This is a genomic window from Bacteroides sp. AF20-13LB (genome assembly GCF_003603065.1).
GTDB classification, from domain to species: Bacteria; Bacteroidota; Bacteroidia; order Bacteroidales; family Bacteroidaceae; genus Bacteroides; species Bacteroides uniformis.
Genome location: NZ_QTMH01000003.1, coordinates 57,672 through 115,342 on the forward strand (window position 1 = coordinate 57,672; position 57,671 = coordinate 115,342).

At 47.1% G+C, this 57,671-nt stretch carries 45 protein-coding genes and 1 pseudogene (2 of these 46 cut by a window edge); 26 read left to right on the forward strand and 20 right to left on the reverse strand.

Annotated features, from left to right (window positions below; all coding sequences use genetic code 11):
• The 7 genes from DWX62_RS03875 to DWX62_RS03905 all read left to right on the forward strand — a co-directional run.
• Nucleotides 1-753, forward strand: the 3' portion of a protein-coding gene (locus DWX62_RS03875) for a family 43 glycosylhydrolase (RefSeq protein ID WP_005826142.1). It extends 255 nt beyond the left edge of the window; 753 of the gene's 1,008 nt are visible here — the last part of the coding sequence; its start codon lies off the left edge, out of view; the stop codon is at nucleotides 751-753.
• Between the two features lie 5 nt (nucleotides 754-758).
• Nucleotides 759-3,485: an alpha-L-rhamnosidase gene (locus DWX62_RS03880; protein ID WP_120172598.1), complete on the forward strand. Its 2,727-nt coding sequence runs from the start codon at nucleotides 759-761 to the stop codon at nucleotides 3,483-3,485.
• A gap of 33 nt (nucleotides 3,486-3,518) precedes the next feature.
• A complete protein-coding gene (locus tag DWX62_RS03885) occupies nucleotides 3,519-5,549 on the forward strand; it encodes a hypothetical protein (protein WP_120172599.1) in 2,031 nt (676 codons plus the stop codon).
• A gap of 29 nt (nucleotides 5,550-5,578) precedes the next feature.
• Nucleotides 5,579-6,715 (forward strand): aldose epimerase family protein, encoded by a 1,137-nt coding sequence (locus DWX62_RS03890; protein WP_120129603.1) that lies wholly within the window; start codon nucleotides 5,579-5,581, stop codon nucleotides 6,713-6,715.
• Nucleotides 6,716-6,784: 69 nt separating this feature from the next.
• Entirely contained in the window at nucleotides 6,785-8,215 is a 1,431-nt protein-coding gene (locus tag DWX62_RS03895; RefSeq protein ID WP_016272137.1) for a C10 family peptidase, read from the forward strand.
• A 6-nt stretch (nucleotides 8,216-8,221) separates the two neighbouring features.
• Nucleotides 8,222-8,749: a hypothetical protein gene (locus DWX62_RS03900; protein ID WP_008662148.1), complete on the forward strand. Its 528-nt coding sequence runs from the start codon at nucleotides 8,222-8,224 to the stop codon at nucleotides 8,747-8,749.
• Nucleotides 8,750-8,877: 128 nt separating this feature from the next.
• On the forward strand, nucleotides 8,878-9,414 hold the full coding sequence (locus DWX62_RS03905; RefSeq protein ID WP_117589459.1) for a hypothetical protein: 537 nt from the start codon (nucleotides 8,878-8,880) through the stop codon (nucleotides 9,412-9,414).
• 71 nt (nucleotides 9,415-9,485) lie between these two features.
• Here DWX62_RS03905 and ybeY read toward each other — a convergent pair whose 3' ends face one another.
• The 3 genes from ybeY to DWX62_RS03920 all read right to left on the reverse strand — a co-directional run bounded on the left by ybeY (nucleotide 9,486) and on the right by DWX62_RS03920 (nucleotide 12,229).
• Nucleotides 9,486-9,899, reverse strand: a complete 414-nt coding sequence (ybeY, locus tag DWX62_RS03910; RefSeq protein ID WP_005826129.1) for an rRNA maturation RNase YbeY — start codon at nucleotides 9,897-9,899, stop codon at nucleotides 9,486-9,488.
• Nucleotides 9,900-9,966: 67 nt separating this feature from the next.
• The gene (locus DWX62_RS03915; protein WP_005833907.1) at nucleotides 9,967-11,199 is read right to left on the reverse strand and encodes a nucleoside recognition domain-containing protein; all 1,233 of its coding nucleotides are present in this window, start codon (nucleotides 11,197-11,199) and stop codon (nucleotides 9,967-9,969) included.
• Nucleotides 11,200-11,224: 25 nt separating this feature from the next.
• The gene (locus DWX62_RS03920) at nucleotides 11,225-12,229 is read right to left on the reverse strand and encodes a M20/M25/M40 family metallo-hydrolase (protein ID WP_005826125.1); all 1,005 of its coding nucleotides are present in this window, start codon (nucleotides 12,227-12,229) and stop codon (nucleotides 11,225-11,227) included.
• Between the two features lie 131 nt (nucleotides 12,230-12,360).
• Here DWX62_RS03920 and DWX62_RS03925 point away from each other — a divergent pair, with 131 nt between their 5' ends.
• The 13 genes and pseudogenes from DWX62_RS03925 to DWX62_RS03985 all read left to right on the forward strand — a co-directional run bounded on the left by DWX62_RS03925 (nucleotide 12,361) and on the right by DWX62_RS03985 (nucleotide 31,337).
• On the forward strand, nucleotides 12,361-13,128 hold the full coding sequence (locus tag DWX62_RS03925; RefSeq protein ID WP_005826124.1) for a DNA alkylation repair protein: 768 nt from the start codon (nucleotides 12,361-12,363) through the stop codon (nucleotides 13,126-13,128).
• Nucleotides 13,129-13,278: 150 nt separating this feature from the next.
• Nucleotides 13,279-14,829, forward strand: a complete 1,551-nt coding sequence (locus tag DWX62_RS03930) for a hypothetical protein (RefSeq protein ID WP_008662136.1) — start codon at nucleotides 13,279-13,281, stop codon at nucleotides 14,827-14,829.
• A 216-nt stretch (nucleotides 14,830-15,045) separates the two neighbouring features.
• A complete protein-coding gene (rbsK, locus tag DWX62_RS03935) occupies nucleotides 15,046-15,972 on the forward strand; it encodes a ribokinase (RefSeq protein WP_005826122.1) in 927 nt (308 codons plus the stop codon).
• 39 nt (nucleotides 15,973-16,011) lie between these two features.
• Nucleotides 16,012-16,947: a ribokinase gene (rbsK, locus tag DWX62_RS03940; RefSeq protein ID WP_005826121.1), complete on the forward strand. Its 936-nt coding sequence runs from the start codon at nucleotides 16,012-16,014 to the stop codon at nucleotides 16,945-16,947.
• A gap of 11 nt (nucleotides 16,948-16,958) precedes the next feature.
• Entirely contained in the window at nucleotides 16,959-17,963 is a 1,005-nt protein-coding gene (locus DWX62_RS03945; protein WP_005826120.1) for a GRP family sugar transporter, read from the forward strand.
• A gap of 52 nt (nucleotides 17,964-18,015) precedes the next feature.
• Complete coding sequence (locus DWX62_RS03950; protein WP_005826119.1) at nucleotides 18,016-20,970, forward strand: TonB-dependent receptor; 2,955 nt, start codon at nucleotides 18,016-18,018, stop codon at nucleotides 20,968-20,970.
• Between the two features lie 8 nt (nucleotides 20,971-20,978).
• Entirely contained in the window at nucleotides 20,979-22,550 is a 1,572-nt protein-coding gene (locus tag DWX62_RS03955; protein ID WP_120172600.1) for a RagB/SusD family nutrient uptake outer membrane protein, read from the forward strand.
• An 89-nt stretch (nucleotides 22,551-22,639) separates the two neighbouring features.
• Nucleotides 22,640-24,112: an ADP-ribosylglycohydrolase family protein gene (locus DWX62_RS03960; RefSeq protein WP_227239069.1), complete on the forward strand. Its 1,473-nt coding sequence runs from the start codon at nucleotides 22,640-22,642 to the stop codon at nucleotides 24,110-24,112.
• Between the two features lie 241 nt (nucleotides 24,113-24,353).
• Nucleotides 24,354-25,391 carry a Holliday junction branch migration DNA helicase RuvB gene (gene ruvB, locus DWX62_RS03965; protein ID WP_034525480.1) on the forward strand — a complete coding sequence of 346 codons (1,038 nt, stop codon included), beginning with the start codon at nucleotides 24,354-24,356 and terminating at the stop codon, nucleotides 25,389-25,391.
• Nucleotides 25,392-25,503: 112 nt separating this feature from the next.
• On the forward strand, nucleotides 25,504-26,946 hold the full coding sequence (locus DWX62_RS03970) for a lipopolysaccharide biosynthesis protein (RefSeq protein WP_117887608.1): 1,443 nt from the start codon (nucleotides 25,504-25,506) through the stop codon (nucleotides 26,944-26,946).
• A 180-nt stretch (nucleotides 26,947-27,126) separates the two neighbouring features.
• Nucleotides 27,127-27,759 (forward strand): annotated as a pseudogene (gene dinD, locus DWX62_RS03975) (DNA damage-inducible protein D); the annotation flags it as partial.
• Between the two features lie 52 nt (nucleotides 27,760-27,811).
• A complete protein-coding gene (locus DWX62_RS03980; protein WP_005826112.1) occupies nucleotides 27,812-29,182 on the forward strand; it encodes a TIGR00341 family protein in 1,371 nt (456 codons plus the stop codon).
• Between the two features lie 16 nt (nucleotides 29,183-29,198).
• The gene (locus DWX62_RS03985; RefSeq protein WP_120172602.1) at nucleotides 29,199-31,337 is read left to right on the forward strand and encodes a S46 family peptidase; all 2,139 of its coding nucleotides are present in this window, start codon (nucleotides 29,199-29,201) and stop codon (nucleotides 31,335-31,337) included.
• Nucleotides 31,338-31,375: 38 nt separating this feature from the next.
• On the opposite strand, the gene ahpF is transcribed toward DWX62_RS03985, so the two are convergent.
• The 3 genes from ahpF to DWX62_RS04000 all read right to left on the reverse strand — a co-directional run bounded on the left by ahpF (nucleotide 31,376) and on the right by DWX62_RS04000 (nucleotide 34,837).
• Entirely contained in the window at nucleotides 31,376-32,935 is a 1,560-nt protein-coding gene (gene ahpF / locus DWX62_RS03990; protein ID WP_117588616.1) for an alkyl hydroperoxide reductase subunit F, read from the reverse strand.
• A 213-nt stretch (nucleotides 32,936-33,148) separates the two neighbouring features.
• Nucleotides 33,149-33,715 (reverse strand): alkyl hydroperoxide reductase subunit C, encoded by a 567-nt coding sequence (gene ahpC / locus DWX62_RS03995; protein ID WP_005826106.1) that lies wholly within the window; start codon nucleotides 33,713-33,715, stop codon nucleotides 33,149-33,151.
• Between the two features lie 195 nt (nucleotides 33,716-33,910).
• Nucleotides 33,911-34,837, reverse strand: a complete 927-nt coding sequence (locus tag DWX62_RS04000) for a hydrogen peroxide-inducible genes activator (RefSeq protein ID WP_005826104.1) — start codon at nucleotides 34,835-34,837, stop codon at nucleotides 33,911-33,913.
• A 140-nt stretch (nucleotides 34,838-34,977) separates the two neighbouring features.
• Here DWX62_RS04000 and DWX62_RS04005 point away from each other — a divergent pair, with 140 nt between their 5' ends.
• Nucleotides 34,978-35,466: a Dps family protein gene (locus DWX62_RS04005; RefSeq protein ID WP_005826103.1), complete on the forward strand. Its 489-nt coding sequence runs from the start codon at nucleotides 34,978-34,980 to the stop codon at nucleotides 35,464-35,466.
• A gap of 89 nt (nucleotides 35,467-35,555) precedes the next feature.
• Here the strand turns inward: DWX62_RS04005 and DWX62_RS04010 are convergent, their stop codons facing one another.
• The 7 genes from DWX62_RS04010 to DWX62_RS04040 all read right to left on the reverse strand — a co-directional run bounded on the left by DWX62_RS04010 (nucleotide 35,556) and on the right by DWX62_RS04040 (nucleotide 43,200).
• Nucleotides 35,556-37,508 (reverse strand): DEAD/DEAH box helicase, encoded by a 1,953-nt coding sequence (locus tag DWX62_RS04010; RefSeq protein ID WP_009037442.1) that lies wholly within the window; start codon nucleotides 37,506-37,508, stop codon nucleotides 35,556-35,558.
• A 144-nt stretch (nucleotides 37,509-37,652) separates the two neighbouring features.
• A complete protein-coding gene (locus tag DWX62_RS04015) occupies nucleotides 37,653-38,717 on the reverse strand; it encodes a tyrosine-protein phosphatase (RefSeq protein ID WP_117878326.1) in 1,065 nt (354 codons plus the stop codon).
• A gap of 149 nt (nucleotides 38,718-38,866) precedes the next feature.
• Nucleotides 38,867-39,481: a DUF5043 domain-containing protein gene (locus DWX62_RS04020; protein WP_117878324.1), complete on the reverse strand. Its 615-nt coding sequence runs from the start codon at nucleotides 39,479-39,481 to the stop codon at nucleotides 38,867-38,869.
• A 36-nt stretch (nucleotides 39,482-39,517) separates the two neighbouring features.
• A complete protein-coding gene (locus DWX62_RS04025; protein WP_117878322.1) occupies nucleotides 39,518-40,135 on the reverse strand; it encodes a DUF5043 domain-containing protein in 618 nt (205 codons plus the stop codon).
• The gene (locus DWX62_RS04030) at nucleotides 40,132-41,514 is read right to left on the reverse strand and encodes a hypothetical protein (protein ID WP_117878319.1); all 1,383 of its coding nucleotides are present in this window, start codon (nucleotides 41,512-41,514) and stop codon (nucleotides 40,132-40,134) included. The genes DWX62_RS04025 and DWX62_RS04030 overlap by 4 nt, the downstream gene beginning before the upstream one ends.
• 163 nt (nucleotides 41,515-41,677) lie before the next feature.
• Nucleotides 41,678-42,607 (reverse strand): carbohydrate kinase, encoded by a 930-nt coding sequence (locus DWX62_RS04035; RefSeq protein WP_005833892.1) that lies wholly within the window; start codon nucleotides 42,605-42,607, stop codon nucleotides 41,678-41,680.
• Nucleotides 42,595-43,200 (reverse strand): SIS domain-containing protein, encoded by a 606-nt coding sequence (locus DWX62_RS04040; protein ID WP_005826081.1) that lies wholly within the window; start codon nucleotides 43,198-43,200, stop codon nucleotides 42,595-42,597. The genes DWX62_RS04035 and DWX62_RS04040 overlap by 13 nt, the downstream gene beginning before the upstream one ends.
• A 123-nt stretch (nucleotides 43,201-43,323) precedes the next feature.
• Here DWX62_RS04040 and DWX62_RS04045 point away from each other — a divergent pair, with 123 nt between their 5' ends.
• On the forward strand, nucleotides 43,324-44,571 hold the full coding sequence (locus DWX62_RS04045) for a pitrilysin family protein (RefSeq protein ID WP_117878315.1): 1,248 nt from the start codon (nucleotides 43,324-43,326) through the stop codon (nucleotides 44,569-44,571).
• Between the two features lie 9 nt (nucleotides 44,572-44,580).
• Here the strand turns inward: DWX62_RS04045 and DWX62_RS04050 are convergent, their stop codons facing one another.
• The 3 genes from DWX62_RS04050 to DWX62_RS04060 form a co-directional block, all read right to left on the reverse strand.
• Nucleotides 44,581-45,486 carry an alkaline phosphatase gene (locus DWX62_RS04050; protein ID WP_008662118.1) on the reverse strand — a complete coding sequence of 302 codons (906 nt, stop codon included), beginning with the start codon at nucleotides 45,484-45,486 and terminating at the stop codon, nucleotides 44,581-44,583.
• 89 nt (nucleotides 45,487-45,575) lie between these two features.
• Nucleotides 45,576-46,163 (reverse strand): epoxyqueuosine reductase QueH, encoded by a 588-nt coding sequence (locus tag DWX62_RS04055; RefSeq protein ID WP_008662117.1) that lies wholly within the window; start codon nucleotides 46,161-46,163, stop codon nucleotides 45,576-45,578.
• Nucleotides 46,163-47,347: a DUF5009 domain-containing protein gene (locus DWX62_RS04060; protein ID WP_118274220.1), complete on the reverse strand. Its 1,185-nt coding sequence runs from the start codon at nucleotides 47,345-47,347 to the stop codon at nucleotides 46,163-46,165. The genes DWX62_RS04055 and DWX62_RS04060 overlap by 1 nt, the downstream gene beginning before the upstream one ends.
• A gap of 55 nt (nucleotides 47,348-47,402) precedes the next feature.
• On the opposite strand from DWX62_RS04060, the gene DWX62_RS04065 reads away from it, so the two are divergent.
• The 4 genes from DWX62_RS04065 (at nucleotide 47,403) to DWX62_RS04080 (ending at nucleotide 54,012) form a co-directional block, all read left to right on the forward strand.
• Nucleotides 47,403-49,046 (forward strand): DUF6377 domain-containing protein, encoded by a 1,644-nt coding sequence (locus DWX62_RS04065; protein WP_120172603.1) that lies wholly within the window; start codon nucleotides 47,403-47,405, stop codon nucleotides 49,044-49,046.
• 205 nt (nucleotides 49,047-49,251) lie between these two features.
• A complete protein-coding gene (locus tag DWX62_RS04070; protein WP_034525477.1) occupies nucleotides 49,252-50,502 on the forward strand; it encodes a glycoside hydrolase family 5 protein in 1,251 nt (416 codons plus the stop codon).
• A 360-nt stretch (nucleotides 50,503-50,862) separates the two neighbouring features.
• Nucleotides 50,863-53,088, forward strand: a complete 2,226-nt coding sequence (locus DWX62_RS04075; RefSeq protein WP_009037433.1) for a glycoside hydrolase family 3 C-terminal domain-containing protein — start codon at nucleotides 50,863-50,865, stop codon at nucleotides 53,086-53,088.
• A gap of 258 nt (nucleotides 53,089-53,346) precedes the next feature.
• Nucleotides 53,347-54,012, forward strand: a complete 666-nt coding sequence (locus DWX62_RS04080) for an MIP family channel protein (protein ID WP_085931073.1) — start codon at nucleotides 53,347-53,349, stop codon at nucleotides 54,010-54,012.
• Between the two features lie 134 nt (nucleotides 54,013-54,146).
• Here DWX62_RS04080 and uxuA read toward each other — a convergent pair whose 3' ends face one another.
• From uxuA to DWX62_RS04100, 4 genes are all read right to left on the reverse strand, one after another.
• Nucleotides 54,147-55,319, reverse strand: coding sequence for a mannonate dehydratase (uxuA, locus tag DWX62_RS04085; protein WP_005826068.1), 1,173 nt, complete (start codon nucleotides 55,317-55,319; stop codon nucleotides 54,147-54,149).
• A gap of 34 nt (nucleotides 55,320-55,353) precedes the next feature.
• Nucleotides 55,354-56,166, reverse strand: a complete 813-nt coding sequence (locus tag DWX62_RS04090; RefSeq protein ID WP_057254023.1) for an SDR family oxidoreductase — start codon at nucleotides 56,164-56,166, stop codon at nucleotides 55,354-55,356.
• 122 nt (nucleotides 56,167-56,288) lie between these two features.
• The gene (locus DWX62_RS04095) at nucleotides 56,289-57,521 is read right to left on the reverse strand and encodes an alginate lyase family protein (RefSeq protein ID WP_057281866.1); all 1,233 of its coding nucleotides are present in this window, start codon (nucleotides 57,519-57,521) and stop codon (nucleotides 56,289-56,291) included.
• Between the two features lie 3 nt (nucleotides 57,522-57,524).
• Nucleotides 57,525-57,671, reverse strand: the 3' portion of a protein-coding gene (locus tag DWX62_RS04100; RefSeq protein WP_005826060.1) for a WbqC family protein. It continues 495 nt past the right edge of the window; only the last 147 of its 642 coding nucleotides appear in the window; the start codon falls outside the window, past its right edge — the gene reads right to left on this strand; the stop codon is at nucleotides 57,525-57,527.

Genomic DNA, 57,671 nt, shown 5'->3' on the forward strand with positions numbered 1-57,671 from the left:
GCCTTTACGGACCGTACGCGGCCTGATTTTGAGCCGAACGGCGGTTTGTGGGCGCCGGACATCAACAAGATAGGTGATAAATACGTGCTCTATTATTCTATGTCTGTTTGGGGAGGCGAGTTAACTTGCGGCATCGGTTGTGCTACTGCCGATAAGCCTGAGGGACCTTTTACGGACCACGGAAAGATGTTCCGCAGCAATGAAATCAATGTACAGAACTCCATCGACCCTTTCTATATAGAGGATGGAGGGAAGAAATATCTTTTCTGGGGCAGTTTTCGAGGAATCTATGCGATTGAACTGTCTGATGACGGACTCTCTCTGAAGGACGGCGCCACACCGCAGCAAGTGGCAGGAACCGCTTACGAAGGTACCTATATTCACAAGAAGGACGGGCATTACTACTTCTTCGCTTCCATAGGAAGTTGTTGTGAGGGATTGAAGAGTACTTACACTACTGTTGTAGGCCGTTCAGATAATCTTTTCGGCCCCTATGTCGACAAGAATGGCGGTAGCATGATGGATAACAAGCACGAAGTGCTGATTCAGAAAAGCAATTCCTTTGTGGGTACCGGTCATAATTCGGAGATTGTGACGGACAATGCCGGCAATGACTGGTTCTTCTATCATGCGGTGAGCACAAAGAAGCCTGAAGGCCGTGTATTGATGTTGGATAAGATTAGCTGGGAAGACGGATGGCCGACGGTAGAAGGCTCCGTTGCATCCACGGAAGCGGAGAAACCGAAATTCTGACAAGTATGAAGAAATCTATTTTAGTCTCCTTGTTGGCCCTATTGATGATGGGCTGTCAAGTATCGGGTGGCGGTTCCTTGAAAGTGGAGGAAACCACTGTTGAAATGCGGAAGAATCCCGAAGGAGTAGCTGTATCGGCTCCCCGTTTCTCATGGCAACTGGTAACCGACAAGCAGGATGTGATGCAGACTGCTTATCAGATTGAAGTGGCGGACTCGGAAAAGGGCTTGCAGGCCGGCTCCGGGCTGGTATGGAACAGCGGTCGTGTGGAGTCTGGCCAATCGGTGCTAGTGAAGTACGCAGGGGCGTCTTTGGAGTCGGGACAGAAATATTGGTGGCGTGTCACTGTATGGACAAATACCGGTGACAAGGCGCAAAGTAGTATCCAATATTGGTCGATGGCTTTGCTGGACAGTTCGGACTGGAAAGCCGGCTGGATTGGACTGAACGACAGTACAAACTTGAAATTGGACGGTGAGCGGACCATCCTTCCGGCACGTTATCTGCGGAAGGAGTTTGATTTGCCGTCACAGCCGAAGCGTGCGGTCCTTTATGTATCGGGAGTAGGTTCTTCCGTATGCTATATGAATGGCGAGAGGATTGGAAACGATGTATTCGGTCCTTTGCCTACCTGGTACGATGCTTCTGTATCTTATCTGACCTATGATGTCACCCCCTTGTTGAAGTCCGGTACCAATACGATAGGCGTGGCTCTGGGCAACGGCCGGTATCTTTCCATGCGTGCCAATGGGATGGTAGGCTTTGGCTTACCCCGTCTCATGGCGCAGTTGAATATAGAGTACGACAATGGTAAGACGGTGTCGGTAGCCAGCGATGACTCCTGGAAAGTGACGAACTGCGGTCCTATAACCGCAAACAACGGGTTTGACGGTGAGTGGTATGATGCCCGCTTGGAATTGGGTAAATGGACGGAAAGCGGCTATAATGATTCCGGATGGCAGTTGGCCGAACGGATGGAGGCTCCCAAAGGAAAACTTGTGGCACAGCTCTCTCCGAGTCTGAAGGTGATGGAGGAGATAAAGCCAATATCCGTTAAATCGGTAGGTGATGGAAGATATATCGTGGATATGGGGCAGAATATGGTAGGAATACAGCAGGTGAAACTGCGTGGCAAGAAGGACAAGCCCATTACTATGCGTTTTGCCGAAGTGCTGAAGGACAATGGTACGGAACTGTATCTTGACAACCTGCGCAGTGCCCTTGTCACGGATATTTATACTCCTGCCGCTGACGGTGAGTTTGTTTGGGAACCGTTGTTTGTTTACCATGGTTTCCGTTTTATGGAAATATCCGGTTTGGACTATGAACCGGCAGCGGATGATTTCACCGGTAAGGTGGTGTATGATGAAATGGCAACGAACGGTACGTTCGAGACTTCCGAGGAGTTGATTAACAGACTTCACAAGAATGCCTATTGGGGAATCCGTGGAAACTATCGCGGTATGCCTACCGACTGCCCCCAGCGTGATGAACGTCTTGGATGGCTGGGCGACCGCACTACCGGTGCCTATGGTGAAAGTTTCATTTTCGGCAATGCCTTGATGTATAAGAAGTGGCTGGTGGATATAGAAGAGTCCATGAATGAAAATGGAAGTATCTCTGTGGTATCTCCCCGTTACTGGACCATCTTCCATGATGACGTGACTTGGCCGGCTGCCTATTTTTACGTAGCCGACATGCTTTACCGCCAGTTTGGCGATGATAGCTCCATCAAAGAGCGCTATCCGTCCATGAAGCGCTGGGTAAACCACATGACGGAGACCAAAATGAAGGACTATATTCTGGTGAAGGATGAATACGGGGATTGGTGTATGCCTCCCGAGTCGCCTGAACTGATTCATTCGGAAGACCCAGCCCGGAAGACGAACGGCGAAGTGCTGAGTACAACGGTGTTTTACAGCATTCTGCAACTCATGGAGAAGTTCGCGCAAATGAACGGACTTCCGGCAGATGCCGAAGAGTATGCAACACTTGCCATTAAGGTCAAGGACGCTTATAACAAGAAGTTCTTCAACCCCGAGACTGCACAGTATGACAACAATACGGTGACGGCAAACCTGCTTTCCCTTAGACTGGGCCTGGTTCCCGACGGATATGAAGATAAAGTATTTGCCAATGTCGTGGAGAAGACGGAAAAAGACTGTAAGGGACATGTCAGTGCCGGTGTGCTTGGCATCCAGCATCTGATGCGCGGGCTTACCGAGTATGGCGGACTGGAACTTGCCTATAAGATAGTGACCAATGACACTTATCCCTCATGGGGTTACATGATTAAGAAGGGTGCAACCACCATTTGGGAATTATGGAACGGTGACACGGCAAATCCGGCGATGAATTCAAGAAACCATGTGATGCTTTTGGGAGACCTGCTGATATGGTTCTATGAGGACCTTGCCGGTATAAAGAATGCTCCTGCTTCCGTCGGGTTCAAGCAGATTCTGATGGAACCGGTATTCCCGGAAAAACTGAATTATGTGAATGCTTCGCATGTATCGCCTTATGGCAGAATAGGAAGTTCCTGGAAACGTGATGGCAATAAGCTGAAGTGGAACGTTGAGATTCCTGCCAATACAACCGCTACGGTCAAGATGCCGCTTGACTTCCATGTACAGGTAGCTGCCGGTCAGGCGGGGATTCATTCCGTGGAGGAGGCTGACGGTAAGCTAGTAGTCGAATTGGGCTCCGGCAGGTATGTATTCATGTCTGAATGATATTTTTCTAACAACAATAAAACAGATGTAACTATGAGACTAAAAAGATTGTTTTTGGGGGTAATGCTTTTGGCAGGCATTACGGGTGCAGGAGCGGCAAATGTTGCTCCGGAAGACATCTCTGCCTCTATTTCCTTGAAAGTACCGGGGAATGATGCCAAGCAATATCCGCTGGCCTTGCAGAAGATGCAGGATGGTATGTACAGCTGCCGGGCTTCGGAAACGTTGCCGTTGGACATCATCCGCCAGGTGGTGGACAAGGATGGCAAACAGCGCATTACCGTCACACTCAAGGCGCTGGAAAATGTGTATTTCAACTACGGGGAACAGATAAAGACCGGTTACAAGCATTCAGACTGCCAGTTCTACATGCCGGGCTTCTGGTATCGCCGCAACCTGCGTTCGCCGAAGGAAGCTCCTTCTTTCCACACATCGGACAGTTGGCTGGTGCGTGAGGACCGTTTGAGCACTCCGCTGACGGCAGCTTTCAATCCGGCAAGTGGTACGTCCATGTCGGTTATCCGTATTGACAAGTTCGACAAGGAAGCTTTGACCACTCATAAGGAGGGAGAGGTAATCTTGTCCGGTGAGACTTCCATCGGATATACCGGTTTCTGCAATGTGGATGGTATGACTGTCTTGGCATACGGTTTCCCCTATAAGGAAGCACCGAAGACATATATCCGCAAATTGACGCTGGCTCCTGCCGTTGAGGCTTTCCAGTTGCTTCGTAAGGGTGACAGCATCTCCATGACTTGGGAGGTGTCCGAAAGGAATGCTGCCGATTTTTCGGAATGCGTACAGCGCACCTGGGAGTATTGTTATGACACTAACCGTCCGAAACCGGTTGACACACCTTACACGGTAGACCGCATGAAGGAGGTGATGAGCAACTTCTTCGTGGAAAGCTATGTTGGCAATACCCCCACTCATTATTACTCCGGTGTAGAGTTGGAGACTGCTACTTGTGCCAATACCGATGTTGCCGAAGTGGGCTTTGTGGGACGTACGTTGCTGAACGCTTTCAATGCTTTGGAGTATGGCAAACAGCAGAACCGCCAAGACCTGGTGGACAATGCCAACCATATCTTTGACACTTATCTCCAGAACGGTTTTTCGCCTGCCGGTTTCTTCAACGAAGTGGTACACTACAACCGCGGCTTTAAGGAAACCAGACATAGCATCCGCCGTCAGTCCGAGGGAGTGTATGCCATCTTGAACTATCTGAACTACGAGAAACAGCAGAAGCGTAAACACCCCGAATGGGAGAAACGCATCAAGGGCATGCTGGACAGCTTCCTCAAGTTGCAGAACGAGGACGGCAGCTTCCCGCGCAAGTTCAAGGATGATTTCTCTATCGTGGATGCCAGCGGTGGTAGCACGCCTTCGGCAACATTGCCTTTGGTGATGGCGTCCAAGTATTTCAAGGACAAACGTTATCTGGCAAGCGCCAAGCGTACGGTAGACTATCTGGAGAAGGAACTGATATCCAAAGCCGATTATTTCTCTTCTACGCTGGATGCTAACTGCGAGGACAAGGAAGCCTCCTTGTATGCTGCTACGGCTGCTTATTACCTGGCTTTGGTTACCAAAGGAGAAGAGCGTGCACACTATGCCGGTCTGGCAAAGAAAGCCGCTTATTTTGCCTTGTCATGGTATTATACTTGGGATGTTCCTTTTGCCGAAGGTCAGATGCTGGGAGATATCGGCTTGAAAACCCGTGGTTGGGGAAATGTGTCGGTAGAGAATAACCATATCGATGTATTTATCTTCGAATTTGCCGATGTGCTGCATTGGCTCTCCAAAGAGTACAACGAGCCGCGCTTCTCTGACTTTGCCGAGGTGATATCCACTTCCATGCGCCAGTTACTGCCGTATGAAGGACACATGTGTGGCATTGCCAAAGTAGGCTATTACCCGGAAGTGGTGCAGCATACCAATTGGGATTACGGACGTAACGGAAAGGGATATTACAACAATATCTTCGCTCCGGGCTGGACGGTTGCTTCTTTGTGGGAGTTGTTCACTCCGGGACGTGCGGAGCAGTTCTTGTTGAAAAAATGATAGTCTAAACAGTAACCAATATTGTATTTATGAATAAGATGATGACTTTGTTGGCAAGCGTGATGCTATTGGCATCGGCTTGCACGGGCAAACAGGCGAGTGAAAAGACTGCTTCTGGACTGGAACCTGCGAACTTCCGTACGGAAGTGGATGGCAAGCAGACAGACTTGTTTGTTTTGGAGAATAAGAATGGTATGGAAGTTTGTATTACGAATTTCGGTGGACGTATTGTATCAGTGATGGTGCCGGACAAGGATGGCGTTATGCGTGATGTGGTGCTGGGCTTCGATTCCATTCAGGACTACATCAAGTTCCCTTCGGATTTCGGCGCTACCATCGGACGTTATGCCAACCGTATCAACCAGGGTAAGATTACAGTGGATGGGGTAGAGTATCAGCTGCCGCGCAACAATTACGGTCATTGCCTGCATGGAGGTCCCAAGGGATACCAATATCAAGTGTTCGATGCCCGTCAGTTGAGTGACCGGGTTCTGGAACTGACTTATCTGTCGAAAGACGGAGAGGAGGGCTTCCCGGGTAACCTAACCTGCAAGGTCACTTTCTCGCTGACAGATGACGATGCCATCGACATTCGTTACAGTGCCGAAACAGACCGTACCACTGTTGTCAATATGACGAACCATTCTTACTTCAATCTGGATGGCGATCCCTCCAAGTCCAATTCGGATTATCTGCTTACCATCGATGCAGATGCCTATACTCCCGTGGACAGTACCTTCATGACTACCGGTGAGATAGCTTCCGTAGAAGGTACGGATATGGATTTCCGCACTCCTACAGCCATTGGCGCCCGCATTGACAATGACTTTGAGCAATTGAAGAACGGCAAGGGCTATGACCATAACTGGGTACTCAATACGAAGGGTGACATCACCCGCCCGTGTGCCACCCTCGAATCTCCCTCAACGGGTATTGTGCTTGATGTCTATACCAACGAACCGGGCATTCAGATTTATGCCGGTAACTTCCTGGATGGCACACTGACCGGAAAGAAAGGTATCGTGTACGGTCATCGTGCGTCCGTCTGTTTGGAGACGCAGAAATATCCCGATACGCCCAACAAGCCGGAATGGCCTTCGGCGTTGCTGAAGCCGGGAGAAAAGTATGACAGTCATTGCATCTATCGCTTTTCGGTGAAGAAATAAATATAAGGCAGGCGTAGCCTGCCTTATATTTATAATAATCTCTTTTGTTAACTTTAAAAATTAATGCGTATGAAAAAGTATTTATTGTATGCTTGGATTGTATCAGCATTTTGTTCATGCAGTGAGAATAGCATGGAACCCCTTCCTATAGAAGTGGATGCTGATTGTGTAGACATTGTAAATGATGAAAGCTTTGTGCCGGTTAGTCAAGCCACAGAGGTGGCCGGCTTGTTTTTAGCTGCTAATGGTAAAGATGCGGTGACAACAAGAAATGGCTCTATTGAGCCAGATGCCTTTTCTGGTAAAACAGTAAAAGATATTAAGACGGTTTACGGTGAAGACAATACGCCTTCTATGTATATAATAAATTATGAAGGCGGTGGTTTTGTTATAGTAGGTGCTACCAAGAATTACTATCCGATTCTGGCATATTCAGATACTAACTCTATCAATATAGAAAAAGCTAAGCAGAGTGGCTTTTCTATTTGGATGGATGAAACAAATTGGGCTATTAAGGAAAGCGATATGCAAAATGCCGAGACTTTGGCAAATATGCGCTCTATGTGGGAGGCTTACGAAATACTGCCTGCCACAACACGTGATGCTACTTCTGATCATTATAGTGATGGGACAATGTTTCGTGAAAGGTTAGGCGAATTGTATACTTTGTGTCCGGGATATTCGTTTGGTCCTTTAAGTTCTGCAAGATCTTTTCTCTCACAATCAGATTATGAAAGTCTTGTAGAAAAGGCTAATTTTTATGGTTCTCCTCTTGAGTTTACAATAGTAGGATATAATAGTAATAACAGAAAAGTTGGGCCTTTGATGAATACAAAATGGGGGCAGGAGGGAGGATATAGTGCATTATGTCCGAATGAATATCCTGCTGGCTGTGTTGCCATTGCTATGGCTCAGATTGAGAAGTATCATGAATGGCCTCAATCCTTTGACTGGAGCGGTATGGCTAATGATAGACCGACTTCTGCATCTCAATCTCTAATAGCGATGATTGGTAAAGCCGTGAATATGGAATATGGTAAAGACGAATCTGGAGCTTCCTTAGGTGATGCCAAAAGAGGTTTTGAGGCAATGGGGTATGCAGTATCTAAAAAGGATCATGACATGTGGGATGTAGAAAGTGAAATCTATTTTAGAGGACGTCCTGTATATATGACAGGTGACAGGAAAAATTTTATCGGAATAACTTGGAAAGGGCATGCATGGGTTTGTGATGGTGCGGAAGAATATGGAAGTTCCTATAGCTATTTTGTGGAGTATCTTGTAAACCGTTCTACAAATCCAAGTTATTCAAGTTGTGGATTCCCTAATTATATGAATCCCACTACTACTTCTTTTGGTTCTGGTCGCATATATTTTCATATGAACTGGGGGTGGTATGGCACTGGTAATGGCTGGTTTAGTGGAAATAATGTGAATCCTACAGATGATAGGAACTATCAATACGACAGAGAAAATCTGTATGTTTCACCCTTAAAATGACGCATTATGAGAAGAGTATATATCTATTCATTGTTATTGTTTGCGATATGCTTTGCCGGTTGTGAACATAAATTGGACTCTTACCCGCCTCATCTCTATAGATACTATTTAGCATTCATAGATAAATCGGGTAATGATTTGCTTGCAGATGTACCATTTGAAATAAACAGCGAGAGGGATTCTGTTTTATTACGCGGAACTTATACTTTTGAGTTTATCAAATCAACGGAAGATGATTATTTTGATACCAAATCATTAATATTAGGAAAGGTAAGTGGCTATCAATCGCTACGCATTGATGTCTGCATGGAAGACTGGTATGGGCATAAGAAGCCGGAAGTCCTTACTCATAAACTTGCCTGTAAGCATATATTCGGTGATGAGAAAGTACATACGATTGTTTCTTATTGGAAGTTTGATACTGATTATCGGGAGGCAGAACTTATCCGTCTTACAATAGATGATGTGGAGAGTCCGATTCTTGAAGGTTTTGACAAATTTTATCCTCAAGCTCTTGTTAGCTTAGATAAATAGAGAGTATCTTATGTTTTTTATATGGACGATATAATGGTTGGTATACAGCTTATGATGTTAGTCCTATAGAAGATAGATTTATCAATATGATAGAGTAAGTTTGTATGTTTCACTTCAGAAAATATATTATGAGAAATTTTAGATTTTTGTTATTGACTGCTTTATTCCCTTTGATTTTCATGGGTTGCAAAAGTGAGGAAGACTCTTATCCTCCTATTCATTATGGATACAATTTAGCATTTGTCGATGAAAATGGCAATGATTTGATTGAGGGAATGCAAACCGGTCTTGGAAGAAATGGTAAGCCTGCTTTGAGAGAGAAAGATTACTCCTATAAATTGGTAGAACCCGATTCTAAAGATGACTTTACCGGACCGGACTGTATCTATGTGGAAAGCAGGGACGGACTTTTTACTTTGGCAATCTTTGATGCACTATGGGATGGATATAAATATGACAAGAAGCCTGAAGTATTGAGGCGTACGTTTGTTTGTCCCTATATCTTTGGTGACGGAGAGGAACATTCCATTATTTCCCATTGGAAGTACAATGATGGTTATGGCAGTGTTGAACTTATTAGAGTAACTATAGATGGTGTGGATGCCCGCATCGAATCAGGAGCAGACAAATATCACCCGTTAGTTGTCGTTGTGTTGGCAAAGTAACTTGTTTTTCTTAAATACTCTGTCTTGGTAAAATCAGCACTTTATCAAGACAGAGTTTTTATTCTTTGGATTTACCGCATCGCCAGCGCCTTATTTTCCGCCTCCTCCATAATCTCCCGTTCTCCCGGCCCTTTGTCATTGATGCCGCAAAGGTGGAGGATGCCGTGGATGATGACCCGGTACAGTTCGCGTTCGTAGTTGTTATCGGCGAACTGTTCCGCATTGGTGCGTACGGTATCAAGGCTGATGAAGAGGTCACCGCTGAGACGGTTTCCTTCGCAATAGTCGAAGGTAATGATATCTGTATAATAATCATGTTGCAGATATTGGCGGTTCACTTCGAGTATTTTCTCGTCCGAGCAGAAGATATAGGCTATTTCACCAACTCTTTTTCCGTAAGTGGCGGCTACGGATTTTATCCATTCCGTGGTTTCACGCTTCTTGATGGATGGCATTTCCACGCCGTCTGTCTGATAACTAATCATTTTATTTACGATTTAATGATTTACGATGTACGATTGAAATTACGTTCTTGCGATTAAGCTAGTTCTTTTAAAAGAAGAATAAGTAACTGATGATGATGGCTGCAATGATGCCGGAAAAATCGGCAATCAGCCCACACGTCACGGCATTCCTCGTTTTGGTGATACCTACGCTGCCGAAATACACAGCAAGGATATAGAACGTAGTATCCGAAGCACCGCGTACCACGCAGCTCATACGGCTGACGAATGAATCGGGACCATATTGCTTCATGGTGTCAATCATCAGTCCGTTGGCACCGCTGCCGCTCAGTGACTTCATCAAGGCAGTGGGCAGGGCACCTACAAAACTGGTATCTACACCGAATAGTCCTACTACATAACCGATACCGTTCACCAGTATATCCATGGCGCCGGAAGTGCGGAAAACGGCGATTCCAACGAGAAAAGCAACCAGATAAGGGATAATGCGTATGGCAGTGGTAAAGCCTTCTTTGGCTCCTTCTATAAAGGCATCGTATACATTGATTTTCTTCCATAGCCCCCAGAGGATGAACAGCAGGATGATGGAGAACAGCAGTATGTTGGCAATCAAAGTGGAATATACACCCATTTCATCACGGCTAATCTGTGTGAACAGATAAATGAGCGCGGCAAAGAAAAGACTGATGCAGCCAATCAGGATAAGTATGGGCTTGTTCAGCAGGTTGATGCGTTGTGCAATGCTGACGGCAATGACACCGACAATGGTCGAGATGGCAGTCGTTATCAGTGTGGGGATAAAGATGTCCGTGGGTTGGGCGGCACCCATCTGCGAGCGATACATCATGATGCTGACGGGGATAAGTATCAGTCCCGAGGTGTTGAGGACAAGGAACATGACCATCGGATTGGTGGCGGTGTCCTTTTTCGGGTTTAGTTCCTGAAGTTCCTTCATGGCTTTCAGCCCCATTGGAGTAGCGGCATTGTCCAGCCCCAGCATGTTGGCAGAGAGATTCATGAAAATGGAGCCCATGGCAGGATGTCCTTTCGGTATTTCGGGAAAGAGACGGCAGAATACCGGACTCAGCCAACGGGAGAGGGCATTGATCATGCCGCTGTTTTCGCCTATTTTCATCACGCCGAGCCAGAGGGCGAGTATTCCTGTCAGTCCCAGGGATATTTCAAAAGCTGTTTTGGAAGAGGAGAAGGTGGAGTTGACGAGTTCTGTGAATATCTCCACATCACCCATAAAAATGAGTTTGCAGAGGGCTACGATGAATGCGATGACGAAGAAAGCTACCCAGATGTAATTTAAAACCATGTATCGTTACTTTGTTTCTAGTGGATTAATATTTGTTTTCGTTGGCAAGATTCCAGGCGTTGAGGAAAGCTGCTTTGGTTATTTCTATCATTTTTTCCCAGTTCAGCCGGTCGGTGTGGTCCGAAGGCTGGTGATAATCGGGATGTCCGTCTGTGTGGTACCAGATGATGGGGATGTTGCACAGGGCAAAAGAAGCATTGTCACTTCCTCCCGTGGGGCGGTCCCAGGCGCGGTAGTCCGGTTGCAGGCGCAAGCTGTAGCGTGCAATGTCCTGCTTCAGCCAGTCGCCGAATACGGGGTGGGCGGCGGTGTAGAAGTAAACAACGTGTTGAGGCTGCTCGGGCTTATTGTTACGGCCTATCATGTCGAAATTGAGATAACCTTTCACCTGGCTGATGAAAGGACAGCTTTGTACAAAGTATTTTGAACCGAGCAATCCCTTTTCTTCCCCATCCCAAAAGGCAAAGATGACCGTGCGCAGAGGCTTCTGTCCGGTGGCAAGAAATGCACGGGCTATCTGCAGGACGGCAGAGACACCGGAGGCATTGTCGTCCGCACCGTTGTATATCCGGTCGTTTGCCAGCGTCTCGTCCACACCCAGATGGTCGAAGTGGGCACCTACGATGACATATTCATCCGGTCGTTCTCCCGGGATGGTTCCCAATACATTACTCATCTGCAGGATGCGGTGGACGCCTTGTTTAAGGATGGCGATGGAGTCGGGATGCACTTGCCACCGTCCCCGTTGTTGGCGTTCCTTGTTGTAAGCCTCGAAGGGCTGGTAATAATTGTCCTTTTCCAGCGGGGCAATGCCGGCTTCTTTCAGGCAGGATGCCAGATAGCGGGCAGCCAGTCGTGAACCGTGCATGCCTGCTTCGCGTCCTTGCAGCTCATCATCGGCCAGAAAGCCGACAATAGCCTTGGCCGAAGTGCGGCTGATGCTTTGCAACCCCTTTTCTTGTGGAGATTGTGCATGTAAGGATAGTGCGAAAGAAAGGCAGCAGATTGCTCCCAAAACAGCTTTATACATGTCGTACGGTTTTAAGGATTGGACATACCGGTTGCAAAATTAAAGATAACTTTCCATAGTTTCTATATAAATGTTGTATTTTTGTCCATTGGCGGATGAATTCAAATCCGTGTAAATCAAATGAGAGAAGGATGAAAAAGAAGAATGAAGCAGTGGAAACCGTCTTGTGCGAACGTGTGCTTTCGGCAGAAGAAGTGGCGTGCATCTCAGTACAGATTCAGCAGGAATTGGAGGCGTATATCGACCCGGTGAAAAGGGAGTATCTTCCCCGTTTCTTCAAGACCGGAAAGGGGCAGTATGGCGAGGGGGATAAGTTTCTGGGAGTGGTGGTACCCAACACCCGGCAGGTGGCAAAGCAGTACAAGCACGAACCTTTTGGGGTAATGGCAACCTTGCTTCAGAGTGAATGGCACGAGTGTCGCCTTTGTGCCTTGCTGATGTTGGTGGAGCGATTCAAAAAGAGCGATGAAAAGGGGAAAAAGGAGATTTATGACTTTTACCTTTCGCAAACGGGCCGTATCAATAATTGGGATTTGGTCGATTTGTCTGCCCCCGGCATTGTGGGCGAATATCTGAAAGACAAACCTCGCAAGGACCTCTACCGGCTGGCGGATAGTCCGCTGCTTTGGGACCAGCGCATTGCTGTGGTATCTACCTATACACTTATCAAAAATGGTGATTTCATCGATATATTAGCCCTTTCGGAACGGCTGCTCCATCATAAGCATGACTTGATGCAAAAGGCGGTAGGATGGATGCTCCGGGAGATGGGTAAGCGGGACAAGGACTTGCTGGTGCAATTCTTGGAGAAGCATTGCAGGACGATGCCGCGAACGATGTTGCGTTATGCGATAGAGAAGTTCCCGGAGGAGGAACGCAAGGAGTTTATGAAGCGCTGATGGGGAATGAAAATCGTGAAACTGTATTTTTATGGGTTTGCATTTTTATGTAAAGGTAGGCTTGCTTTGGGGGAACAGTAAATACTTTTCCATTTCTATACTTTTTAGGAAATAAATTAGTTCTTTTGCAGCAAGAACTATAAAACTGCTATGAAACGGGTCGATTCAGTCATATCACTGATATATTCTATGTCCAAAGCGGAAAAGAAAGCTTTCTCCGTCCAAATGTTGAAGGATAAGGAGGAAAAAGACTATTTGGTGATATATGATATCATTACCAAAAGTAAGCAACTGGATAGTAAAAATGTAAAGGGGGAATTTCATAAGCGCAGGCCTGGTGGTTCGTTTGAAGTCTCTATTCAATATTTGTATGAAAGACTGACGGATAGTTTGCTCACTTTGCGAAAGAAGAAAGATATCTATTATGACCTACTGAACAATTTGTGTAAAGCCCGTATGCTTTACGAACGTTCTTTATTTGAAGAATGTTTTGAGATACTTTCAGACACGATAGAACAAGCAACATATTATGAAAACAATGAAGTGCTGACCATTGCCTTAAAGCTGGAGTTGGAATATTTGCTGAGACTTAATTTCCCGAATTTGGCTGAATCTGAACTCTATCATAAACACTTTATGCAAAATGAAGCTTTAAAGAAAACCCGCAAAATTGTAGAACAGTCTTCTTTGCATAACTTGTTGAAGTACCGCCTTAGCCATATCGGTTCTATCCGAACTTCAAAACAGAAGCAAGATATGAATGACCTTATGGTTAATGAACTTTCCATAGCTGCTTCTTCCGGAATAGAAGGAAATTTTGAGTTAATGCGGAATCACAGACTTTTTCAAGCCAACTATTTGATGGGAGCTGGAGAATATAAAGCTGCCTTGAATTCTTATAAAGAGCTTAGCCGGCTGTTCGAGCAGAACCGGCAGTTCTGGTCGAATCCTCCTATCTACTATTTATCAGTACTTGAGGGGGTACTTGGCAGTTTGAGGGTCTGTGGACAATATGACGAAATACCTTACTTCCTGGACAAGTTGAAAAAGCTTATCTCGGATGCTTCTTCATTTGAATTTCAGGTGAACGCCATTTGCCTTCTCTTTCAGTATGAACTGTTTCCTTATTTAGATAATGGAGATTTTCTGGATTGTACAAAACTGATGGCATATTATCAGAAGTCACTTTATGATAAGGAAGCGTGGTTGAGCCCGGTGCGTAAAAGTGAATTGCTACTCTATACTGCACTTGTACATATAGGTAATCAGAATTACAAAGCAGCAAAGAAATACATAAGCAATGCCATTATTGATCATAATATAAAGTATCAACCTCTGATGAGGACTATCCGGCTAGTGCGCCTTATAGTTTATTATGAAATGCATGAATATGAGTTTGTATATCATGAATCACGTTCTATCAATCGTAGCCTTTCTTCTCCCAAAGAGCATACTTTCAAAACGGAGCATATCATTCTGTGGTTTCTGAACCAGCAGCATCTTCCAGTTTTGAGAAAAGATCGCGAAGCTTTTTGGGAGAAACTTCTTCCTGAAGTGCAGGCTTTGTATGATGATAAATATGAGAATCAGTTATTGCATCTTTGTGACCTTACTGCGTGGATAGAAGCCAAGATATTGAAGGAAAACTTGTCTGATGTACTGAAACGGCATATGCATATGAAAGAACTGCTTCAAAAATAGAATAAGTGGCAGAGTGCTGCCATAAAATACCTTCACTTATAGTTCTCTTTTTCTCTCTTGTAATTATATAAATATGGGATAAGAATACCCATAAAATCTGTTTTATATCTATTTATAGAAAGATATATATAGTTTGTAATTATATAAATGAATTAATAGTGTAAAGTTTTCCCTCTTATTATTTATTTCATTTGCATAATCTTAATTTTTAATATTATGGAGAGAGAATCTTTTATTTATAAACCAAAGATTGTAGTCATCGGAAGTTGTAATACGGATATGGTGGTAAAGGCTGGACGTTTACCAGTTCCAGGAGAGACTGTATTGGGAGGAACCTTTTATATGAATCCTGGTGGAAAAGGAGCCAATCAAGCCATTGCAGCCGCCCGATTAGGTGCTGAGGTTACATTAATTTCAAAGATTGGCTATGATTTGTTCGGGTTGCAAGCTTTGGAGATATACCGTTCTGAAAAAATAAATACAGAGTTCATCTTTACGGACCAAAAGAGTCCTTCGGGAGTTGCTCTAATTTCTGTAGATTCTTACGGAGAAAATAGCATCATTGTTGCACCAGGAGCGAGTCGTTCCTTATCGACCGAAGATATAGATAAAGCAAAAAGTAAATTGGAGGAGGCTGATATTATACTGATGCAATTGGAAGTACCCATTGAAACTGTAGAATATGCTGCTACTATTGCCAAAAGTTATGGAAAGAAGGTGATTTTGAATCCTGCCCCGGCTTCTGTTCTGAGTAATTCATTTTTGAGTTGTGTGCATACCATACTTCCAAATCGGATTGAGGCTGAAATGCTGTCGGGCATCAAGGTGATAGATGAGGAAAGTGCTTGGCGTGCAGCGAAAGCTATAGGTGAGAAAGGAATAGAGAATGTCGTCATTACATTAGGAAAAGATGGCGCTTATGTAAAGGAAAAGGAAGAATATACTATGATTCCTGCAAAGGAAGTAGAAACAATTGATACTACTGGTGCTGGAGATGTGTTTTGCGGAGCGTTTAGTGTCTATTTGTCCGAGAACCATACGCTGACAGAATCGGTGGAATTTGCCAATGCTGCGGCAGCTCTTGCAGTGACACGTATGGGTGCACAGAGTGCCATTCCTTATAAACGGGAGATAGCTTTATGAGATAAACCAACCTGAGTTATATTTATAAATCTGATAAAAATGAAAATTGTAGTTATTGGAAGTTCAAACATAGATATGGTTGCACAAGTCAGCCATCTTCCTGCACCGGGCGAAACAGTCGGAGACGCTTGTTTCATGCAGTTACTGGGAGGAAAGGGGGCAAATCAAGCTGTTGCGGCAGCACGGCTCGGAGCTTCTGTCACGTTTATCACTTCTTTGGGAAATGATATGTATGCGGATATTCTGAAAAAACAGTTCGAGAAAGAAGGTATCATTACGGATTACATCGTGGATGATGAATGCCATCCTACGGGTACTGCCCTCATCTTTGTGGCTGATAGTGGCGAAAATTGTATTGCAGTAGCTCCTGGAGCTAATTATTCTTTACTGCCAGATGCGGTGATACGTTTCGAAAAAGTCATTGATGAGGCGGATATGATTGTGATGCAGGCTGAGATTCCTTATGAAACGGTGAAGAAAGTGGCTTTATTGGCTAATGAGAGAGGGAAGAAAGTTTTACTTAATCCTGCTCCTGCTTGCCCAATTGATAGGGAATTGATGAATTCCGTTGATTTGTTGGTAGTGAATGAAGTGGAAGCTTCCTTTATTTCCGATATGAGTTATACGGGAGATAATCTTGATGAGATAGCTACTGCATTAATGGAATCAGGAGCACGTAATGTTATTATTACGTTGGGTAGCTGTGGGGTATATATGAAGAATAAAAAAGAAACTGTCCGTATTTCTGGTTATAAAGTAAATGCTGTTGACACAACTGCTGCAGGTGATACCTTTTGTGGTGCCTTAGCCGTGGCTTGTTCGCAGAGAGGTTTGGATAGGGAAGCATTGGAATTTGCTAATGTTGCAGCTGCAATCGCAGTTACCCGGATGGGTGCTCAGCCATCTATTCCTACACTTGAAGAAGTCGGACGTTTCAGACTTGAGAGGGAAATATCTTTATCGTTTAATCTTTAATATTTTGTACTATGTTTATTGTCAGCAGTTATACGTTAGCCGTTCTTTTCTGCTTTGTCACAATGATTTGCTGGGGCTCTTGGGGAAATACCCAGAAATTGGCGGGAAAGAGTTGGCGTTATGAGCTCTATTATTGGGATTATACCATAGGCATTCTGCTGTTTGCACTTCTTTTGGTATTCAGCTTAGGGAGTTTCGGAAGTCAAGGAAGAAGTTTTCTTGAGGACATTCGTCAAGTCAGTACGGAAAATATGGTCAGTGCATTTGTAGGAGGTGTGATTTTCAATGCTTCTAATATTCTTTTATCCGCTTCAGTTTCCATGGCGGGAATGGCGGTAGCTTTTCCGTTGGGTGTTGGGCTGGCATTGGTCCTGGGAGTTTTTATCAATTACTTTAGTGCTCCGAAAGGTAATCCGCTATGGTTATTTGTGGGGGTTCTTCTTGTGGTGGTTGCCATTGTCTGTAATGGAATGGCTGCAGGTAAGAAGCAGAATAGTGGTACTATTGGGAGCAGGAAAGGGATTGTTTTAGCAACGATTGCCGGTGTATTGATGTCCTTCTTTTACCGTTTTGTTGCTTCTGCCATGGATTTGAATAATTTTATTTCTCCCACACCTGGGATGGCTACTCCTTATACAGCATTTTTCATCTTTGCTGTCGGAATCTTTTTCAGTAATTTTATATTCAATACTTTGGTGATGAAACACCCTTTTGTGGGAGTATCTGTTACTTATAAGGAATATTTTGCGGGAAAAATAGAAACACATTTGGTTGGTATCTTAGGTGGATGCATCTGGGGGCTGGGAACGGCTTTGAGCTATATTGCTGCTGAAAAGGCAGGTACTGCTATTTCATATGCACTAGGGCAGGGAGCTCCTATGATTGCTGCTTTATGGGGAGTGTTTATTTGGAAAGAGTTTGCAGGAAGTCCGCGCGGAACGAATAGACTTCTGGCAATAATGTTTGTCTTCTTTATTTTAGGGCTTTCACTTATTATATTTTCGGGAGGTAACTGATCTCTCCGATGATTTGAATATAAATTGGCTTTATTAACTTTATTAAAATAATATGAAACAGAAAAGTGTAAAATGGTGGCGGTATTTCTTTCTACTGTGTTTGATGGGAATATCAGTATGTATGTATGCTTCCGGAGGAAAAAGAACCTTAAACGGATTGGTGACAGATGTTGAGGGTGTACCTGTTATTGGTGCTAATATTCTTGTTAAAGGCCAGACTACTGGTGTGATTTCTGATGTTGAAGGTAAGTTCTCCATAACGGTTTCTTCTCCAAAAGATGTGTTGGTCATCTCATACATCGGTTATAATACCGTAGAAATGATTGTGGGCGAGAAAACAAGCATTAACGTCCAGTTGACCGAAAGTTCTAATCTTCTAAATGATGTGGTAGTTATTGGGTATGGCTCTATGAAGAAGGGGGAAATTACAAGTGCCATTACGAATGTGAAGTCTGAAGACTTTATTCAAGGAGTTGTAAAAGATGCTACCCAGTTGTTGCAAGGCAAGGTTGCTGGTTTGCAAATGGCAAGCCCATCGGGAGACCCGACAGCAGGAGTGGAAATCAATATTCGTGGTGTATCCACGATTTCTGCGTCATCAGCCCCTTTGATTGTTATTGACGGCATTCCCGGAGGAAGTCTGAATTCCATTGCTCCCGAGGATGTGGAAACCATTGATGTACTGAAGGATGGATCGGCTGCGGCTATTTATGGAACTAGAGGAACAAATGGTGTGATAATCATTACTACAAAAAAAGCAAAGCAAGGCAAAGCGTCTTTGGAATACCATGGATATGTAGCATTCGAGTCTATACAAAAGCAGACGGATGTACTGACAGCATCTGATTACAGAAGACTAGCACAGGACCCTTTGTTTAAGGATAATATCAGTGATGAAGGTGCTGATGTCAATTGGATTGATGCAATTACCCGTAATCCCGTAAATCATACTCATAATTTGTCTTTGCGTGGAGGAACTGAAAAGACAAACTATATTGCTTCGATAACCTATAGAAAGCAGGATGGTATCTTGTTGAATACAGGCAAGGAAGCTTTGACATTCAAGATTGGATTGAATCATTCGATGATGGATGACAAATTGAAAATACAGTTGAATGTCAACAATTCGACCATAAAGCAGGACGTTACTTGGTATAATGCTTATTTGCAGGCTTGCTTGATGAATCCGACGCGTCCGGTTTATAATGAAGACGGCTCCTATAAAGAATATGGAACTTCTTATAAGCCCTATAATCCGGTAGCTCTTCTGAATGAGGAAACAGACCAGGAAAAATGGAATCAACTTCTAGCGAGTGGGAAAATTACTTTTTCACCCATTGAAGGGTTGAATCTGAGTGCGATGGCGGCCATGCAGCGATATGACTCCATGAGGGACAAATGGAATACTTTCAACTATTTTACTACCACTATTGAAAATAAAAACGCTGAAGTAACCAAATGGGCAGCCGGCAGTATGGATCGGACTCTGGAACTGACAGCAGATTATTTTAAGACGATAGGAAAGCATGAGTTCTCGGGATTGGTGGGATATAGCTATCAAGATTTTGAAAGACAAGGCAGCCAGATGTATGCTATGGATTTCCCTACTGATATATTTGGCCCTTGGAATATTGGTACAGCCCAGTCTACAAAAGATGGTAAATCGACAATCAGTAGCTATAAAAATGGCAATAAGCTGATCTCTTTCTTTGGTAGACTTACCTATAACTATGATAACAAGTACATGCTGATGGGAAGTTTGAGACGTGAAGGGTCTTCAAAATTTGGCGTGAATCATAAATGGGGCTGGTTTCCTGCTATTTCAGCCGGTTGGAGAATTAGCGAAGAGAGCTTCATGAAAAATATCGGTTTCGTAGATGACTTGAAGTTGAGAGTTGGATTTGGTGTGACGGGAACAGAATTGTCAGATTCTTATCAGTCGCTGGTTTTATTGAACTATTCTGGTGTAGGCCAGATGAACGGGCAATGGACACAAGGAGTAGTACCGGCCTCTAATCCTAATCCAGATTTGAAATGGGAAACAAAATCGGAATGGAACTTAGGTATTGATTTTTCTCTTTTGAGTAGAAGATTGAATGGTACAATTGATCTTTATCAGCGGACAACTTCAGATTTATTGTCTGAATATCAAGTTCCTGTGCCACCTAACTTCATTAGTACGATGTGGGCTAATGTAGGCAAGATAAGAAATAGGGGAATTGAAGTAGCATTGGATGGAGAGGTTATCCGGACAAAGGATTTTACTTGGAGACTGGGAGGTAATTTCTCTTATAATGTCAACAAACTTTTATCTCTTTCCAATGACAAGTATCAAAGAGATTATTGGTATACGGGGTGGACTAGTTCAGGTATTCAGCAGACGACGCATATTGTAAAGGAGGGTGAACCGATAGGAAATTTTTACGGTTGGAAAGCAGTAGGACTTACCGATGATGGATTATGGTTGGTGGAAGGTGCTGATGGTAATCCTAAATTGGCCAGTGAAGCCGGACAGGAAGACAAACAAGTGATCGGTAATGGTTTGCCAAGTATGTATGCAGGTTTGAACACAACACTTTTATATAAAAAGTTTGATTTGGGAATATCTTTGAGAGGAGCTTTCGGCTTTGAAGTATTGAATGAGTATAGAATGCATTGGGAAACGATGAAGCGTATTAGTGAAGGTAATTTGCCGAAATCTGTATTGAAAAAACCTTTCGGGAGCCAGTCTTATGTTTTTGATTCTCATATGTACCATAGCTATTATGTTGAGAAGGGAGACTATGTGAAGTTAGACAATGTTACATTGGGTTATACTCTTAATCTGAATAATAAATATTTGAGAAGTGTGCGGTTATATGTGACGGGACATAATCTGCTTACTATCACTGGTTATGATGGACTGGATCCTGAAGTCAGTATTAAGGGTTTAGATCCTGGAGTTGAGCGTAAGGAGCTGTATCCTACAGTCCGTTCGTATACGGTCGGTGCTATTGTTAAATTTTAAAATGAAGAATGATGAAAAAATATAGTTTATATATATTGTTCCTGATGGGGTTGGGGGCAATGGCTGGTTCTTGCACAAATCTTGATGAGAAAATCTATGATAGGTTGGTAGACAACAACTTCTATAAAAATGAAAAAGATATCATTGCTGCCATTACACCGGTATATACGGATTATAGAGGACTTCTGGAATGGCGTAAGTGGTGGGACTTTGAAGAAACGACTGATGTGGCCGTAACACCGCGAGCAGCTTGGTTTGACGGAGGAATCTATATACGTCTGCATAAGCATACATGGAAACCGGAAGATCCCCATTTCTCAGATCTTTGGGGACAGGCCTACGGAGGAATCAGTAATTGTAATCGGGTAATTTATCAGCTTGACAATTTGGATTTCGAAGTTACTGGTAAGGAAAGTGTAATAGCTGAGTTGGAGGTAGCCCGTGCTTATTGGTATTACATACTATGTGAGGCTTTCGGTAATGTACCTATTGTAGACCGGTTTGATGTTCCGGAAGGTTTCTTGCCGGAAACCAGTAGCCGCGAAGAGGTGTTTGCATTTATAGAGAATAGTATAAAAAATAATGTTGATAAGCTGAGTGACGATACAAAGACTTACTATGGCAGATTCAATAAATGGAATGCCAAGATGTTACTGGCACGTCTTTATTTGAATGCAGAGTCATGGATAGGGAAGAATATGTATACGGAATGCATGGCACTTTGTACAGAAATAATGAACTCCAATAAATATGCCTTGGAGAATGATTATAGTGCACCTTTCTATGCCCAGAATGAAGGCTCCCAAGAGATTATATTTGCTTATCCGGCAGATGAGGTGAAGACTGGAAGTACCATTTACATGGCTTTGCAGAAAACTCTTCATCCTTCAAATGTAAAAACCTTTAATTTGCAGACATGGTTGGATAATGGGGTGTGTGCTGTTCCTACTTTTATAGATACTTATGAGGAAGGCGATAAGCGTTTACCGAAAACCTGGAGAATGGGGCAGCAGTATGGCAGTGACGGGTCTATCTTATATTGCACTGGACTTGTTCCTGGTTGGGAAGGAAAACCCTTGATTTATACAAAGGAAGTCAGCAATCTTGAAAATGGAGGAGAGGCTGAAGGTTACCGTTGCGGTAAGTATGAAATTAAAATGGGAACCTCGCGTGCGTTGGATAATGATTGGGTGGCTATGCGTTATGCAGAGGTTTACTTGATGAAAGCTGAGTGTATTTTACGTACAAATGGCAATGCGGAAGAAGCGGCACAGTTAGTCAATGAAGTACGGAAACGTGCTTTTGACGGTGACAACAATCTCTCTGGAGCTGATTTGTTGAAAACAACTAATGTAAATGGTGTTCCTGTACGTTTTGGAATTTTATTGGATGAATGGGGCCGGGAATTTGCTTTGGAAGGTTTGAGGCGTAGCCAATTGATACGTTTTGATAATAATTATACAAAAGGAGAATGGACTTTTCACGAACCTTCTAAAGAAACTTATTTAAACTTATTTCCTATTCCTTTGTCAGAGATACAAGCTAATAATAAATTGGAACAAAATGAGGGGTATAAATAGGGTGGTATATTGAAATATAAATTAAAAAATTAATTATGAAAGAACTTAGAATCTTTGGAATATGTATATGCGTGCTGCTGGGGACTGTAATGGGTAATGCAGCTTCAAAATTGCCTTCATCAGTGACGATGAGTAAGGTTCAATTAGAGAATAAGATAAAGGGAGGTTGGGCCGGCCAGACTATCGGGGTTAGCTTCGGTAGTTATACGGAATTTAGGTATCAAGGAACTTTTATTCAGGATTATCAGACGATTCCTTGGGGGGAAGGTTATGTGCAAAGATTGATGGATTCCTGGCCTGATTTATATGATGACATTTACATGGACCTCACTTTTGTAGATGTATTGGAGAAAAAAGGGCTGGATGCTTCGGTGAAAGATTTTGCTGTAGCTTTTGCTACGGCAGACTATAATTTATGGCATGCCAATCAGGCTGCGAGGTATAATATAGCTCATGGAGTGGACAATCCTGGACATTGGCTGAATAACCCACATGCCGATGACATTGATTATCAGATTGAAGCAGATTTTGCCGGACTGATGAATCCGGGTATGCCTAATTCAGCTTCTCAAATCAGTGATAAGGTGGGGCATCTTATGTGTTATGGCGATGGCTGGTATGGTGGTGTTTATGTCGGTGCCATGTATAGTCTTGCTTTTGTGTCTGATGATATCCAGTTTATTGTTACTGAGGCTTTAAAGACGATTCCGGAGGAAAGTGGTTTCTATAAATGTATTGCAGATGTGATAGAGTGGTATAAAATGTATCCTGATGATTGGAAACGTACTTGGTTCGAAATTCAGAAACATCATGCGGAAGAGATCGGTTGTCCGGATGGAGTATTTCATCCATTAGATATTGATGCTAAAATTAATGCCGCTTACATCGTTTTAGGATTATTGTATGGCAATGGTGATTTCACTAAGACAATGGAAATATCAACGCGGGCAGGTCAGGATTCAGATTGTAATCCGTCTTCTGCAGGAGGGATATTAGGCACAATGATAGGCTATGATGCTATCCCTGAATATTGGATGAAAGGTTTGAGAGGGGCGGAAGGCAAGAATTTCAAGTATACGTTACTCTGTTTGGATCAGATTTACACTATCAGCAATAAACATGCTTTGGAGATGATTCGCAGGAATGGAGGAAAAGTGGAAAAGGAGAATGTGACAATTGCCGTACAGAGGCCCGAGACTGTACGTTTGGAGCAGAGTTTTACAGATATGTATCCCACGGCTAAGGTTGAATTGTCTAAACACGATATAGATATACTGACTTTTGAATTTGAGGGTACGGGATTTGTACTCCGTGGGGAGGCTATTCGTAGGGACATGAATCGGCCGGATGCAGTACTGAAAGTTAATCTGTATCTTGATGGGGAGTTGGTCGAGAAGGCTGCTGCATTTCCGACTTACTTCCATGATCGGCGGTTAGATATATTTTGGAAATATCAGCTGCCTGAGGGTAAACATCAAGTAAAGGTAGAAGTCATAAAAGATGGTGCTAATGCTTTGTTGAAGTCTTGGGATTATATCGTTTATTCGAAAGGCAAGAAATGATTGTGAAATACTATGCTGATTAGGAACCATATCAAAAACAATAAATAGGTATTAATATGTAACATAGTATTGCATAGGGTAAGGTAAGCAAGATTAGCTTATGGATGATTTTAAGAACTGTATGAATGAGTTTTCTTTCATGCAGTTTTTTTTGGGTAGGAGAGATAGCCATGAAAAAACTAACTTCTATCGCTTATCTCAAAATAAATTAGTTATTTTGCAGAAAACAAAGGAATCTGGAATGGAACAAGAAGATTTTGATATACGCAACCAGCAGCCCGTCACCAGCCGAGAACGTGATTTCGAGAACGCTCTCCGTCCGTTGAATTTTGAGGATTTCAGCGGGCAGGACAAGGTGGTGGACAATCTGCGCATATTTGTGAAAGCTGCCCGCCTGCGTGGCGAGGCGCTGGACCATGTGTTGCTTCACGGCCCTCCCGGATTGGGAAAAACAACACTCAGCAATATCATAGCCAACGAACTGGGCGTAGGTTTCAAGATAACTTCCGGTCCGGTACTTGACAAGCCGGGGGATTTGGCGGGAGTGCTTACCAGCCTGGAGCCCAATGATGTACTTTTCATCGACGAAATACACCGGTTGAGCCCCGTAGTGGAGGAATATCTGTACTCAGCCATGGAGGACTACCGCATAGACATCATGATAGACAAAGGCCCTTCTGCCCGAAGCATACAGATTGATTTGAATCCTTTCACGCTGGTGGGAGCTACCACGCGTAGCGGTCTGTTGACAGCTCCGTTGCGTGCCCGTTTCGGTATCAACCTGCATCTGGAATATTACGATGATGATGTGTTGAGCGGCATTATCCGTCGTTCGTCCGGCATCCTCGATGTGCCTTGCTCCGTAAGGGCTGCCGCCGAGATTGCGAGCCGCAGCCGTGGCACACCGCGTATTGCCAATGCATTGCTGCGGCGTGTACGCGATTTTGCCCAAGTGAAAGGTTCGGGGAGCATTGACACGGAAATCGCACAGTTTGCCCTTGAGGCTCTGAATATCGACAAGTATGGTCTGGACGAGATAGACAATAAGATACTCTGTACCATCATCGACAAGTTCAAAGGCGGTCCGGTGGGATTGACTACCATCGCCACTGCTTTGGGCGAAGATGCAGGTACGATAGAGGAAGTCTATGAACCGTTCCTGATAAAAGAAGGTTTCCTGAAACGCACTCCCCGTGGGCGTGAAGTGACGGAGCTTGCCTACAAGCATCTGGGGCGAAGCCTCTATAGTAGCCAGCGTACCTTGTTTGGCGACGAGTGATTCATTTTAAGAAAACGAATACAGAGATGCGGAGACATAAAGTCTCTCTTTCCTCTTATCCTAGAAAACTTTGTGCCTCCGTGCCTTTGTGTTCATAACAACCATTAAAGAAGTGGCCGGATTAAAATCATTGGCAAAAGAAACTGCCATTTATGGGTTGAGCAGCATTGTGGGGCGTTTCCTCAATTACCTGCTGGTGCCCGTATATACCATGGCGATGTCCGCACAAAGCGGAGGCTATGGCGTAGTGACGAATGTATATGCGTGGGTGGCGCTCATGCTGGTGTTGTTGACGTGCGGCATGGAGACCGGTTTCTTCCGCTTTGCCAATAAAGGAGAGGACGACCCGATGCGGGTGTACTCCACGACATTGCTCAGTGTGAGTGTGGGGGCGCTTACCTTTCTTGCATTGGGATTGCTGTTCCTCAACCCCATTGCCGGATGGCTGGAGTATGGTGACCATCCCTGGTACGTGGGCATGATGATGATTGTGGTGGCGATGGATGCTATTCAAAGCATTCCTTTCGCTTATTTGCGCTACAAGAAGCGTCCCATTAAGTTTGCGGCACTCAAACTGCTGTTCATCTTCCTGAACATTGCACTGAATCTGCTCTATTATGTGGGAATGAAAGGGGATGACGTGGGTTATGCCTTCCTTTTCAATCTGATATGCACCTCTACCATCATGCTTTGCATGATTCCGGAGTTGCGTGGGTTTGCCTACGTGCTGGACAGAAAACTGCTGAAGCGGATGCTTGCTTATTGTCTGCCGTTGCTGGTACTCGGCTTGGCAGGTATCCTGAATCAGGTGGCGGATAAGATTATTTTTCCTTTTGTCTATCCGGATGAGGCGGAAGCTTCCGTACAGTTGGGCATTTATGGGGCTGCCAGCAAGATTGCCATGGTGATGGCGATGCTTACACAAGCCTTCCGCTATGCATACGAGCCTTTTGTCTTCGGGAAGAGCCGGGACAAGGACAACAAGCAGATGTATGCGCAAGCCATGAAGTTCTTCATCATCTTCACACTGCTGGCATTCCTCGCTGTCATGTTCTATCTGGACATCCTGCGCCATATTATCGGTCGCGACTACTGGCCGGGATTGCGGGTAGTGCCTATCGTGATGGCTGCCGAAATCTTTATGGGTATCTATTTCAATCTTTCCTTCTGGTACAAGCTGATTGACGAAACGCGTTGGGGAGCTTATTTCTCCTTGATAGGTTGCACGGTGCTGGTAGTGATGAACATACTTCTGATTCCCCGATACAGTTATATGGCTTGTGCCTGGGCAGGATTCTGTGGCTATGGCATCGCCATGCTTCTGTCCTATTTCGTAGGGCAGAAGAAGTATCCCATTCAGTATGACCTGAGGGCTATCGGTAGTTATGTGCTGCTTGCGGCAGTACTCTATCTGGCTGCCGAATATGTCCCGATAGAAAATATTTACCTGCGTATGGCGTACCGTACCGTTTTGTTGCTGCTCTTTGTGGCCTATATCGTGAAGTGCGACTTGCCGTTGAGGCAGATTCCGTTCATTGGTAGGCTGGTGAAGTGAGGTTAGAGAAGTTAGATTGATAAACATTGCGTATTTAACAGTTTTGTCAAGAAAAGCATTACTTTTGTACTGTTATTAAAACTGAAGTGACACAATGGACAGAAAAATCAATCGCATAAAGATTGTTTTGAAATCAAGGATTGTGCAGAAGAGCAAACAATAAATTCAGAATCAAGTATGATTAAATCAGAAGCAATTCAGAATCTCCTCGCAAGATTCGAATCCATTGCGTGTGAATACGAAGGCGTGGAGTGCTGGAGTGCTCGCGAATTATATCCCATTCTGGGCTATGCCAAATGGCAAACGTTTGAGAATGTTTTAGGAAAAGCTAAGGAGGCTTGCCAAAACGCTAGTGTAGAGACGAGTAATCATTTTACCGGCATCAGTAAAACGATACTTATGCCTAAAGGTGCATCAAAGGACATTGAAGACTTTATGCTCACTCGCTATGCCTGCTACCTCGTGGCACAAAATGGTGACCCTCGTAAGTCGGAGATTGCTTTTGCCCAAAATTACGTTGCTGTACAAACACGTGTGGCAGAGGTAATAGAGCAACGACTTCTTGACTACGACCGTGTCCAGGCTCGCCATAAGTTGGCAGAGACAGAGAAACGCCTCTTTGGTGTTCTTTACGAGCGTGGTGTGGATGACAAGGGGTTCGGAATCATACGTAGTAAGGGCGACCAAGCTCTTTTTCGCATGAACACTGCTATGCTTAAACGTAAACTTGGAGCACCGGAAAAACGTGCTTTGGCAGATTTCTTGCCAACTCTTGGCATTAAGGCAAAGGACTTTGCTGCCGAGATGACCAGCAGTGTTTTACGAGGCGTTTCATTGAGAGAAAATTGAAAACTGATAATTGATAATGGAAGAAAAGACGACCGACAACAGAAATACCTTCGCTATCAAGACTTTTCTGAAAGACTATCTTGATTTGCGCAAAGACAAGGACAATGAACTGGAAACTGTAGATTCCATCCGTAAGGGAGTGGAATTCAAAGGAGCCAATCTTTGGATTCTGATATTCGCCATATTCATGGCCTCGTTGGGATTGAATGTAAACTCCACAGCCGTGATTATCGGTGCCATGCTCATCTCGCCGCTGATGGGGCCTATCATGGGCGTGGGGCTTTCTGTGGGGTTGAATGATTTTGAATTGATGAAGCGGTCTTTGAAGAGCTTCTTGATAACTACCTTGTTCAGTGTGACCACTGCTACCATTTTCTTTCTGGTGAGTCCCGTTGCCGAAGGGCAGTCGGAATTGCTGGCACGTACGTCACCCACCATTTATGACGTATTCATCGCCTTGATGGGCGGCTTGGCAGGTGTGACGGCGCTCTCTACCAAAGAGAAAGGAAATGTGATTCCGGGTGTTGCCATTGCCACGGCTTTGATGCCGCCTCTCTGTACGGCAGGCTACGGGCTGGCAACGGGTAACTTGATTTATTTCCTCGGTGCATTCTATCTTTATTTCATCAATTCTGTGTTTATCAGTCTTGCCACTTTCCTGGGCGTGCGCGTGATGCACTTCCAGCGCAAGGAGTTTGTGGATAAGAACCGGGAGAAGAAAGTACGTAAATATATCGTCCTGATTGCTATCCTGACCATGTGTCCCGCTGTCTATCTGACGGTAGGTATCGTCCAGGATACCTTCTTTGAGAGTGCTGCCAACCGTTTTGTCAACGAGCAGCTCTCCTTTGAGAATACGCAGGTGCTGGACAAGAAAATCCATCACGAGGGCAAGGGCCACGAAATACGTGTCGTGCTGATTGGGCAGGAGGTGCCCGAAGCTTCCATCGCCATTGCCCGCAGCAAGATGAAAGACTATAAGCTGGACAATACCAAGCTGATAGTCCTCCAAGGCATGAACAATGAAGCGGTGGATATTTCTTCCATCCGTGCCATGGTGATGGAAGACTTCTACAAGAACAGTGAGCAGCGTCTGGTGGAACAGAAACAGAAGATTGCCACGCTGGAGCAGAATTTGGAAAGATACAAAACCTTCGATGAATTGGGCAAGAAGATTATCCCGGAACTGAAAGTGCTCTACCCGTCGGTAAAGACCGTATCAATATCTCATGCGATTGAACTGGCGGTAGATTCTGTACGGGTGGATACTGTGACCCTTGCCGTCTTGAAATTCGGCAAGCATCCGGGTGCGCACGAGAAGGAAAAGATTGCGGAGTGGCTCAAGGCGCGTACGGGTGCCAAGCAATTGAGGCTGATTACTGAATAATACAAGAATTGACGGAATGAAAATAAGATTTATACTGATAGCTGTCTGCTTCCTTTTTTCTCTGCCGGGACAAGCGGATGAAGGGATGTGGATGCTGGGAAATCTGAACAAGCAGACACGCCAGACCATGAAAGAGTTGGGCTTGCAGATGTCTGTCAACAAGCTATACAATACGAAACGCCCGTCGCTGAAGGATGCGGTAGTCAGCTTCGGCGGCTTCTGCTCCGGCGTGGTGGTGTCCGAGGACGGGCTGGTGTTTACCAATCATCACTGCGGCTTCAGCAGCATACAGCAACACTCGTCTGTGGAGCACGACTATCTGAAAGACGGCTTTGTGGCACGTAATCTTAGTGAAGAACTGCCTAATCCGGAACTTTACGTCCGCTTCCTCTTGCACCAGCAAGACGTGACCCGTCGGGTACTTGGAGCAGTAAAACCGGATATGAACGAATCTGAGCGTACAAGTGTAGTAGATTCGGTGATGCTGGTCATTGGCGAAGAGGTTTCTCGTAAAGACTCCACGTTGATAGGCATTGTGGATGCTTACTATGGAGGCAATGAATTCTGGCTTTCCGTTTATCGCGACTACAATGATGTGCGGCTGGTATTTGCACCGCCTTCCTCAGTGGGCAAGTTCGGCTGGGACACTGACAACTGGGTATGGCCGCGCCATACGGGCGACTTCGCCGTATTCCGTATCTATGCCGGCAAAGACAACCGTCCTGCCGACTATTCTCCCGACAATGTTCCCTACCATCCCGAATACGTGGCTCCGATATCTCTGGACGGTTATCGTGAGGGTTCCTTCTGTATGACGATGGGCTATCCGGGCAGTACGGAACGCTATCTTTCCTCTTTTGGCATCGAAGAGATGATGACCACCACCAACCAGGCTCAGATAGATGTCCGTGGTGTGAAGCAGGCCATCTGGAAGCGTGAAATGGATAGCCGTGACAGCATCCGCATCAAGTACGCTTCCAAATACGACGAAAGTTCCAATTATTGGAAGAACAGCATAGGAGTGAACCGCACCATCAAGAAACTGCATGTGCTGGACAAGAAGCGTGCCATGGAGACCGAACTCCGTCGCTGGATACAGCAGACACCGGAGGAGCGGGAACATCTGCTGCATCTTTTTTCCGACCTGGAGCTGAACTACAAGAGCCGCCGTGATGCTTATCGTGCCAGAGCTTACTTTGCCGAATCTTTCCTGAACGGTCCGGAACTGGTGCAGCTTGCTTTGTCCATCCTCAACTTCGACTTTGAGGGGGAAGAGAAAACGGTGGTTGCCAATCTGAAAGCTATCGTTGAGAAATATGCCAATCTGGACTTGGGCATTGACAAGGAAGTGTTTACAGCACTGTTGAAAGAATACCGCTCCCAAGTGGATTCCACCTATCTGCCCGAGCTCTACCAGACGATTGCGACAGAATACGGAGGTAACGAGCGTACCTATGTGGATAGTCTTTATGCCCGCTCGGAGCTGACCACCCCCCGTGGATTGAAGCGTTTTCTGGAGCAGGACACCACCTATCAGATATATAATGACCCTGCCATCAACTTGGGCATCGACCTCATCACGAAGCTATTCGAGATGAATATGCAGGTACAGCAGGCTTCCGGTGAAATCGAGCGGAATGAACGTTTGTTCAACTCTGCCGTGCGACGTATGTACGCATCCCGTAACTTCTATCCCGACGCCAACTCCACCATGCGTTTGAGTTTTGGCACTGTCTGCGGTTATGCCCCCTTCGACGGAGCGGAATATGATTATTATACCACCGCGAAAGGTATTCTGGAGAAAGTCAGAGCCCATGCAGGCGATGTGGATTTTGAAGTGCAGCCTGAGTTGCTATCCCTTCTTTCCTCCGGTGATTTCGGTAGATATGCCGATGAGAAGGGAGAAATGAATGTCTGCTTTATCTCCAATAATGACATTACGGGAGGCAATTCCGGCAGTGCCATGTTCAATGCCAAAGGAGAACTTCTGGGGCTTGCCTTCGATGGGAACTGGGAAGCCATGAGCAGCGACATCCTTTATGAGCCGAAGATGCAGCGCACCATCGGGGTAGATGTACGCTACATACTGTTTATGATTGAGAAGTATGGGAAGGCAGGAAATCTGATTCAGGAACTGAAGCTTGCCAATCCTTAACGTGTGCCCCCTGCCTATACTTTTATGGGTGATATTTTCTAAATCACTCCACGGATACGGTCATCGAATGCCGAGAGTGCTGCCTTTGCCCCTTCGCCCATGGCAATGACTATCTGCTTGTAGGGAACATTCGATACATCCCCTGCCGCATATACCCCCGGAAGTGTGGTACGGCAGAAAGCGTCAATCTTAATCTCCCCGGTCGGAGTCGTTTCCAGCTTGTTGCGGAAAGGAGCGCTGTTGGCTGCCAAACCGATTTGCACGAAGATGCCGTCTAACGGGAAGTCGCGTTCCTCGCCGGTAAGGCGGTCCTTGATGCGGATAGAAGTTACTTTTTCCTCGTTTCCATCGACTTTTACGGTCTGTGACGAGGTGAAGATTTCCACATTCGGCAGGCTCTGGGCTTTCTCTTGCAGCACTTGGTCGGCTTTCAGTGTATCGGCAAATTCGAATACCGTTACCTTCCGGCAGATGCCTGCCAGGTCGATGGCAGCTTCAATCCCCGAGTTACCTCCACCGATAACCGCCACATGCTTGCCTTGATAGAACGGACCGTCGCAATGCGGACAGAATGCCACGCCGCGTCCTATGTATTCCGCTTCGCCCTCCACATTCAGTTTGCGCCAGCTTGCCCCTGTGGCAATGATTACCGCCGGTGCATGGAACATCTCGCCGCCTACGGTGGAGACACTTTTCTCCGTTCCCTGCAACTCTACTTTCTCTATCTTACGCTCCTCGAAAATCTCTATCGGATAGTGCTCTATATGTGTGCGGAGTGCGTTGGCAAGTTCTGCACCAGTAGTCTGCGGCACGGAGATAAGGTTTTCTATGCCTACCGTCTCCTTTACCTGTCCGCCTATGCGCTCGGCAACAATCGCCACCCGTAGGCCCTTGCGTGCAGAGTAGATGGCTGCGGAAGCTCCGGCTGGTCCGCCGCCCAATACCAGCACGTCGAAATCTCTCTCTATCGGCGCTTCGTCCTCTTGCGGAGCACTGCCGAAGGCTTCTTCCAGCTTCTGCAAAAGCTCTCCTAAAGAACCGCGACCTACGTGAAGCAGCTTGCCATTAGCGTAGACTGACGGCACGGCTTGTATCTTCAGCGCATCTACTTCCTCTTGATTAAGCGCCCCGTCCACCATCTCGTGGGTGACGTGCGGATTCAGCAATGCGATGATGTTCAGTGCCTGCACCACATCCGGACAGTTGGTGCAAGTAAGCGATACATACGTTTGCAGGCTGATGTCGCCTTGCAACGCCCGGATGCGGCGACGAATTGCTTCGTCCGGCAGATTTTTCCCCTTTCCATCGGCATTCAGCACGGCAAGCAGGAGGGAAGTGAACTCGTGTCCGCCGGGGATGCCGCGGAACTTGATGCCGGTTTCCACATCGTCTTTCAGCAATGTGAACTCCAACACGGGGTTCTCTATCTCACTCATCCGGCAGGAGAGCTTGTCGGAACAGCTTGCCACATCCTTCAAGAATCCGATAAGCTCTTGTGCCTGCTCGTGACCCGGATGATAGGTGATGTGAAAGACGTAGCGGGCTTCCAAATGCTGGAATACGCTCCGCACCTGGTCTAATATAGTTGTTTCTAACATGATTAATAGGGTGTTTGGGGTGAGAAAATAGTCTTTTAATATGTTTGATATAGAGTAGTTGCAGAACTTGTGAGGAAGTACTCCAATACTCCTTCGAAAGTACTGCGGTACTCCTTTGAAAGTACTACAGTACTTCTGTACAAGTACTGCGGACGTCTTAAAGGAAAGCGGACGTCTTTCTATGGTGAAAGCGCCCGCTCCTCCTATTACTTATCAAATCTTTCCTACAAGGTCGATGCTCGGCTTCAAAGTTTCCGCTCCTTTCTTCCACTTGGCAGGGCAGACTTCTCCATCGTGTGTGGCAACAAACTGTGCAGCTTCTACCTTGCGCAGCAGCTCGTCGGCATTGCGTCCGATGTTGTTGTCCTGTATCTCGGCAATCTTGATTTTACCCTCGGGATTTACGAGGAATGTGCCGCGATATGCCATGCCTTCCTCTTCAATCATCACGCCGAATGCGCGGCTCAGCACGCCTGTGGGGTCGGCAAGCATGGGGTACTTAATCTTGCGGATGCTTTCGGAAGCATCGTGCCATGCCTTGTGCACAAAGTGCGAGTCTGTGCTTACAGAATATACTTCTACGCCCATTGCTTGGAATTGGTCATATTTCTCTGCGATGTCTACCAGCTCGGTAGGGCATACGAAGGTAAAGTCTGCCGGATAGAAGAAGAAAATGGCCCATTTACCTTTTACGTCTTCGTGGGATACTGTTTTGAAACTTCCGTTTTGGAAAGCCTGAACCTTGAATTCAGGGAGTTGTGAGTTGATGATCGGTTCCATAATTTTTCTCTTTTAATAGGTTTAGTTTTTTGTTTTACCAATGCGAAGATTGTGCAGACAGAATGTAGAAGCCAGTTTGCTTGATGATGCTGAGGTGCAACCGACCTTCGCTTTTTCTGTTTGCAAAAATATAGCATTTTTCCCCGATAGAACAAAAAATCCGATTGAAAGATTTTATGGAGCGATAGATGAAATCTATACGACTGCTTGGGTTGCTTTCAGTGAGAGCATTTCCTTGGGTACGGAAAGTTTTATCTCCTTAACCAGCACTTCGAGCAGCGTGTGGCGGATAAAGTTCTTATTGGTCAGCAGCACGACCTGGCGGGTGGGGCAGGGGATGGCGAAGGAACGTACCAGCTCTTTCTGGGCATCGCCCAGTTGCAGAACGGCCAGTTCGGGGATGAAGGTCACGCCTTTGCCGCTTTCTACCATGCGCATAAAGGTCTCCATGCTGCCCAAGTGATAGGCAAGCTGGCTGGCACGTGCCGACTTCATCTGGCAGAAGCGCACCAGCTGGTCACGGAAGCAATGGCCCTCGTCGAGCAGCCAAAGCTGTTCGCCGTTCAGGTCGGAAGTACGGATTACCTCGTTGTTGAAGAGGGCGTCTTCGCGCGACACGTAGGCAAAGAACTGTTCATAGAACAACGGCGTCTGCTGCAACTCTTCCATACCTGCCAGACTCGCTACGATACCTGCATCTATTTCTCCCGTCTGCAGGGCTTTCTTGATGTCGTTTGTTTTCATTTCGACTACCCGGATGTCGAGGTCGGGGTATTTCTTCATCAGCTGCGGAAAGAAACGGGGCAGGAGGTAAGGAGCTACGGTGGGAAGTATACCCAGCTTGAAGGTGCCGGTCAGTGAGTGTTTTTCTTCTTCTATAATATTCTTTATACGGTTGGCTTGAACCAATATATTCTGTGCTTGTTCTATGATGTGGATACCGACGGGAGTGGGGCATACCGGCTGCTGGCTGCGGTCAAAAATCCGGGTGTCCAGTTCCTCTTCCAGTTTCTGAATCATGGCACTGAGGGTGGGCTGTGTCACGCGGCAATATTCGGCTGCTTTGGCAAAGTGGCGGAACTGGTTGACGGCAAGGATGTATTCCAATTGTTGTAAAGTCATGATGAACAAGGCATTTGAAGGTTATGTATAGAGTTCGTCTATGCAAAGATAGAAATTATCTGTTTGACAAGCCTTGATTTACCCCTTATCTTTGCAATACCCAAAAGAAAAATAGTATAAATATTTAAAACAATAGAATTATGAAAACTTTAGATTACTTGCATTTGAATGAAAAGAAAGTGGCTGGCGTAGCATCAGCATTGCACCAATTATTGGCCGACTTCCAGGTACATTACACCAATTTGCGCGGTATGCACTGGAACATCAAGGGACACGGCTTCTTTGTGCTGCACGAGAAGTTCGAGAGTATGTATGACGATACCGCCGAGAAGATTGACGAGATTGCAGAGCGCATCTTGATGCTGGGTGGCGTGCCCGAGAATAAGTTCAGTGAATACCTGAAGGTTGCCAACGTGAAGGAAGTGTCCGACATCTCTTGCGGCAGTGAGGCTGTGGACCATATCCTCGAGACTTACGGCTACCTGATTGGTGAAGAGAGAAAGGTAATTGAACTGGCAAATGAAGCTGGCGATGACGTGACGGCAGATTTGATGACCGGCTACCTGAAAGAGCAGGAGAAAATGGTTTGGATGCTCGTTGCATTCAGTACGAAAAGCTGCACGAAATAAAGGATAAAGAGTCGTGAAAAAGGATAGGGTGATAAAACGGTAGCGGATGCTGCCGGTTTTATCACCCTATTATCTTTCTATAGTTTATATCACTTCTTCTTCGGTGTCCGTCTTGCCCACCCTTCTTCACTGAAGTCGGGCTCTGCATCCTTAAAGTCATTGTTGCCCTGGAAGAACTGTTTCCAGTCATCCTTTTTGCCACGGGCTTTGGTGTAACCCCGCTCTTCGCGGCTGGGCTTGCCTTTCTTCTTGTCGTTTGCAGGACTTTCGGCCTTTTCGCTGCGTTTGCCGGTGGCATCGTTCCGTTTGCCGTCTTCCTTGTAACTGCGCTTCTTGCTGTCAAACTCTTTTTTCCCATGGCTTCCGGCTGTACCCGGACGTTTGCCCCTCGGAGCCTCCTTACCCTCGTCTCCAGCAACCTCTACGGATACTTTACGGCCGTTCCAGCTGGCGCGGTTCAGGGCCTTCACTACATTGGTGGCTTCCTTTTCCTCCACTTCGAAGAAGGAGAACTTCTGCATCAGGTCAATTCGTCCCAGCTCTACACGTCCACGTGTATTGTTGTTCAGCAGGCTGATTAATTCGTTGGGGAAGAAGTTGTCCATTTTACCCAGGTTGATGAACAAGCGGGTAAAGCCGGGTTCTGCTTTGCGGCTGCTTCTACGGTCGTTGCGGTCGCCCCTCTCGCCACTTCTTGCACCACGCTCACTACCGGTTGCTGTCTCTATCTCGTCACGGCCGCGATAGTAATCCAGGAAACGGTTGAATTCATGCGAAACCATGCGTTTAATCAGGTCCTCTTTGCTCAGCCAATCCAGCTTGCGGTAGATGTCGGTCATAAAGTCGGCGATTTCCTCCTCGTTCACTTTCACCTTTTCAAGATCGTCTATCACTTTGAGCAGTTGCTTTTCGCATATCTGTTTGCCGGTGGGCATTTCGCCTGCAATGAATTTCTTGCCGATGATGCGCTCAATCTCGCGCATTTTGCCTTTCTCTCGCAGGTTGATGATGGCGATGGAAGTCCCGGTTTTGCCGGCACGTCCCGTACGGCCGCTGCGGTGGGTATAACTCTCGGTGTCATCGGGCAATCCGTAGTTGATGACGTGTGTCAGGTCGTCCACATCGAGGCCGCGTGCGGCAACGTCCGTGGCAACCAGCAGTTGTAGGTTGCGGATGCGGAACTTTTGCATCACGGTGTCACGCTGCGCTTGACTCAGTTCGCCGTGCAGCGAGTCGGCATTATAGCCTTCCTGCATCAACTTGTCAGCTATTTCCTGCGTTTCTTTGCGGGTACGGCAGAAGATGATGCCGTATATCTGCGGATAGTAGTCCACAATACGTTTCAGGGCAGCATACTTGTCTTTGGCATGTACACAGAAGGCTACGTGTTTCACGTTGCTGGTGCTTTCATTTTTGCGTCCGATGGTGATTTCCTTGGCATCGCGCAGGTACTTCTTGGAGATGCGTGCGATTTCCGGGCTCATGGTAGCGGAGAACAGCAAGGTGTTGCGCTCCTGCGGCACATCGGCGAGAATGGCGTTGATGCTGTCTGTGAATCCCATGTTCAGCATTTCGTCCGCTTCGTCCATAACCACGTTCTGTATGGTGGCGAGGGACACGGTTTTGCGTTCCATCAGGTCCAGCAGTCGTCCCGGTGTGGCTACGATGATGTGTACACCCCGTTTCAGGGCGCGTATCTGGCTTTCGATGGACGAGCCTCCATATACGGGCAACACTCGCAAGCCATCGGTATATTTAGAATAATCGTTCAAGTCGCCTGCTATCTGCAAACAAAGTTCGCGGGTGGGGCAGAGAATAAGTGATTGGGGAATTCGGTTGTTGACGTTAATCTTCTGTATGAGCGGCAGGCCGAACGCTGCGGTCTTTCCTGTTCCTGTTTGTGCCAGTGCTACTACATCATTGTTTTCTCCTAAAAGGTAGGGAATTACTTCCTCTTGTACCGGCATGGGCTGCTCGTAACCCATTTCTTCGATGGCGCGGCGTATCTCCGGCGACACACCGAGCTCTTCAAATGTCTTCATTAAATCTTCTGTATATCTTTATCTTTATATTTCGGGCGCAAAGATAGTGCTTTTCAATGGATAATTGATAATTGATGGTTGATAATTATGCAATTACATGATAAAATCGTTTTTTATTGGCTACTCATTATCCATTATCCATTGTCAATTATCCGTTAAAAGAATGTCTTGCAGTCTCTTTCTTTCTTCTTTTGTCAGACCGATGCCTCTTTGCAGGTAGGTGTCGGTATCTCCATACCTTCGTTCCATTTCTTCGATGGCGGCATTCAGGAAATCCTCGCGTGCCGAGAAGAGGGTGGTGATGGCCTCTTGCGAGCGTGCCGGAAGCTGGTAGGCGTATCGGGAGGCCGCCGGGATGTTGAAGTAGTCGTTGCTGAGGCGGTAGTCTTCCATGATGATGTCTTCGTCCACTCCAAGGGAGGCAAGCACAAGTGCCGATACGATGCCCGTGCGCCCTTTGCCCGACGAGCAATGGATAACGACGGGATAATTGTTCTTGTCCAGCAGAATATCGAAAATCCGGCGGTATTCTTTGGTGTAGTTGCTGATGAGCTCGCGGTTCATCTGCTCCACGATTCGGTAGACAGTGTCGCTCTTGATTTTCTGTTCCTGCACACCTTTCAGGATATACTCCATGTCGCCGGTAGGAATGGGGATATGGATCACTTTGAATTCCTGTTGCAAAGGGCTTTGTCTGTTCGCTTCGACAGATGAACGCAGGTCGATGATGGTCCTTATGCCTATGTTCTTGAGCTCTTTGCGCGAACACGGTTTCAGCTTGTCTATTTCGGCAGAGCGATATAACATGCCCCAATGCACTTTCTTTTGGGTGGGATAGGAGGAATAGCCTCCCAGGTCCCGGAAGTTCTGTATGCCGGGGATGTTGATGTTGCGGGTGGCAATCTTTACCCGGTATTTGTCGGCGAATACAAGTGTGTAGTAGTATCGTTGTGTAGGGTCGGTAGTGATGACAGTCATCTTCAGGTCGGAGATGTTGGCGACGGCAACGGGAACATCTTCGGGGATATGGTCGGGATTGGTCGAAGCATATACCTTCACATTTCCTTTGATGAGGGGGGCCATTTCCCATTTTACAATGCAGTTGCCCACGTTGTTTTCTTCGCATACAACGGAAATGTGAGGGGAAGTGCCGCTGCAGGAAGGGAGCAGCACTGCCAAAACAAGCAAGTTCAATAAGTTCTTATACATAATTCGTAACCTCTCTGATGTCGTCAGTCACAAATATATGTAATTTACCCACAGAAGGTAACAGCAATGCCAAGCTTTTATATTTCTTTTTTGAACTTTAAAAAAACTGCTATAGATTCTTTCGTGCATAGGCAGGTTGGTTTACAATGTTACATCAGAGGACCGGGAGGATTTAATGGGGGGAGTTTTCCTTTGGGTTTCTGCATCCACGACAACATGATATGGTTGAGTTGTTTTCCTACTTCCCCTGGTTTGTATTGAATTTGTTCTTTCAGTTTTACTTCGATTTCTCTATAGACATACAGTGGTACTCTAGCGTATGGATTAAAGGTCGTAAAATTGAAATATACTTCGATTACTTTTCCTGTGTCTGGGCTTAGTAGCATGGTTATTGATAACTCATCTTTCCCAATTTCATCTGCCATGGCTTTGGTGAATGCTTGGTCTACAATGAAGTCTTCTTGCCAACTCATGGAGCTATCGTATTCAACCACCTTACTGTTCCAACTACCAATATATGCTTTTTCCGTGGCTTTATATACAATATCTTTGTATGTTAATTTGTTCTCCTTATTATAAAGAGTCACAAATTGGCTACCGTCATCTACATCGCATTGATACGTATAACCGTCTACATCGAAAGTAGTAGTCTTTTTATAAATAATAGTTTCCCAAAGTGATTCTTCTGTTCTGATAGGTTTGTCCTGTGCTACACAAGGGTAGATGTATCCTATAAGCAGTGTAATAAGCAATAGTCTTTTCATTCGTCACAATTTTTAGTTGTTAATTTTGTATGTTGCTTACATTAGCGAACCGGGAGGTGGTAATGGGGGGAGTTTCCCTTTAGGTTTTTGTCTCCATGATAGCATGATGTAATTGAGTTGTTTTCCCACTTCTCCGGGTTTAAAGTGTATTTGTTCTTTCAGTTTTACTTCGATTTCCCTATAGACATGCAGTGGCACTCTGGCGTATGGGCTAAAGGTTGTGAAATTGAAATTCACTTCTATTACTTTCCCCGTATCCGGACTGAGAAGCATGGTTATTGTGAACTCACGCTTTCCGAGTTCATCTGCCATGGCTTTGGTAAAAGCTTCGTCCACAATGCGGTCTGCTTGTTTACTCATGAAGCTATCGTATTCAATTACTTTTTTTTCATTCCAGCTACCGATGTATATTTTTCCTGTGGCTTTATATACAATATCTTTGTATGTCAACTTGTTCTCTTTGTTATGAAGAGTCACAAACTGGCTGCCGTCATCTACATCGCATTGGTACGTATAACCATCCACCCTAAAAGTGGTAGTCTTTTTATAAATGACTGTTTCTTCGAGCGTTTCTTCTGTTCTGATAGGTTTGTCCTGTGCTACACAAGGATAGATGTATCCTATAAGCAGTGTAATAAATAATAGTCTTTTCATTCGTTACAATTTTTAGTTGTTAATTTTATGTTGGGAAAAATATTGGTGATATCCGAATACTCTTTGAATGGATAATCTTCGTATCCTTCCTTACGGAAAGCATTAACAACATTATTAGATACATAGGTTTCAAAGAAATCCAAGAAAGAAGTCTTGACATGCCCTTGTTGATTTACGTACTCTCCTAGCGAGGCTGTCGCTCTTAAGCGTTGGCTTTCTGTATATTGCCTCTGTTTCTGTTCCGTCCACTCCACGCTCCTTTGTAAGAAAAGATATTGCGCGTAATGCGCTTCTATCTCTCTGTTCATCATAGAGCTTTTGAACGACGATATGGACTCTTGCGCGGTTTGGAAAACATGGAACATTTCATGCAGAAGGTTGTTTGCTTCCAATTCTTCCAATCCGATGTGCAAGGTATGCTCTTCCCAATTGTAGGAATACCCTTTGCCGAAATCGAATTCCAGATTGATTTTGTTGTTTTTGACTTTCTCTTTCAGTTGGCTGTATAGGTCTCCTCCCAAACAGTCTTCCATGATTCGGGCTGTCATGTTTTCGGTGATTACCCATAAAAGCGAGTCTTGGTCGGCTTCTTTCTTGAATATATTTCCTGCCGGAGTACCCGGTGAAGAGCCGGAACCTCCAGAACTTCCTCCTCCAATCCACACATCGCCACTTCCTCCTCCACCACTGTTCCAGTTGCTATTATTTATAAAGGCATCATCCACCCAATAGGAATGACTAACGCAGTTGGTATAGCTGTATTCCAGCTGGTCTTTAGGTCCGGTATATACATCCCAGCATTGGGTGACGGTTATTACCGAACGGGTCTGGGCATGAGGCTTGAATGTGAGTCCTTGCGCATTCTCTTCGCCAAATACTAGATAGCTTAACAAGTCGAATATGAACACTTGGTCGCTTTCTCTTATGAGTTCGTCATCACGCTTCAATGGAAAAAACTTCATCCATCCGTCTTTGATGTGCAACAGCCAGATGGCATCGATGCAGTGTGGCTTGTCAAGGCGGTAGAGGGGAACGAAGATACAGGTCTCTTCTCCAGTCAATTTATAGGTGAAGTTCCAGAGAGGAATGCCGTATTTCAACAGGAAAGAAGCGGTGAAATGCTTTTCTTCTTCCACTCTGCGTAGTGCGGAAATCACGGCTTTTAGGGTAGAGTCGGTGTAGGCAAAGAAGTTTTCCGGCTTGAATAACGCTTGCCGGGTCAACGGGACATCGTTTGCCGGGAATCGGGGTTGATAGAAGGATTCTTCTGTTTCGCAAGAGGCGAGTATTCCTAAAAGAATGCACAAGGCAAGGCAGATGTTTTGCCATTTCTGCTTAGGAGGGGTTGGAGAGTGCTGTCTGCTTCCTTTTGTATTCATAGCGCGAATGCTTAAGGTATAAAGGATAGACAAATAAAGCAAAAAAAAAGCAGAAATGAAAGGAAAAGCGGGAGAATTTTGTTAATCCGGAAGCTGTTCTACCACAGATTGCATGGATTTTCAGGCCATGTAATCTGTGGTGAACACCCTTTTGTAAGGGTGTCTATGGCTGGTATTTTCGTGCTTCTGCAAATTCCTTTGAAACGGAGTTGTTGAAACTCTTGCATACCTCGGCGGCAAACTCAATGCCGTATTGGATAACTTGGTCCCAAGTAGCCTCGTCCATGGTATCGAGGTCCTCGTAGCGTACATTATGTTTCAGCAGCCCGAAGATGATGCCTGCGTTGAAGTTGTCTCCTGCACCGATGGTGCTGACCGCCTCCAGTGGGGGGATGGAATATTCCTTGGAAATCGTGCCGGTGCGCAATGAAACCTGCTCCGCGCCGGCTGTGCAGAGGAAGTTGCGGCAGTAGAACTTTACTTTGTCTTTGTATATCTTGTCGGCCTCCTGCAGGCCCCACATATAGAAGAAATCCTCTTGCGAGCCGCGTACAATGTTGGCGTATTCCAGATTCTCGATGATGGTGGGAGCCAGCTTGATGGCCTCCTCTTTATGGGACGAACGGAAATTGGGATCGTAGTAGATAATGGCATGCATGTCGTGTGCGCGTTCCAGTAGCTCCACCACTTTGTCGCGCAGTACCGGATTCAGGGCATAGTACGACCCTATGATTACGATGTCGTCTTCCTGAATCTGCGGATATTCCACGTCCAGGCGCTGCTTGGGATAATCTTTGTAGAAGATGTATTCCGCATCGCTCCGGTTGTTCAGGAAAGCGAGTGATACGGGGGACTTCCCGTCGGGGAACACATTGACATGGTCTGTGGGAATATTGTTCTCGCGCATGAAGTTGAGGATGATATTGCCCACGTGGTCGTTGCCCGTTTCACTGATAAAGCAGATGGGAACACCGATACGTCCCAGTGAAACGATGCCGTTGAATACCGAACCACCCGGAACGGCTGCTGTGGGCTGTTCGCCACGGAATATGATGTCCAGTATGGTTTCTCCGATGCCTATTACTTTACGCATAGCGATCTTGATTTTTCTCCGAGGTAACCACCGTGATGGCGCTTGGAGTAGTCTTCAATGGTGAATCCTGTTTCTTTCATGGTCTGTACCACCAGGATGTCGCCGATGACGGTCATGGCGGTGGTCGAAGTCGTAGGCGTCATGCCCAGTACACATACTTCTTGCGGTTTCCCGGTGCTGAGGCATACATTGGATTCGTGTGCCAGGGGGCTGTCGGGGTTTCCGGTGATGACGATGAACTTCAGTCCCGGGTTCAGGTTATGTGCCAGCTGTGTCAGCTCCACGATTTCGCGAGTTTTGCCCGAATTGGAGATAAGTAGCAACAAGTCGTTCTCCTGAAGAATGCCGAGGTCACCATGCTGTGCTTCGCTGGGGTGCAGGAAAACGGAAGGAATGCCGGTGGAGCAGAAGGTAGTGGCGATGTTCATGGCTATTTGTCCGGCCTTGCCCATACCCGAAGTTACCAGTTTCCCTTTTTTGCGGTGCACTTGTTCTACGATGAGTTCTACAGCTCTTTCATAAGCGTCCGTCACTGGAATGTTCAGTACGGCTTGTGCCTCTTTCTGCAAAAGCTCTTGAATGGATGCAATCATACTTAATGTGCTAATTTGATTAATGTGCTTAAAATTATAGCAATTGCAAATATCTGCAATTTTCTATAAACGGCAATAAGTTTTATTGTATTTTTGTCGCCTCAAATAGTTTGAAACGTCAGAATGAAGAACTTAAAAGAAAATTTACTGCCAACTTTCAATCAATATACTCTGCCCAATGGCATGCGCATCATTCACGAACCCTCAGCCTCCAAAGTGGCTTATTGTGGTTTTGCCGTAGATGCGGGTACGCGCGACGAGCTTGAAAACGAGCAGGGTATGGCGCATTTTGTGGAGCACCTTATATTTAAAGGTACCGCCAAGCGCAAGGCATGGCACATTCTGAACCGCATGGAGAATGTGGGCGGCGACCTCAACGCTTACACCAACAAGGAAGAGACGGTGATTTACTCTGCTTTCCTGACCGAGCATTTCGGCCGTGCCTTCGAACTTCTGGTGGATATTGTATTCCACTCCACCTTTCCGCAACGTGAGATAGAGAAGGAGACAGAGGTGATTATCGACGAGATACAGTCCTACGAAGACAATCCTTCCGAGCTAATCTTCGATGATTTTGAGGACTTGATATTCAGGGGGCATCCCCTGGGACGCAACATTCTTGGCAATCCCGAGCAGTTAAAGCAGTTTCGCAGTGAGGATGCTGCCGCATTCACTGCCCACTTCTACCATCCCAACAATATGGTTTTCTTTGTTCTGGGTAATCTGAGTTTCAAGAAAGTTGTGCTTATGGCAAAAAAACTTCTGGCGGATATACCGGCAACACCGGTGCATTATGGTCGTACTCCGCCTCCCCTCTATGTACCCGAGCATCTTGTAGTGCATAAGGATACTCACCAGGCACACGTCATGATTGGCAGCCGGGGATATAATGCATACGATGACAAGCGCACCGCACTTTACCTGCTGAACAATGTCTTGGGTGGCCCGGGCATGAACAGCCGCTTGAACGTCTCTCTCCGTGAACGTCGTGGGCTGGTCTATAACGTAGAATCCAACTTGACTTCCTATACCGATACGGGAACTTTCTGCATCTACTTCGGTTGCGACCCTGCAGATTTGGACTACTGCACCCGCCTGGTATATAAGGAATTGAAACGCTTGCGTGATGTCCGGATGACTTCCTCGCAGCTTGCGGCCGCCAAGAAGCAGCTTATCGGGCAAATCGGTGTAGCTTCGGATAATAATGAGAACAATGCGCTGGGTATGGGAAAGACTTTCCTGCATTATAATAAATGCGAAACTTCCGAAGCCGTGTTCCATCGCATTGAACAGCTCACTTCGGAAGCTCTGTTAGAGGTGGCGAACGAGATGTTTGCCGAGGACTATCTTTCGACGCTCATTTATCGCTGACCGCTTTTTTTATTTGAAAACCTGCAACATAGGACGTCCTATCCATACTTGTGGCTGTTTCAGCCCGAAGATGTGGGCAATGGTGGAGGCAACGTCATACTGCATCATGCTTTCATGGAATTCGCCTTCTTTCTTAATGTTCTTTCCGGAGATGATGAAGGGAGTCTGCATTTCCTGCATGGTCTTGCCGCCATGTCCTTTTTCAATGCCTCCGTGGTCGGCAGTAACGATGAAGATGGTTTCTTTCAGCATGCCTGCCTCTGTAACGGCCTGGATGATGCGGCTCACATAACCGTCGAGTTCTTTCAGTTTGGCGTAATATTCAGGAGTATTGTGTCCGGCTTGATGGCCTACATGGTCGGGGTTGTCAAAGCAAATGGCAAGAAGGGTCGGTTGTTTCTCCTTGATATACTTTTCTGCCATACCGCATAAGGCTTCGGGATGTTTGTTGTAGTCGGGCGCTTGCGCATAGTGGCTTAAGGCAAGAGTGTCTACAAGGTATTTGATACCGTCCCATTCATACAGGCAGCCTATTTCCGCTTCCGGCCGGGCATCACGTAGCAGCTGGAAGATGGTAGGAAATATGCCGTGCTGGTTCAGTACGCGTGACGGAAGCTCGGGAGTCTTGGAGCCCCATTGCGTATATCCGTGCAATTCAGGACCTGCCCCCATAAACATGCTTGCCCAGTTGACGGCGCTGGAGGAGGGAAGTACAGTCCGTTTTTCTAATGTATAAGAACCGTCTGCCATCAGTTGCTTGATGTGGGGGATGTCTGCTTTGGGAACACTGTAGCTACCCCAGCCGTCAAGACCGATGAAAACTACGTGTTTTGCTTTTCCCTTGGCATTGCAGGGAACTGAAAAGAGGCATGCCACTGCTAGGGCGATGAATAATGTAAAAGTCAGTTTCTTCATGTTTTCTTTAGTTCTTATTGTTAACATGAAACAAAGTTACGGGAAACGTACCTAGTTTTAGTACGATATCGTACATAATCCAGCCGATTTTATATCGTTTCGTTCTTTTCCAACCGTTGCATGCTGAATTCACAGCCGCAATACTGCTGGTTGTAGAAGTCATACTCTTTCAGCAGTTGGTTGCGCCGCTCCTGGAGCCCGCCTTTCCGCCAATTCTGTTCCCAGAAGAGGGTATCCGGATAGAGCGCGGCGGCACGGCGTCCGGCTTCATTGATTTGCTCCAGGCTTTTCCAGCGCGAAGAGGCGAGGGTAGTGGTGAATACGGAGAAACCATGCTCGGAGGCGTAGCGGGCTGTCTCTGTCAGGCGCAGTGTGAAGCACTTTAGGCATCGGCTGCCACGTTCCGGCTCGTTTTCCAGTCCTTTTATAGTGTGCAGCCAGTGTGCATAGTCGTAGTCCGCGTCGATGAAATCGAGGTTTTTGGAGGTTACGAAGCGGATAGCCTCCTCTTTCCTTATCTCATATTCCGCCTGCGGATAGATGTTGGGATTGCAGTAGAATACGGTGGGGCGTATGCCGTTTTCCAGCATGCACTCGATGATGGCAGAGGAGCAAGGTGCGCAGCACGAATGCAGCAGCACCTTGTCTTCACCGTTGGGTGTTTGGACTTTCAACATTATACTTTCAGTTTAATCTTGCCTTTCACCAGCAGGCCGGTCAGCCCCACAATGACAAGCGAGAAGACGAGGGACTTGAGCAGCCCCGGTACACCGCTTCCCAATGCTTCGGGATAGTGCAGATGCAGCAGTTGCTGGACAGCATACCAGATGTAAGGGATAATATAGCAGGTCAGCGTTGCCGTGCCTGCGGGTTTGATAATATCGAACCAGTTGGTCTTGCCTTTCACGTCCGTCAGCCAGTAGAAGAAGCCGAACAAGGGGAAGAACATGGCGAGGCAGTAGAACAGCCATGTCGGTGTGGCTTGTATTTTGGATATAATCCAGAACGGGTGTGAGACGAGGGCAAGGACAAGCATTCCTATGCCGAGGGCACAGAGCATGCCGATGAACCGTCCCGGCCGTTCCCGGTCGGCATAGCGCTGCATGAGCAGGGAGGTCAGTACGCCGGACATACCAAGGGCATGCAGCGTCCAGTCGCTCGGGATAAAGGGAAGCAGGACAATCCGGCTGCCGTACTCTCCCGGTATCAAGTCGGAATGGCTGACTACGGCAAGCAATACGACCACGAACCAGGCAATGGCATTCTTCCGCAGGTTCTCCCGAGTGAATAGATAGATGCCTGCACATACCGCATACGTCCAGCCGATAAGTCCGAGGATGCCCCACCAGCTTATCTGGAACGGTTTCCCGTTCATGTCCTTGTAGATGACGAGGAAGGCAAGCAGAAGCACGCCTGCTGTTTTCATTGCGGTGAAAAGGACCTTTTTCGTTCCTACCGCTTTGGGATATACCCCCCAGGTGAGGAAGAAACCGATGACCATCAGGATGGAGAACCATGGGTGCGAGAGGCCGCCTTCGATGCCTCCGCTGTTCAGTGAAAACAGTCCCATGGCAATCAGTGCCACTGTCCGCCAGAAGATATGGGTCACGACTTGCAGGGTGTTGTCTCCCTTTTTGTACCGGTTTTGTATGGCAAAGGATACGGACATGCCCATGCAGAAAAGGAAAGCAGGGAAGATGGTGTCGGAGAATCCCATCATGTCTTCGTCTATCCTGGCATGCATCAGCCAGTGGGGGACGTTTTTCAGTCCGGGAATGTCGTTGACAAAGAGCATGAGGAACATGGTGAGTGCGCGGAATACGTCTACCGCGGCAATCCGTTGGGGTGTTAAGCTTTTCATGATAGATAATTTGTTTGGGGGTTTAGAACGCAAATATAGGAAACTATTCTTTCTGATGCTACTGCTTTGCAGGATTTCTTGCTATATTTGCATGAACTTTATGGTCATGGAAAGGAGATTGTTCACTTTTTGTTTTCTTGCCGTCGTGGTATGGCAAAGTATGGTTTTTGCTGCCGGCACGCCCTCTTTTACTGCGCTGACGTCCTCTTTGGATGAGGCTATCGAGGCGCACCGGCACTATGTCGCCGTGCGTGAAGGACGCATTGCCCGGCTGAAGCGCCAAGTGCTGGATACCGATACCGCCAATATCTCTTTTTTTCGATGGAATGGGGAAATCTATAAGGAGTACAAGGCATATGTCTGCGATTCGGCCATCCATTATCTTCGTGTCAATCTGGATTGGGCAGAGCGCTACGACCGGCAGGATGCGGCATCCGAGACAAGGCTGGAGCTTGCCCACCTGCTGGCTTCGGCAGGCATGTACGAGGAGGCTGCCGAACTCTTGAGGCAGACGGACAAAGCCTCCCTTCCCGCCCATTTGCTGCCGGACTATTACAATGCCTGTCATAAGCTTTACACAGAACTGAGTTTCTATACGCTGGACGATTCTTTCAAGAAGCATTATCAGGCTTTGGCCACCCATTATGACGACTCTCTGATGCAGGTACTTCTGCCTTCATCCCCCCTATATCTGGAACGGAGAGAGATGCGGGAGGCCGCTGCAGGCCATCCGGACGAAGCCTTGAGCATCAATGATACGCGTCTGGCACATGCCAAGCCCGATACTCCCGAATATGCGCTGGTGACCTATCAGCGCTCATTGCTCTACCGCCGGCTCGGGAACCGGGAGGAGGAGAAGCGCTATCTGGCTTTGTCTGCACTGACCGATATTCGCCTGAGCATCACAGACCATGCCTCACTCTGGAACCTGGCGGAACTTCTTTATGAGGAAGGGGATGTGGAGCATGCCTACCGTTACATCCGTTTCTCGTGGGACGAGACCAACCGATACAACGCCCGTAGCCGCAGCCTCCAGACTGCCGGCATCCTTTCACTGATAGACCTCACTTATCAGGCCATGCGCGAGAAGCAGAACGGCCGGCTCCGGCTGTACCTCTGGCTCATCAGCGCTTTGATTGTGCTGCTGGTGGTGGCAGTGGGCTTCATCTACCGGCAGATGCAGCGGCTCTCTGCCGCACGGAACAAGCTGGAGCATGCCAACGAGCAACTGCAACTCTCGAACAACATCAAGGAGGAGTATGTGGGCCGTTTCATGAATCTCTGCTCCGTTTATATCAACCGGCTGGATGCCTACCGGCGGATGGTCAACAAGAAAATCTCTGCCGGGCAGATGGAAGAGCTGCTGAAGATGGTGCGTTCCCGTGAGGTGCTGGACGCCGGACTGAAGGAACTCTATGATAACTTTGATACTGCCTTCCTGCACCTTTTCCCCGATTTTGTCGATGAATTCAATGACTTGCTGCAGCCCGAAGAACGCATCGTGCTCCGTAAAGGCGAGTTGCTGAATACGGAACTCCGCATTTTCGCCCTGATTCGTCTGGGCATCGACGACAGTTCGCAGATTGCAGAATTCCTCCGTTATTCCGTAAACACCATCTATAATTACCGTGCCAAGGTGAAGAACAAGGCCCGCATTTCGCGCGAGGACTTTGAAATACGGCTGATGCAGATACGCTGACAATACGTCAAACCGGCTTTTTGAATCCACTTTCTGCCTTTCTCTTCTTCTGATTATATTTCTGATTATTAGTTGTTTGTTTGTTCATGCTTCTTCACTCCTTCCACCTATTCCCGATTCGCCGGTACGAGGTGTTCTTATCTTTCCTAACTTTGGGGAAGCAAAAGCGAATATCGCAACTAATACTATAACCAAAATTATTGCCATGAAACATTTATTAGCGACAAGCATTACCATCGCCCTGCTCTCTTTGGGCCTTGCGGGATGCGGTGAGAAACAAGCGACAAAAGAAGTAACTTCGGATGCATTCGTAACCATTCAGGGTCAGGACTTGATAAAGCCCGACGGTACCAAACTCTTCATCATGGGTACCAACCTGGGCAACTGGCTGAATCCGGAAGGATACATGTTCAAGTTCAACAAGACCAATTCCGGCCGTTTCATCAATGAGATGTTCTGCCAGTTGGTGGGACCGGACTTTACGGCCGACTTCTGGAAAGCATTCAAGGACAATTATGTAACGCGCGAGGACATCCGCTTCATCAAGGAGCAGGGTGCCAACACCATCCGCCTGCCTTTCCACTACAAGCTGTTTACCGACGAGGACTATATGGGGCTGACCGCCGCCCAGGACGGATTTGCCCGCGTGGACAGCCTGGTAGAGTGGTGCCGCGAATCGGACTTGTACCTCATCCTCGACATGCACGACGCTCCCGGCGGACAGACAGGCGACAACATCGACGACAGCTACGGCTATCCCTGGCTGTTCGACAGCGAAGCCAGCCAGCAACTCTACTGTGACATCTGGCGCCGGATAGCCGACCGCTACAAGGACGAACCGGTCATCCTCGGCTACGAACTCTTCAACGAGCCCATTGCCCCTTACTTCGAGAACATGGAGGAACTCAACGGCAAGCTGGAAGATGTATATAAGAAAGGTGTAGCCGCCATCCGCGAGGTGGACAGCAACCACATCATCCTGCTGGGCGGTGCGCAATGGAACGGTAATTTCAAGCCTTTCAAGGACTCCAAGTTCGACGACAAGATAATGTACACCTGCCACCGTTACGGAGGCGAACCTACCCAAGCTGCCATCCAGACGATTATCAACTTCCGCGACAGTGTGAACCTGCCCATGTACATGGGTGAGATAGGCCACAATACGGACGAATGGCAGGCCGCTTTCTGCCAGACGATGCGCGAGAACAACATCGGCTATACCTTCTGGCCCTACAAGAAGATGGACGGTTCTTCTTTCGTCGGCATCACTCCGCCGGAGAACTGGGCAAACATCGTGTATTTCTCCGAAGCACCGCGTGCCACGTACAAGGAAATCCGTGAGGCACGTCCCGCGCAGGCCATGTCCCGCAAGGCGATGATGGACTTTATCGAGGCATGCAAACTGAAGAATTGTGTGGTTCAGGAGGGTTATATCCGGTCATTGGGAATGAAGTAGCGGGTGCTGCCTCGCTGCAAACAGTACGTATCAAGTCCCAGAGGATGAGATGCCGGGACTTAGTATGAAAGAGGTAGGGACTGAGCTGTACACACCATAGGACTGAGCATCCAAAACATCCGGATGTTTTAGGGCAAAACATGGGGATATATTGGGATAAAACATCCGGGTGTTTTGGGGTAAAACATGGGGATGTTTTGGACAACAACATCCGGATGTTATGGGTACTCACTATACGGGTGTAAGGACTTCAGTTCCTATGTAGGTAGGGCTAAGTCATATTCCCTTGTATGTTGGAGATTATCAATGGTACGGACTGATTATGATTGCTTACTTATATAACAACTTAATTATACAACAATGAAAAAAGTATTATTCGGTTTGGTTCTGGCCGCTGTCGCGCTGCCTCTTTCGGCCCAGCAGAAGCCCGTCTATCTGGACGCAAGCAAACCTATTGAAGAAAGAGTGGAAGACGCCTTGAGCCGTCTGACCCTGGAAGAGAAAGTGAAGTTGACTCATGCGCAAAGCAAGTTCAGCAGTGCGGGTGTGCCCCGTCTGGGCATTCCCGATGTATGGACGGACGACGGCCCCCACGGCATACGTCCCGATGTGTTGTGGGACGAGTGGGAACAAGCCGGATGCACCAACGACTCCTGCGTGGCTTTCCCTGCCCTGACCTGTCTGGCGGCAACCTGGAACCCCGAAATGTCTCTCCTTTACGGACAGAGCATCGGTGAAGAGGCGCGCTACCGCAACAAGTCCGTCCTGCTGGGCCCCGGTGTCAATATCTACCGCACACCGCTCAACGGACGCAACTTCGAGTATATGGGTGAGGACCCTTATCTGGCCGGAAAGATGGTGTCGCCCTATATCCGGGGCGTGCAGCAGAACGGCGTGGCTGCCTGCGTGAAACACTTCGCCTTGAACAACCACGAAGTGAACCGCCACACCACCAACGTCATCGTGGACGACCGTGCTCTTTATGAAATCTATCTGCCTGCTTTCAAGATGGCCGTGCAGGAAGGCGGAGCGTGGAGCATCATGGGTGCCTACAACCTATACAAAGGCCAACATCTTTGTCACAACCAATACACATTGAACGATATATTGAAGGGCGAATGGGGATTCGACGGCGTAGTCATTTCCGACTGGGGCGGCACGCACGATACCCGGCAAGCCATCACCAACGGGCTGGATATGGAATTCGGCAGTTGGACCAACGGGCTCTCGAACGGTGCCAGCAACGCATACGATAACTATTATCTGGCAAATCCCTATCTGAACCTCATCCGCGAAGGTAAGGTAGGTACCACGGAACTGGACGACAAGGTACGCCGCATTCTGCGCCTTATCTTCCGTACGGTGATGAACCCCGACCGTCCGTGGGGAAGCATGCTCTCTCCGGAACATTACGAGGCTGCCCGCCGCATCGGTGAGGAGGGCATCGTACTGTTGCAGAACAAGGGCAATGTGCTCCCGATAGACCTGAACCGGGCTAAAAAGATTCTTGTAGTGGGCGAGAATGCCATCAAGATGATGACCGTAGGCGGTGGTAGTTCTTCCCTAAAGGTACAGCGCGAACTCTCTCCGTTGGACGGCATCAAGCAGCGTGTGGCCGGCAAGGCCGAGGTGGTCTATGCCCGTGGCTACGTGGGCGATGCAAGCGGTGAATACAACGGGGTGGTGACCGGACAGAATCTGAAGGATGACCGTACTCCCGAAGAGCTGATAGCTGAAGCCGTGAAAGAGGCCCGGGATGCCGATTATGTCATCTTCATCGGCGGCCTGAACAAGAGCAACGGCCAGGACTGCGAGGACTCCGACCGTAAGGGTCTGGGCTTGTCCTACGGTCAGGATGCCGTTATCTCCGCACTGGCCGAGGCGAACAAGAATCTGATTGTCGTCAACATCTCCGGCAACGCCATTGCCATGCCGTGGGTGAACGAGGTGCCTGCCATCGTGCAGGACTGGTATCTGGGTTCCGAAGCCGGCAGTTCCCTTGCCGCCATCCTCATGGGTGATGTCAATCCCAGCGGCAAGCTTCCGTTCACCTTCCCCGTGAAGCTGGAGGACTGCCCGGCCCACAGCTTGGGCGAATATACCGGCAAACGGAGCAAGGACATCATCGACATCAAGTATAATGAAAGCATCTTCGTGGGCTACCGTTGGGCCGATAAGCAGAAGAAGGTGAAACCGTTGTTCCCCTTCGGCCACGGTTTGAGCTATACCACTTTCGAATATGGCAAGCCGACGGCCGACAGCAAGACCATGCAGGCCGACGGTACGCTGACCGTGAAGGTTTCTGTAAAGAATACCGGAGCGCGCGAAGGGCAGGAAGTTGTCCAACTGTACATCAGTGACAAGAAGTCCTCTCTGCCTCGTCCCGTCAAGGAACTGAAAGGTTTCCAAAAGGTGAAACTGGCTCCGGGCGAAACAAAGGAAGTCACATTTACCATTGATAAGGAGGCTCTTAGCTTCTTCGATGACACCCAGCACGCTTGGGTGGCCGAGCCGGGCAAGTTCGAGGCTGTCATAGCAGCTTCGGCAGCCGATGTGAAGGGAACGGTTCCTTTTGAATTGAAATGATGTAGGAAAATAAAGTTTCCTTTTAGGTTATTATCAAAGATAGTGTAGATGGAGGGTGTGGCCGTGAGGTTGCACCCTTTCTTTGTACTCTTTACAAGCCAATATGTTTTCTTATATTTCTGAGTTTCTTCGGGTTGGCTAAGGAAGATGCAGATATGCTGGATGTTAGAGTTAAAGCAGTGATGTTTTGTAGTAATGGGTGAGTTTTTACCGCCGTGTTTGGGCAGATTTTCATCTTTTATATTTATTTTTACAGAAATGATCGGGACAATGGTTCTTGTCCTGATGGGATGTGGTAGTGCTGTCTTTGCCGGAAGTGCGGCGGGGGCGGTTAGTGCAGGTGTCGGAACGCTGGGAGTGGCTTTTGCTTTCGGCTTGTCCGTTGTGGCGATGGCATACGCTATCGGAGGAATCTCGGGCTGTCATATTAATCCTGCCATTACCCTGGGCGTTCTGTTGTCCGGCAGGATGAGCGGGAAAGATGCAGCCATGTATATGGTGTTTCAGGTTATCGGGGCGGTTATCGGTTCTGCCATTCTTTATGCATTGGTGTCTACGGGCGCTCATGGTGGTCCTACGGCTACCGGTTCCAATGGGTTTGCTGACGGAATGATGTTGCAGGCATTCATTGCAGAGGCTGTGTTCACGTTTATCTTTGTGCTGGTTGTCTTAGGTTCTACGGATTCCGAGAAGGGGGCGGGTAATCTTGCAGGATTGGCCATTGGTCTTACGTTGGTATTAGTGCACATTGTTTGTATTCCTGTTACGGGAACTTCTGTCAATCCTGCCCGTAGCATCGGTCCGGCACTGTTCCAGGGTGGCGAGGCTCTCTCTCAGTTGTGGCTGTTCATTGTAGCTCCGTTTGTGGGTGCTGCGCTGAGTGCCGTTGTATGGAAAGTGCTTGCTGCAAAAGAAGGTAAATAAATGTCGGCAGACAGTGCCTTAAGAAGAGGCGGCTGATGGCAGAAAACTTATAAAGGGAAGCCCTCCGTCCGAAACTTCAAAGTTTCGGACGGAGGGCTTCCTGTTCTTTCCTTATGCTTGCTATATCTTGTGCCTTATTCGTACAGCGATTTGGCTATACCCATTTCCAGTCCACGAAGCTCTGCCAGTCCGCGCAGACGGCCGATACAGGAATAGCCGGGATTGGTTTTCTTCTTCAAGTCGTCTACCATCTGGTGTCCGTGGTCGGGTCGCATCGGGATAGAGACACCACGGCGTTGTTGCAGTTCAAGGAAGGCTTTCATCACGTGATACATGTCCACGTCTCCTTCCAGGTGGTTGGCTTCGTAGAAATTGCCTTCGGCGTCGCGTTGTGTACTGCGCAGATGGACAAAGTTGATGCGGTCGGCAAATTGCTGCATGATGACTGCACAATCGTTGGCGCTGCTTACACCGAGCGAACCGGTGCAGAGGCAAAGACCGTTGCTCTTGTTGGGAACAGCGTCAATCAGTGCCTGGAAATCGGCAGCACAGCTCATGATGCGTGGCAGGCCGAGGATGGAGCACGGTGGGTCGTCCGGATGGATAACGAGCATGACACCTGCTTCGTCGGCTACCGGAGTGATTTCTTGCAGGAAATAGATCAGGTTGGCACGCAGGCGTTCCGGAGTGATGCCCTTGTAGCGGTCCAGTTCCTGTTGGAACTGTTCCAGGGTGAAGCTTTCTTCTGAGCCGGGAAGTCCGGCAATCATGTTGCGTACAAGCAGTTGTTTGTCTGCCTCTGTCATCTGTTCGAAGCGGGCACGGGCTTTGGCCTTTTCTTCATCGGTGTATTCGCCTTCTGCACCGGGACGACGTAGCAGGAAGAGGTCGAAGGCGATGAAAGCGGCACGTTCAAAGCGGAGGGCACGACTGCCGTCGGGTAGTTCGTAGGCGAGGTCGGTACGTGTCCAGTCCAGTACGGGCATAAAGTTGTAGGTGACAATGTGAATGCCGCATTTGCCCAGGTTACGCAAGCTCTCTTTATAGTTGTCGATATACTTCTGGAAGTCTCCGGTTTGGGTCTTGATATGTTCGTGTACGGGTACACTTTCTACTACAGACCAGCGCAGACCGACGGCTTCAATCATTTCTTTCCGTTTCTTGATTTCCTCTACTGTCCATATTTCCCCGTTTGGAATATGATGCAAGGCGTTTACAATGCCGGTAGCCCCGGCTTGTTTGATGTCCCAAAGGCTTACCGGGTCGTTGGGACCGTACCAGCGCCAGGTTTGTTCACAAAGAATCATGTTATTTATTGTTTGATGATTTGCAATTTACTATTTACATGGCGAATGCGTTGAACCCTCCGTCCACTACAGCCACCGTACCGGTGACAAAGCTGGAAGCATCGCTGATGAGGTATTGGATGGTTCCGCAAAGCTCTTCTGCACGGCCCATACGTCCGAAGGGAGTTTGGCGAATCACATCTTGCCCACGTTCCGTGTAGCTTCCATCCGGGTTCGTCAGCAGGGCACGGTTCTGCTCTGTGAGGAAAAATCCGGGTGCGATGGCATTTACACGAATACCTTCACCAAACTTCTTGGCAACTTCCGTAGCCATGAAGGCTGTGAAATTGGAGATACCGGCTTTTGCGGCAGCATATCCGGCTACACGCGTCATGGGGCGGAAAGCAGCCATGCTGGAGAAGTTGACAATAGCGCCTGTCTTCTGTTCCACCATCGGTTTGAGGAAGACTTGTGTAGGCAGTACGGTACCGGTCAGGTTTAATTCAAGCACCCGTTGGAACTCTTCTATCTTCAAATCGAAGAAAGTGCCCGTGGGCGCGATGGTGGCACCCGGCATATTTCCGCCGGCTGCATTCAGCAGGGCATCTATGCGGCCATAGGCTTTCAGGATGTCAGCCAAGTTCTGTTCCAGCAGTTCACGGTTCATCACGTCGGTTGTCAGGAACATGGCTTCTCCACCGTTTGCCTTGATTTCTCCGGCAATGGCGTCCCCTATTTCTGCCTTGCGTCCCAAAATGACGACCTTTGCACCTTCTTCTGCCAGATGAAAGGCGATGGCTTTCCCCAATACTCCTGTTCCGCCGGTTATGACCACTACTTTGTCTTTAATGTTAAATAAGTTTTTCATGATTCGTTCATTTAAAAATTACGTTGTGTTTTATTTGATTAGCGTTGCAAAAATACGGAATAATCTGTTGCACTGACTAACAATCATACAAAAAAGATGCATTTGTTGTCCGGAAGAAAGTGCTATTTCCTTATCGGGTTGTCCAATGCCGTGGCTTGTATATACAGTAGATTGAAGTTGTCATGCGGTTTTAGGATACGGTGGGCATAATAAAGATTCAGGTAGTCTTTGCGTGCAGGATTCAGGTAGACGGCAGTACGGTAGAGGTCTTTGCAGAAATTCTGTATCGAGCTTTCCCAGCCGCTTATCTGCTGGTAGGGCCATTCACTGAGGCCCTTTCCGACGTAGGAAGCCAGGAAATCCATGGCTTTGTAGAAGTTACGTCCATCGGTAGAGGTGATGTCATCCAGCTTGATTCCAAGATTTTTTGCCATCAGCATGATGTCAATAAAGTGGGTCAGGTTGTACTGTGAGTAGTGGAAGGCAAGGGTACGTTGCAGTTCGTGCGGTTGTCGTCCGTCAGGAGCTATCTGGGGGAAGATACGTTTTTGGGGGAAGTCATTGATGATTTCCTGCGCCAGTTTCTTGTTACCGGTATAGAGGGCGAAAGCTATGATTTGGGCATCGTAGGCTACGCTGTGGTTGTTGGCACTGGCTGCTTCTTCCTTACCTTGCGGACTGGCGAGCATCCAGTCGGTCAGTTTGGAAAACCATTTCTTCAGTTGTTTGCTGTCCTGGGTAGTAAATGCTTTTGACTGTTCTAGCAGTGCCACAGCATCCAGCATTTCTATGAAGGAGTAGGTGTCTATCAGCCCATAGCAGCGACCTTTGTCGTTATTGTGTCCCGGTATCATTTGTGCATATTCCAGGTTGGGGTTCATTCGGGTGTCTTTGTTCAGAAACCATACGCGGATAAGTTCTGTGGCTTTCCGGGCATACTGCTCTTCTCCGCTGAAGTACCAGACCAGAGCCAGGGTAGTGATGCGGCCGGCTGTTGTTCCCAACCGATTACGGTCTAGTTTGTTCAGTTCAGGATTGGATACGCCGTCGCGGTTGATGTAAGGCAGGCCGTTTGGCTTTGTCGGGTCGGGCCAATAGTATCGGGCTTGGCTCATATAGTCATGCTTGTCACCGCTGGCAGGTGTTTTTTCTTTCATCATGACAGAAAGGGCTTGAGAGTCCAATAGCTTGTCCGCTTCCGTTTTCAATGTCTCGTAAGTTGTGGCATAGAAAGGCTCGTGAATAGAGTGTTTTACATTTGCGAGGTGTGCTGTGTTCCAAATGGATTGTGCTTGCATACAAGATGCCAGGAGCAGGAAGGCAAGCGTCCATTGTATTGTTGCTTTCGGTTTCATGTCTTATTTTAGAGTGATGGACTTCTGTAATACCAATAAGCTCTCCGGTCCCATATTGAACAGCAGGTCTATGATGCTCAAGTTGGGCAGAAACCCGAGTCTCTCTTGAAACACTTGATAATAAGGTTGTGGTGAGAATTCTGTATCTTC

Bases quoted from the DNA above. Each gene is read 5' to 3' on its own strand.
- DWX62_RS03920 (WP_005826125.1), bottom strand. From the start codon at position 12,229: ATGTATAAAGCTGTTTTGGGAGCAATCTGCTGCCTTTCTTTCGCACTA.
- DWX62_RS03900 (WP_008662148.1), top strand. From the start codon at position 8,222: ATGAGAAGAGTATATATCTATTCATTGTTATTGTTTGCGATATGCTTT.
- DWX62_RS03955 (WP_120172600.1), top strand. From the start codon at position 20,979: ATGATGAAAAAATATAGTTTATATATATTGTTCCTGATGGGGTTGGGG.
- DWX62_RS04065 (WP_120172603.1), top strand. From the start codon at position 47,403: ATGCTACTGCTTTGCAGGATTTCTTGCTATATTTGCATGAACTTTATG.
- DWX62_RS04060 (WP_118274220.1), bottom strand. From the start codon at position 47,347: ATGAAAAGCTTAACACCCCAACGGATTGCCGCGGTAGACGTATTCCGC.
- ybeY (WP_005826129.1), bottom strand. From the start codon at position 9,899: ATGATTAGTTATCAGACAGACGGCGTGGAAATGCCATCCATCAAGAAG.
- DWX62_RS04070 (WP_034525477.1), top strand. From the start codon at position 49,252: ATGAAACATTTATTAGCGACAAGCATTACCATCGCCCTGCTCTCTTTG.
- ruvB (WP_034525480.1), top strand. From the start codon at position 24,354: ATGGAACAAGAAGATTTTGATATACGCAACCAGCAGCCCGTCACCAGC.
- DWX62_RS03890 (WP_120129603.1), top strand. From the start codon at position 5,579: ATGAATAAGATGATGACTTTGTTGGCAAGCGTGATGCTATTGGCATCG.
- DWX62_RS04090 (WP_057254023.1), bottom strand. From the start codon at position 56,166: ATGAAAAACTTATTTAACATTAAAGACAAAGTAGTGGTCATAACCGGC.
- DWX62_RS04020 (WP_117878324.1), bottom strand. From the start codon at position 39,481: ATGAAAAGACTATTGCTTATTACACTGCTTATAGGATACATCTACCCT.
- uxuA (WP_005826068.1), bottom strand. From the start codon at position 55,319: ATGATTCTTTGTGAACAAACCTGGCGCTGGTACGGTCCCAACGACCCG.
- DWX62_RS03885 (WP_120172599.1), top strand. From the start codon at position 3,519: ATGAGACTAAAAAGATTGTTTTTGGGGGTAATGCTTTTGGCAGGCATT.
- DWX62_RS03980 (WP_005826112.1), top strand. From the start codon at position 27,812: ATGGAAGAAAAGACGACCGACAACAGAAATACCTTCGCTATCAAGACT.
- DWX62_RS03895 (WP_016272137.1), top strand. From the start codon at position 6,785: ATGAAAAAGTATTTATTGTATGCTTGGATTGTATCAGCATTTTGTTCA.
- DWX62_RS03925 (WP_005826124.1), top strand. From the start codon at position 12,361: ATGAAAAAGAAGAATGAAGCAGTGGAAACCGTCTTGTGCGAACGTGTG.
- ahpF (WP_117588616.1), bottom strand. From the start codon at position 32,935: ATGTTAGAAACAACTATATTAGACCAGGTGCGGAGCGTATTCCAGCAT.
- DWX62_RS04030 (WP_117878319.1), bottom strand. From the start codon at position 41,514: ATGAATACAAAAGGAAGCAGACAGCACTCTCCAACCCCTCCTAAGCAG.
- DWX62_RS04000 (WP_005826104.1), bottom strand. From the start codon at position 34,837: ATGACTTTACAACAATTGGAATACATCCTTGCCGTCAACCAGTTCCGC.
- DWX62_RS04075 (WP_009037433.1), top strand. From the start codon at position 50,863: ATGAAAAAAGTATTATTCGGTTTGGTTCTGGCCGCTGTCGCGCTGCCT.
- rbsK (WP_005826122.1), top strand. From the start codon at position 15,046: ATGGAGAGAGAATCTTTTATTTATAAACCAAAGATTGTAGTCATCGGA.
- DWX62_RS03930 (WP_008662136.1), top strand. From the start codon at position 13,279: ATGAAACGGGTCGATTCAGTCATATCACTGATATATTCTATGTCCAAA.
- DWX62_RS04095 (WP_057281866.1), bottom strand. From the start codon at position 57,521: ATGAAACCGAAAGCAACAATACAATGGACGCTTGCCTTCCTGCTCCTG.
- DWX62_RS04045 (WP_117878315.1), top strand. From the start codon at position 43,324: ATGAAGAACTTAAAAGAAAATTTACTGCCAACTTTCAATCAATATACT.
- DWX62_RS03985 (WP_120172602.1), top strand. From the start codon at position 29,199: ATGAAAATAAGATTTATACTGATAGCTGTCTGCTTCCTTTTTTCTCTG.
- DWX62_RS04010 (WP_009037442.1), bottom strand. From the start codon at position 37,508: ATGAAGACATTTGAAGAGCTCGGTGTGTCGCCGGAGATACGCCGCGCC.
- DWX62_RS04035 (WP_005833892.1), bottom strand. From the start codon at position 42,607: ATGCGTAAAGTAATAGGCATCGGAGAAACCATACTGGACATCATATTC.
- DWX62_RS04015 (WP_117878326.1), bottom strand. From the start codon at position 38,717: ATGTATAAGAACTTATTGAACTTGCTTGTTTTGGCAGTGCTGCTCCCT.
- DWX62_RS03950 (WP_005826119.1), top strand. From the start codon at position 18,016: ATGAAACAGAAAAGTGTAAAATGGTGGCGGTATTTCTTTCTACTGTGT.
- DWX62_RS04050 (WP_008662118.1), bottom strand. From the start codon at position 45,486: ATGAAGAAACTGACTTTTACATTATTCATCGCCCTAGCAGTGGCATGC.
- DWX62_RS03905 (WP_117589459.1), top strand. From the start codon at position 8,878: ATGAGAAATTTTAGATTTTTGTTATTGACTGCTTTATTCCCTTTGATT.
- DWX62_RS03945 (WP_005826120.1), top strand. From the start codon at position 16,959: ATGTTTATTGTCAGCAGTTATACGTTAGCCGTTCTTTTCTGCTTTGTC.
- DWX62_RS04025 (WP_117878322.1), bottom strand. From the start codon at position 40,135: ATGAAAAGACTATTATTTATTACACTGCTTATAGGATACATCTATCCT.
- rbsK (WP_005826121.1), top strand. From the start codon at position 16,012: ATGAAAATTGTAGTTATTGGAAGTTCAAACATAGATATGGTTGCACAA.
- DWX62_RS04040 (WP_005826081.1), bottom strand. From the start codon at position 43,200: ATGATTGCATCCATTCAAGAGCTTTTGCAGAAAGAGGCACAAGCCGTA.
- DWX62_RS03960 (WP_227239069.1), top strand. From the start codon at position 22,640: ATGGGTAATGCAGCTTCAAAATTGCCTTCATCAGTGACGATGAGTAAG.
- DWX62_RS04080 (WP_085931073.1), top strand. From the start codon at position 53,347: ATGATCGGGACAATGGTTCTTGTCCTGATGGGATGTGGTAGTGCTGTC.
- DWX62_RS03880 (WP_120172598.1), top strand. From the start codon at position 759: ATGAAGAAATCTATTTTAGTCTCCTTGTTGGCCCTATTGATGATGGGC.
- DWX62_RS03915 (WP_005833907.1), bottom strand. From the start codon at position 11,199: ATGGTTTTAAATTACATCTGGGTAGCTTTCTTCGTCATCGCATTCATC.
- ahpC (WP_005826106.1), bottom strand. From the start codon at position 33,715: ATGGAACCGATCATCAACTCACAACTCCCTGAATTCAAGGTTCAGGCT.
- DWX62_RS04055 (WP_008662117.1), bottom strand. From the start codon at position 46,163: ATGTTGAAAGTCCAAACACCCAACGGTGAAGACAAGGTGCTGCTGCAT.
- DWX62_RS04005 (WP_005826103.1), top strand. From the start codon at position 34,978: ATGAAAACTTTAGATTACTTGCATTTGAATGAAAAGAAAGTGGCTGGC.